General features: G+C 67.5%; 43 protein-coding genes and 1 tRNA gene (2 of these 44 only partly in view). 20 read left to right on the top strand and 24 right to left on the bottom strand.

Annotated features, from left to right (window positions below; genetic code table 11):
- Both DES44_RS03420 and DES44_RS03415 read right to left on the bottom strand, forming a co-directional pair.
- Positions 1-1378: the 5' portion of an ArnT family glycosyltransferase gene (locus tag DES44_RS03420; protein WP_147306931.1), read on the bottom strand. 155 nt of this gene lie to the left of the window's left edge; 1378 of the gene's 1533 nt are visible here — the first part of the coding sequence; the start codon lies at positions 1376-1378; its stop codon lies beyond the left edge, outside the window.
- A gap of 71 nt (positions 1379-1449) precedes the next feature.
- Positions 1450-3519, bottom strand: coding sequence for a lectin (locus DES44_RS03415; protein WP_058936207.1), 2070 nt, complete (start codon positions 3517-3519; stop codon positions 1450-1452).
- A gap of 242 nt (positions 3520-3761) precedes the next feature.
- Between DES44_RS03415 and DES44_RS03410 the strand changes: the two genes are divergently transcribed.
- Positions 3762-4379 (top strand): GNAT family N-acetyltransferase, encoded by a 618-nt coding sequence (locus tag DES44_RS03410; RefSeq protein WP_058936208.1) that lies wholly within the window; start codon positions 3762-3764, stop codon positions 4377-4379.
- A gap of 254 nt (positions 4380-4633) precedes the next feature.
- Complete coding sequence (locus tag DES44_RS03405; RefSeq protein WP_058936209.1) at positions 4634-7762, top strand: triple tyrosine motif-containing protein; 3129 nt, start codon at positions 4634-4636, stop codon at positions 7760-7762.
- Here DES44_RS03405 and DES44_RS03400 read toward each other — a convergent pair.
- Genes DES44_RS03400 through DES44_RS25240 form a run of 3 tightly spaced genes read right to left on the bottom strand, consistent with a single transcriptional unit; the run spans position 7696 to position 12465 of the window.
- Positions 7696-9468, bottom strand: a complete 1773-nt coding sequence (locus DES44_RS03400; RefSeq protein WP_058936210.1) for a hypothetical protein — start codon at positions 9466-9468, stop codon at positions 7696-7698. The two genes, DES44_RS03405 and DES44_RS03400, sit on opposite strands and share 67 nt — an antisense overlap.
- A gap of 38 nt (positions 9469-9506) precedes the next feature.
- A complete protein-coding gene (locus DES44_RS03395) occupies positions 9507-11291 on the bottom strand; it encodes a hypothetical protein (protein WP_147306930.1) in 1785 nt (594 codons plus the stop codon).
- Positions 11292-11349: 58 nt separating this feature from the next.
- Complete coding sequence (locus DES44_RS25240; RefSeq protein WP_157592979.1) at positions 11350-12465, bottom strand: hypothetical protein; 1116 nt, start codon at positions 12463-12465, stop codon at positions 11350-11352.
- Between the two features lie 935 nt (positions 12466-13400).
- On the opposite strand from DES44_RS25240, the gene DES44_RS03385 reads away from it, so the two are divergent.
- The 3 genes from DES44_RS03385 (at position 13401) to DES44_RS03375 (ending at position 17359) form a co-directional block, all read left to right on the top strand.
- Complete coding sequence (locus DES44_RS03385) at positions 13401-15227, top strand: ATP-binding protein (protein WP_058936213.1); 1827 nt, start codon at positions 13401-13403, stop codon at positions 15225-15227.
- A 187-nt stretch (positions 15228-15414) separates the two neighbouring features.
- The gene (locus DES44_RS03380; RefSeq protein ID WP_058936214.1) at positions 15415-15834 is read left to right on the top strand and encodes a tripartite tricarboxylate transporter TctB family protein; all 420 of its coding nucleotides are present in this window, start codon (positions 15415-15417) and stop codon (positions 15832-15834) included.
- Position 15835: 1 nt separating this feature from the next.
- The gene (locus tag DES44_RS03375) at positions 15836-17359 is read left to right on the top strand and encodes a tripartite tricarboxylate transporter permease (RefSeq protein ID WP_058936215.1); all 1524 of its coding nucleotides are present in this window, start codon (positions 15836-15838) and stop codon (positions 17357-17359) included.
- Between the two features lie 3 nt (positions 17360-17362).
- Here DES44_RS03375 and ureG read toward each other — a convergent pair whose 3' ends face one another.
- The 7 genes from ureG to ureA all read right to left on the bottom strand — a co-directional run bounded on the left by ureG (position 17363) and on the right by ureA (position 22423).
- The gene (ureG, locus tag DES44_RS03370; RefSeq protein ID WP_058936216.1) at positions 17363-18013 is read right to left on the bottom strand and encodes an urease accessory protein UreG; all 651 of its coding nucleotides are present in this window, start codon (positions 18011-18013) and stop codon (positions 17363-17365) included.
- A complete protein-coding gene (locus DES44_RS03365; RefSeq protein WP_058936217.1) occupies positions 18010-18711 on the bottom strand; it encodes an urease accessory protein UreF in 702 nt (233 codons plus the stop codon). The genes ureG and DES44_RS03365 overlap by 4 nt, the downstream gene beginning before the upstream one ends.
- Entirely contained in the window at positions 18689-19387 is a 699-nt protein-coding gene (gene ureE, locus DES44_RS03360; protein WP_058937548.1) for an urease accessory protein UreE, read from the bottom strand. Before ureE ends, DES44_RS03365 begins: the two co-directional genes overlap by 23 nt.
- A 66-nt stretch (positions 19388-19453) precedes the next feature.
- Positions 19454-21172 carry an urease subunit alpha gene (gene ureC, locus DES44_RS03355; RefSeq protein WP_058936218.1) on the bottom strand — a complete coding sequence of 573 codons (1719 nt, stop codon included), beginning with the start codon at positions 21170-21172 and terminating at the stop codon, positions 19454-19456.
- The gene (locus DES44_RS03350; protein ID WP_058936219.1) at positions 21172-21477 is read right to left on the bottom strand and encodes an urease subunit beta; all 306 of its coding nucleotides are present in this window, start codon (positions 21475-21477) and stop codon (positions 21172-21174) included. The genes ureC and DES44_RS03350 overlap by 1 nt, the downstream gene beginning before the upstream one ends.
- On the bottom strand, positions 21474-22085 hold the full coding sequence (locus DES44_RS03345) for a HupE/UreJ family protein (protein WP_058936220.1): 612 nt from the start codon (positions 22083-22085) through the stop codon (positions 21474-21476). The genes DES44_RS03350 and DES44_RS03345 overlap by 4 nt, the downstream gene beginning before the upstream one ends.
- A gap of 35 nt (positions 22086-22120) precedes the next feature.
- Entirely contained in the window at positions 22121-22423 is a 303-nt protein-coding gene (gene ureA / locus DES44_RS03340; RefSeq protein ID WP_058937549.1) for an urease subunit gamma, read from the bottom strand.
- A gap of 117 nt (positions 22424-22540) precedes the next feature.
- On the opposite strand from ureA, the gene DES44_RS03335 reads away from it, so the two are divergent.
- Positions 22541-26164, top strand: coding sequence for a hybrid sensor histidine kinase/response regulator (locus tag DES44_RS03335; RefSeq protein WP_058936221.1), 3624 nt, complete (start codon positions 22541-22543; stop codon positions 26162-26164).
- A 1-nt stretch (position 26165) separates the two neighbouring features.
- Positions 26166-27224, top strand: coding sequence for a response regulator transcription factor (locus DES44_RS03330; RefSeq protein WP_058936222.1), 1059 nt, complete (start codon positions 26166-26168; stop codon positions 27222-27224).
- A 64-nt stretch (positions 27225-27288) separates the two neighbouring features.
- On the opposite strand, the gene DES44_RS03325 is transcribed toward DES44_RS03330, so the two are convergent.
- Together DES44_RS03325 and DES44_RS03320 are read right to left on the bottom strand one after the other, a co-directional pair.
- Positions 27289-29160 carry a hypothetical protein gene (locus tag DES44_RS03325; RefSeq protein WP_147306929.1) on the bottom strand — a complete coding sequence of 624 codons (1872 nt, stop codon included), beginning with the start codon at positions 29158-29160 and terminating at the stop codon, positions 27289-27291.
- 442 nt (positions 29161-29602) lie between these two features.
- Positions 29603-30655 (bottom strand): hypothetical protein, encoded by a 1053-nt coding sequence (locus DES44_RS03320; RefSeq protein WP_058936224.1) that lies wholly within the window; start codon positions 30653-30655, stop codon positions 29603-29605.
- A 198-nt stretch (positions 30656-30853) separates the two neighbouring features.
- Between DES44_RS03320 and urtA the strand changes: the two genes are divergently transcribed.
- The 5 genes from urtA to urtE all read left to right on the top strand — a co-directional run bounded on the left by urtA (position 30854) and on the right by urtE (position 36626).
- The gene (gene urtA / locus DES44_RS03315; RefSeq protein WP_058936225.1) at positions 30854-32134 is read left to right on the top strand and encodes an urea ABC transporter substrate-binding protein; all 1281 of its coding nucleotides are present in this window, start codon (positions 30854-30856) and stop codon (positions 32132-32134) included.
- A gap of 62 nt (positions 32135-32196) precedes the next feature.
- On the top strand, positions 32197-33795 hold the full coding sequence (gene urtB / locus DES44_RS03310) for an urea ABC transporter permease subunit UrtB (protein WP_058936226.1): 1599 nt from the start codon (positions 32197-32199) through the stop codon (positions 33793-33795).
- Positions 33796-33925: 130 nt separating this feature from the next.
- On the top strand, positions 33926-35071 hold the full coding sequence (gene urtC / locus DES44_RS03305; protein WP_058937550.1) for an urea ABC transporter permease subunit UrtC: 1146 nt from the start codon (positions 33926-33928) through the stop codon (positions 35069-35071).
- A complete protein-coding gene (gene urtD, locus DES44_RS03300) occupies positions 35068-35904 on the top strand; it encodes an urea ABC transporter ATP-binding protein UrtD (RefSeq protein WP_058936227.1) in 837 nt (278 codons plus the stop codon). The genes urtC and urtD overlap by 4 nt, the downstream gene beginning before the upstream one ends.
- A gap of 17 nt (positions 35905-35921) precedes the next feature.
- A complete protein-coding gene (gene urtE / locus DES44_RS03295; RefSeq protein ID WP_058936228.1) occupies positions 35922-36626 on the top strand; it encodes an urea ABC transporter ATP-binding subunit UrtE in 705 nt (234 codons plus the stop codon).
- A 60-nt stretch (positions 36627-36686) separates the two neighbouring features.
- On the opposite strand, the gene DES44_RS03290 is transcribed toward urtE, so the two are convergent.
- Positions 36687-37673, bottom strand: a complete 987-nt coding sequence (locus DES44_RS03290) for a LysR family transcriptional regulator (RefSeq protein WP_058936229.1) — start codon at positions 37671-37673, stop codon at positions 36687-36689.
- A gap of 143 nt (positions 37674-37816) precedes the next feature.
- Between DES44_RS03290 and DES44_RS03285 the strand changes: the two genes are divergently transcribed.
- A complete protein-coding gene (locus DES44_RS03285) occupies positions 37817-38071 on the top strand; it encodes a hypothetical protein (protein ID WP_147306928.1) in 255 nt (84 codons plus the stop codon).
- A 121-nt stretch (positions 38072-38192) separates the two neighbouring features.
- On the opposite strand, the gene DES44_RS03280 is transcribed toward DES44_RS03285, so the two are convergent.
- From DES44_RS03280 to DES44_RS03270, 3 genes are all read right to left on the bottom strand, one after another.
- Positions 38193-39044 (bottom strand): urease accessory protein UreD, encoded by an 852-nt coding sequence (locus DES44_RS03280; RefSeq protein ID WP_058936231.1) that lies wholly within the window; start codon positions 39042-39044, stop codon positions 38193-38195.
- Positions 39045-39048: 4 nt separating this feature from the next.
- Positions 39049-40296 (bottom strand): cyclic di-GMP phosphodiesterase, encoded by a 1248-nt coding sequence (locus DES44_RS03275; protein ID WP_083525789.1) that lies wholly within the window; start codon positions 40294-40296, stop codon positions 39049-39051.
- A 172-nt stretch (positions 40297-40468) separates the two neighbouring features.
- Positions 40469-41146, bottom strand: a complete 678-nt coding sequence (locus DES44_RS03270; protein ID WP_058936233.1) for a c-type cytochrome — start codon at positions 41144-41146, stop codon at positions 40469-40471.
- Between the two features lie 86 nt (positions 41147-41232).
- Here DES44_RS03270 and DES44_RS03265 point away from each other — a divergent pair, with 86 nt between their 5' ends.
- From DES44_RS03265 to DES44_RS03240, 6 genes are all read left to right on the top strand, one after another.
- Positions 41233-42075, top strand: a complete 843-nt coding sequence (locus DES44_RS03265) for an AAA family ATPase (protein ID WP_058936234.1) — start codon at positions 41233-41235, stop codon at positions 42073-42075.
- 19 nt (positions 42076-42094) lie between these two features.
- Positions 42095-42712 carry a GNAT family N-acetyltransferase gene (locus DES44_RS03260; RefSeq protein WP_058937551.1) on the top strand — a complete coding sequence of 206 codons (618 nt, stop codon included), beginning with the start codon at positions 42095-42097 and terminating at the stop codon, positions 42710-42712.
- A complete protein-coding gene (locus DES44_RS03255) occupies positions 42712-44847 on the top strand; it encodes a S9 family peptidase (RefSeq protein WP_232309823.1) in 2136 nt (711 codons plus the stop codon). Before DES44_RS03260 ends, DES44_RS03255 begins: the two co-directional genes overlap by 1 nt.
- Before the next feature lie 442 nt (positions 44848-45289).
- Positions 45290-46471 (top strand): vWA domain-containing protein, encoded by a 1182-nt coding sequence (locus tag DES44_RS03250; protein WP_058936235.1) that lies wholly within the window; start codon positions 45290-45292, stop codon positions 46469-46471.
- The gene (locus DES44_RS03245; RefSeq protein ID WP_058936236.1) at positions 46468-48360 is read left to right on the top strand and encodes an autotransporter assembly complex protein TamA; all 1893 of its coding nucleotides are present in this window, start codon (positions 46468-46470) and stop codon (positions 48358-48360) included. Before DES44_RS03250 ends, DES44_RS03245 begins: the two co-directional genes overlap by 4 nt.
- Complete coding sequence (locus DES44_RS03240; RefSeq protein ID WP_058936237.1) at positions 48357-52883, top strand: translocation/assembly module TamB domain-containing protein; 4527 nt, start codon at positions 48357-48359, stop codon at positions 52881-52883. The genes DES44_RS03245 and DES44_RS03240 overlap by 4 nt, the downstream gene beginning before the upstream one ends.
- A 152-nt stretch (positions 52884-53035) precedes the next feature.
- On the opposite strand, the gene DES44_RS03235 is transcribed toward DES44_RS03240, so the two are convergent.
- From DES44_RS03235 to DES44_RS03215, 6 genes are all read right to left on the bottom strand, one after another.
- Entirely contained in the window at positions 53036-54214 is a 1179-nt protein-coding gene (locus tag DES44_RS03235; protein ID WP_211326921.1) for a DUF2968 domain-containing protein, read from the bottom strand.
- 253 nt (positions 54215-54467) lie between these two features.
- Positions 54468-55043 (bottom strand): YceI family protein, encoded by a 576-nt coding sequence (locus DES44_RS03230; protein WP_375137505.1) that lies wholly within the window; start codon positions 55041-55043, stop codon positions 54468-54470.
- A gap of 172 nt (positions 55044-55215) precedes the next feature.
- Complete coding sequence (locus DES44_RS03225; RefSeq protein ID WP_058936240.1) at positions 55216-55560, bottom strand: hypothetical protein; 345 nt, start codon at positions 55558-55560, stop codon at positions 55216-55218.
- Positions 55557-56522: a hypothetical protein gene (locus DES44_RS24940; protein WP_170156586.1), complete on the bottom strand. Its 966-nt coding sequence runs from the start codon at positions 56520-56522 to the stop codon at positions 55557-55559. Before DES44_RS24940 ends, DES44_RS03225 begins: the two co-directional genes overlap by 4 nt.
- A 24-nt stretch (positions 56523-56546) precedes the next feature.
- On the bottom strand, positions 56547-56855 hold the full coding sequence (locus DES44_RS24935; protein WP_170156585.1) for a hypothetical protein: 309 nt from the start codon (positions 56853-56855) through the stop codon (positions 56547-56549).
- A gap of 193 nt (positions 56856-57048) precedes the next feature.
- Positions 57049-57123: transfer RNA gene (locus DES44_RS03215), tRNA-Arg, on the bottom strand.
- Positions 57124-57455: 332 nt separating this feature from the next.
- Between DES44_RS03215 and DES44_RS03210 the strand changes: the two genes are divergently transcribed.
- On the top strand, positions 57456-57671 hold the 5' portion of the coding sequence (locus DES44_RS03210) for a S41 family peptidase (protein ID WP_058936241.1). 1236 nt of this gene lie beyond the right edge of the window; only the first 216 of its 1452 coding nucleotides appear in the window; its start codon is at positions 57456-57458; its stop codon lies off the right edge, out of view.

Below are 57671 nucleotides of genomic sequence, written 5' to 3'. Positions count from 1 at the left end.
TGCGCAGCACGTCCCCGTCATTGAAGTAGCCCTTCCACACCGGCTTGGTAATGGCGCCGGAGCCCCAGAACAAGGTGGACGCCCAGGGACCGATCACCAGTTGGTCATTCCACCGCTCCTCGGCCGCCAGCCTGCGCTGGGTGTCCCGGATGGCGTAACTGCGTCGCTCGTAGGCTTTCGCGTAATCCCGCGCGTCCAGGCCCAGCACCACCACCAGCGCCGCCACGACGGCATGTCGCCATGACACGGAAGCATTGCGCTTTGCACGCGCGGGATTGCGCTCCACCCACATCCACGCCGCACACAGTCCTGCCGCTCCCAGCAGCCCCAATGCCATCACCAGCGACAGGAAGTACCGACTGGGCAGATAACTCAGGGTCAGCTTGTGCAGTTCAATCAGCACCCAGGCCGCGGGCGGAGCCATCAGGGCCACCCACTGCCGCTGCTGGGCCTTGTTCACCCGCACGGCACGCCATGCCACGGCTGCCGCAGCCAGCCCCACCAGCACCAGCAGCCACACAGCCCACAGCCGCCGGTCCGTCGCCAGCGTATGCAGGTTGTCGGCCAGGCTGTGCAGCAACTGGGACAGGGACGACGACCCTCGCGAGCTCTGCGAGCCCAGCACGAACTTCATCAGCACGCGGTTGGGCCAGTACCAGCCCACGGCAAACACCCCCGCCATGACCGCGGCGGCCACGCTCGACCCGACGACATTGGCCAGTGCCGCACGCCACCCCGTGCGCCATTCATCCGGATTGAGGATCCAGGCCAGCACAAAGGCCACCGGCGCAATGACGGCCGCATACACGAACTGGACCTTCATGCCATAGGCCACAAAGATCAGCACGGCCGACAGCGCCCAGGTCCATCGCCCCGCTCCCAGCAGCCGCTGGTGCACCGCCCATAAGGCGCCGACGACCAGGAATGCCGCCGTCATCTCCACCAGCGCCAGATGCGCGTAATGGAAGGGGTAATACGACAGCGCCAGCACCGGCAGCCCGACCAGCACCGCGCGGCCCAGCGTCGAGCGTCCGGACGCCACGACCGCCAGCAGCAGCGTGCTCAGGCCCAGCATCGTCAGACGCATCACCGTCATCGAGTCCCCGACGCCCTTGAGCACGCCCCAGGACAGCAGGGCATACAGCGGCTCCTTGATGACGCCGTCGGACTCGGCCAGGTCCAGCGTCCCCGTGCGCATGGCATTGCGCACCTGCGCGGTGTAGAGACCTTCATCGGTCCACGGCCCGCGGCTGAATCCCAGGCTCGCCTCCGCATCCGACATCACAAACGGGAGATGCAACCCGATGACCCCCGCCAGGACGGCCAGACACAACCACCACCGCCATCCACGCTCTTGCTCTTGCTCTTGCTCTCGCATGCCACCCTCGTTGGCTGAGGGGCTGGGGTCGATGCCGCCACGTTGTCTCGGGTCGCAGCGGCACGGACCGCTCAGGGCCCCAGGTTGATTTTGATGATCTTGTTGTTGCTATTGTTGGCGATATTGTCCTTGTCTCCGCCATTGGTGGTGGAGAGCCAGAGGTTCCCGTCAATCGAAGGCTCCACGGTCTTGATCCGGCCATAGGTGCCCCGGAACAGTTCCTGCGTATTGATCAGGCTGTCGCCACTGATCTCGTGCCGATAGACACGTTCCCCACGCTGGCAGGCCACATACAGCGCCTGCCGCACGATGGCGATGCCACTGCACGAGCCATCCGCCACCGGATAGGTCCGCTTCGGCGCAATGAAGCCCGCCGTCGCACAGCCGGTGCCGCTGCGGGAGAGCGTGCCCTCGCAGATCGGCCAGCCGTAATTGCCGCCCTTCTGGATGAGATTGGTCTCGTCCATGGTGCTGTCGCCGAATTCCTGCTCCCACAGCCGACCCTGCGCATCGAAGGCCAGCCCTTGCGGATTGCGGTGCCCATAACTCCAGACCAGGTTGCCGAAGGGATTGTCGGAAGGGGTCGTGCCATCGACATTCATCCGCAGCACCTTGCCGCTGAGGTGGCTGGTGTTCTGGGCAAAGTCGCCGTTCTGGGCATCGCCCGTGGCCACATAGAGCTTGCCGTCGGGGCCATAGCGCAGTCGTCCGCCGTTGTGGTACTTGTTGCGGGCGATGCCGCTGAGCAGCACCTGCAGGGACGACAGGTCCAGTGTGCTGTTCACATACCTCACCCGCACCACCCGGTTGTCGGTGGGTGTCGTGTACATGATGTAGAGCCAGTTGTCGGTGGTGGGGAAGCCCGGCGCGGCGGCCAGGCCCATCGCACCGCCTTCACCGTCCGTGCCGGCGGCATTGGGCAGGGCGCCGATGGAGGTCTTCACCCCCGTTGTGGGATTCAGCCGCACCACGTCCCGCACGTCCCGGCGCGTGTAGAGCAGTTGGCCGTCCGGCAGGGCCAGCATGCCCCAGGGGAGGTCGGTCTCGGTGCTGACCTGCGTCACCGAGCAGACGGCGCTGCTGCAACTGCCGCCGGTGGTCACGCTCACCTCGGTGGAGCGGGTCGAGGCATTGTTCTGCGCATCCCGCGCGGCGACGGCATAACGGTAGGTGGTGTTGGCCGCCAGCGCATTCTCGGTGTAGGTCAGCGCCGCGGTGGAGCCGATCTTCGTGCCGTTGCGATAGAGGTCATAGGCCACCACGCCGACATTGTCAGTCGCGGCATTCCACTTCAGCGCGACCGAGGTGCCGGTCGCGGAGGCCGTCAGCCCGCCGGGGACCGTGGGCGGCTGGGTGTCCGACGAGCACTGCGGCACGCTCACCGGCAAGGTGGCGCTGGCCTGGGAGACATTGCCCGCCGCGTCTCTGGCATTCACGTAGAGCCCCCAGTTGGCGCCGGGGCTCAGCGTCAAGGTGGTGGCCAGCGTATTGCCGGTCACCGTGGTCATCTGCTGGCCGTCGTGATAGACGTCGTAGAAGGCCACGCCAATGTTGTCCGTGGAGGCGGACCAGGAGAGCGTCGCGGAACGGCACTGCAGATTCGAGACGGCCAGTCGCGTCGGTGGCGTCGGCGCCTGGGTGTCGATGACCACGCCGTCGTTGCGGACCCAGACCTGGTTGCTGGTGGCGCGACAGGTGTAGAGGATGACCGGGGTGCTGGCCGCGGTCAGCCCTCGGTAGACATCCAGGCAAAGACCGGACTGCCGGCCGGTGATCGTGCCATTGTTGTTGTAGGTCCATTTCTGATTGGCCTGGCCATTGCAGGTGTAGGCCACCACGACGGTCCCGAGCGCCGTGCCTTGCTGATAGGCGTCCAGGCACCGCGTGCCATTCATCACCCGGATCTCGCCGGCGGCGGTGAATTCGAACACCTGGTTGGAGGCGCCATGGCAGTCGTAGATGATCATGGCCGCGCCCGGCGCGGAGCCGCTGCCGCCCTGGACATCCAGGCAACGGCTGCTGCCCTGCCCGACCAGCGTGGTGGTGGCGGCCTGGGCCGCGGCGGGCCAGCTCATCGCCGCCACGACCCCCAGGGCTGCGAAGACGGCGGAACACCAGGACAAGAATCGACCGGCATGCATGGCTGTGTCTCCTGCTTGTAGGTCCCGGTCGTCAAGGCGGCGGCCGCGGCTAGGGCAATGTAGCGCTGGGCGGCGGCGGCGCGGTCGGCTGACACTGGAAGAAGGGGCGGTGCAATGTGCGCTGGGCCGCTTTGCGGATGCGGATGCGGATCCGGGTGCAGGTGCGCGGATCGCCTGCATGATTGGCGGCATCATTGCGGGCACGTTGACCTGCACGCTCACCCGCACGATCGCCTGACACCATGACTTCCCTCGAGGCCGCCGGCCCCCACACCCGCAACCCCGCCACGACGCTGAACACCGATCGGTTGACACTGCGGGCGTCCCATCCGCTGCTGGCGCCGGCCATCAGCGACTTCCATCGCCGCAACCTGGCGCACTTCGCGCCGTGGGAACCGCCGCGGTCGGCGGATTTTCTGGAGGTGGAGGCGACACGGGCCCGACTGGCCGCAGAGGTCCTGTCCTTCGCGAATGGACAGATGTGGCGCTACTGGCTCGCCCGTCATGAGCAGCCGGACGAGATCATCGGCCAGTGCCAGGTCTCGATGGTCTCGCGCGGCGTCGCGCAGAACGCCTGGCTTGGCTACAACCTCGATGCGCTGCAACAAGGCCGCGGCTACATGCAGGAGGCGCTGGTCTGCCTGATGGGCGAACTCTTCAGCCCGCCAGTCCGGTTGCACCGCATCCAGGTGGCGGTGCGTCCGGACAACGCGCCCAGCCTCCGGGTGATGGCCCGCATGGGCTTCCAGGAGGAAGGCCTGTGCCGCGACTATCTCTTCATCAACGGCGCCTGGCGGGATCACAAGATCTTTGCGAGTGTCAACCCTCATTGGCCGCGAACCGAAGCCCCGCAGATGTAGCACACGGCGTGGCAACCGGGCTGCAGTTGTCAGCCAGCATGCCTCGAATGGGGAAGTGACGCCCGGCGGTGCCCAGGGCGAAGATGCAGATCCACTGCGCAGTCCTTCCGCCTCCCCCTCCACTGGTCGTCGCCTTGAGTGCTCCATTTCCTCGAACGGCCTGGGTGTGGCTGAGGGTCGGCCCATCCCTGAGGATGTCTTTGTGCCCATCGCTTGGCCCCTCCTCGGGCGTTCTCCTGGGCACAAGGATAGGCATGGTGCTGGGTAGGTTCCTGCGCCTGGTCCTGTTTCTGGTCCTGGGGCTGGGCACCCTCCCCGCCTACGCCCTGGACCGGCATCGCAGCTTCGAGCAACTGCACCACAGCCGCTGGACCGCCAACGACGGCGCCCCCATCGGCATCCGCAAGATCAGCCAGACCGCCGACGGCTGGCTCTGGCTGGGCAGCACCTCCGGCCTGTACCGCTTCGACGGCGTCCGCTTTGAGCAGTTCGTCGCCGCAGAAGATCCGGAGTTCGGCGCCCGTCCCGTGAGCACCCTGGCCGCCGCGAGCAACGGAGACCTGTGGGTCGGCCTGCTGGACGGCGGCATTGCCCGCATCGACCCGCGCGGGCACCTGACCGTCTATCCCCTGCCTGCGGATCTCCCCAGCTTCCAGACCACCAAGCTGGCGACCTCGGCGAGTGGCCAGACCTGGGCGGTGGTGTCCGGGCAACTGCTGGTCTTCGAGGGAGGCCTGTGGCGTCATCCGGACGCCTCTTTCCAGGCACCCGCCACACCCCCCGCCGGGCTGCACACCGACGCCAACGGGGCCTTATGGTTGGCCTCCGACGATCGATGGTGGAGGCTGGACCCGGAGCGGCAACAGTTTGTCGAAAGGGTCCGCGGGCTCGCTGCGGGGCGGGCCATCCGCATCGTTGGGGGCATCAGCTGGGTGGTCACCGCAGACGGACTGCATCCACTGCCCGGCAGCGAACGGCCCAGCGGCCCTGCCGTCCGTCAACCCGACTCCTCCGCCCTCTGGATCGACGATCAGGCCAATGTCTGGAGCGCCTACTGCCCCGCGGGCCTCTGTCGCACGCAGTTGCCGGTCGACTGGACCACCGCCCGGCGCCCGCTGCACCTGCCGCCGGTCACCGAATCCTGGACCCGCCGCGACGGCCTCACCAGCGACATCGGCATGACCGCCCTCGAAGACCGCGAGGGGAACCTGTGGGTGGCCACCCAGTCCGGACTCGACCGTTTTCGGGACACGCTGCTGGCCCGCTTCACCCCCTCCAGCGCTGCCACCAACTTCCTGCTCCAGTCCTACCGCGTGGTGGACCCCGGCGGCCCCTTGCGGCAACACCTGCTGCTGTCCGCCGTGGATGCCGAGCATGGCAGCCTGCTGTGGCGGTGGAATGAACATCAGGGCTTCAGCCCCCTCGAATGGTCCCGCGACCGCGGACGCATCCGCGCCTTGCATCGGGACGGGGAAGGACGTGAATGGGTGGGCAGCACGACAGGACTGTGGCAGCTCCGGGGCGCCCAGGCACGCCCCGTCGCGCCTCCCGCTGCGGCATCGACAGCGCCCTCCTGCACCCAGCTGCTCAGCAATCGGCAGGGCTTGTGGGCGCTGTTCCCATCGGTGGGCCTGCAACTGCTCCGGGACGGCGCCTGGCAGACGCTGCCCTTCCCCGGACTGCAGGACGAGCGGCCAACCGCCTTTGCCCTGGAAGGCGCAACGGCGGTGTGGACCGGGTATGCCAACAACCGCCTGATGCGCCATGACGAGCAGGGCGCGCAGCTGTATGACAGCCGGCAAGGCCTGGCCGTCGGCGCGGTGAACTATGTCTACAGCGGCCGATACGTGCTGGTGGGCGGCGACCGCGGCCTGCAGATGCTGCATCAGGGGCGTTTCCGCAGCCTGCGGTCCACCCAGCCGGAAGCGCTGCGGGGCATCACCGGCGCCACGGAAACGCCGGCGGGCGACCTCTGGCTCAACGGCGTTCGCGGGGCGGTCCGTGTGCCGGCCGATGCGCTGAGCCGGTGGGTCGCGGACCCGCAGACTGAAGTGGCCCTGCAGGTCTTCGACAGCGGCGACGGCTACCCGGCCGCCGCCATGGCCCTGGGCCCGCAGGCCAGCGTGGTCGCCAGCGGACCGGGTCGGCTCTGGTTCGCCGGGCTGGAGGGCATCGCGGCCCTGGACCTGGATCGCCTGCCCGCTGCCAGGCCCGGCCCCGAGGTGCAATGGCTGGCGGTGGCGGCGGACCAGCGCTGGCAGGACGCCCGGGACGATCTGGAGCTGCCTGCCGGGACCCAGACCGTCTCGGTACGATTCACCGCGCTGGCGCTGGGGGCCCCCGAGCGGGTGCGCTTCGAGGCGCGCCTGATGGGGGTGGACACCGACTGGCGCCCGCTGGGCAGCCAGCGAGACCTGTCCTACAGCCACCTGCCACCGGGCCGCCACGAACTGCAGGTCCGGGCCTCGCTGGCCGACGGTCCGCCTTCGCCCCACCCCGCAACCCTGCGCTTCATCCTCCAGCCCACCCTCCTGCAAAGGCTGTGGATGCGGGTGCTGTTGGCGTTGGCGGGGACTGCGCTGCTGGCGTCCGTGCTGCGCTGGCGCCTGGGCCTGCTGGCGCGGCGCGAGCATGACCGGCTGCGCATTCGCATGGACGAACGCGAGCAGCTCGCGCAGCAGCTCAACGACACGCTGCTGCAGGGGCTGCACGGGCTCACGCTGCACTTCCAGAAAGTGGCGAACCGGATGCGGTCGGAAGACCCGAACCATCCTCTGATGGAAGCTGCGCTGAACCGGGCGGATGAGCTGATCCTGCAGGGCCGGGAACAGGTCAGCGCCCTGCGCAATACGCAGCGCCTTGAGCAGCAGGATGTGGCGGTGATCTGGTCCAGGCTGGGCGAGCGGCGGGCCGCCGAGCAGAAGATCGACTTCCTGATGGAGGTCGAAGGCGCCTCACGGCCTTTGCGTCCCCATGCAAAGGCCGCATTGCAGGCGCTGGGCAACGCCATGCTGGCACAGGCCTTTGCGCGGGTGACCGGTACCGGCACGGGCACCCGCACCGGGGCCGTGCGGGCGCGGCTCATCTGGCGTTGGTGGGGCCTGCGCCTGGTGGTGACCGCCGATCAGCAGGGTGCGGCCGCGGCGTCCCCCGAGGGGCTCACCGCAACCGCCGAACGGGACACCACCGCGCAGGACTCCCTCGAGCAGCGCGCCCGCGCTCTCGGCGGATGGATCCGCACGGTTCATTCACGCCGCAATGCCGACGGTGCCTCGTTCAGCCTGTCGCTCTGTGTGCCGGCCTTGCGTCTTTACGGCTATGAAGGCTGGCCCTGGTCCGTGTCTGGCGGTTCCGTCACGGGGCTGGAGGATGGCAACGGCTGAAGGCCCGCGCTCGGAAGGGAGGGAAGCAGCACGCCCTGCCGCGTCATCCGCTCGCAGTAGTCAGTCGCGCGGTCGGACAGCTTGGCATCGATGTTTTTCATCAGCTCCTCAGGCGTCAGCTGCAGATACATGCAGAGCTGATACATCGACCCCAATTCATAACGCAGCTGCGGGAAGGACTGCTTCAGCAGCTTGACACCGGCGATCTGCTCCTTCCAGTGGGGCGCGATGAAGCTCAAAGGGGGCACGAGCGCCTCGACGCCGTACCGGGACAGGCGCAGCGGCGAGCAATGCCACCGCACGTCCGCCAGACTGATGCCTGCACGCACGATCGGGGTTTCGTCCAGGCGCGTTCTGATGGGTTTTCTCTGCCAGTCCCACAGCTCAGACGGGGACAGGTCACGCGCCGGGCGGGAGGGATCGAGGAGCTGAAGGCCGGCTCGTTGCAAGGTGTCGCCGTGCAGACAAAACCTCAGCATCACCTCGGGGTCACGCTCCGGCCAGCGATCAAAGATCGCCAGCATCAGCGCGGAGACGGTGGGATGGCTTTCAATGAGGTCGGCCAGCAGGTGTCGGACCTCGGTGCCGCTGACTGCACCCCCGCTGTCTCCCTGCATCAGGGCCTGCAGATAGCCGTCCGGCCCCTGGAAGGTCTGCTGGGCCAGGTTGCCAAGGAAGGGCGGTACGACGATAAGGGCCATGCCCGGTGCACAGTGCACCCGCCACCCTGTCACCTCCTTTGCGGGATTGAGGCACAGGGGGGTTCCATCGCCCAGAGTCACGTCAACAGCGCCCAGGCGACAGGGGTGCGACGGCGGCAGTCGGGCCAGCAACTGCGGCGCCATGCGGTCCAGGACCTCGTGCCACTGTCCCTGTCTGAGCGCTTGGGCGAGCGCTTGCGTCCTGCTTCTCAGCGCCACCGGGATCGCGTCATTCAGTTCGGAGGCCCGCCTGGACGATGACGGCCCTGCAGCAGTGTGGCCCCGCGCCTGCAGCCAGGCCGACAGCGCGGCGTGACTGCCGCGAGGACCGGGCTGCGGCGGCGTCCGATCGTGCGGCGTCGGTTGCAGCCCCGGTTGCGGCGCCAAGTGGCCCCCCCGTTGCGGTGGGGAAAGCGGCCTCTCCTCAACGGGCCCGCTCTCGAGCCAATCCGCGAGGATCTGTCGCAGCCGCAACACGGAGACCGGCTGCGCCAGCTCGTTCTCCAGCGTCAGGGCCAGGGCATCCAGGAGGTCATTCGGTGGGCAGCGAAACTGGTTGTCGGCCCGCCCGTGCGCGGGAATCGCCACCTGATCCGGCCGCAGGTCCCCGGTGAGGGCGGTGTGCAGTTCCCACCCGGTGTCCCTGCGGACCGCCGTCACCAGCAGATAAAGCGAGGACGGGTCTACAGGCCCCGGAATCGGCTGACCCGGCGCACACCACACAGTGGCCGGCCAATCGATCCAGGATCGCAACGCTGGCAGGGCCGCCCCGATCAGCGACACCAGCGCAGCGCCCTGGTCCACCGGAAAGCGGTGCTGCGGGTCCCGGAGCAGCCAAACGAGTTGATCGCGTTCGGCGGGCGTCAAGCGTTCCGCGATGCTGCCGCCCGGCTCGACCCGCCACGCACCCGCGGCGCCATCGCCCGTCGCCAGTTCCAAGGCAGAAGGGCTGGCCGCAACGACAGCTTCATCGTGCATCGGCCGCCCGGTGGACATGAGGTACATGGCAGAGTCCTTCCCGGCCGCACGCGCAGCCGACTGCGCTATGTCCCCACCGGGCCCCCACCGAGTTCGGATCTCCCCTGCATCTGCGCGACCGGCGAGTCCTCGCATTCTTCCCACGTCATTCGATAGCGGTAGGCTTCGACGGCGTCGAGTAGGTCGCTCCCAACATAGCCCTTCAGCATGGCAACGGACAGCCGCAGGTACTTTGCGAGCTCATCCATCGTTCCGAACTCATAGCGCAGGCTCGGAAGAGCGTCCTTCAATTGCTCGACACCGGGAACGTCCTTGGACCTTTTCGCGCGCGGGAGCGTGGGCGTGAAGCCATGTTGCTGAAGCAGTTGCACCCCGTTCCCCGACAGCCCCAGCGGCGAGAAATGCCAGCGGTAATCCGCCACACTGATGCCCTCACGGAGCATCTGATCCTGGCTCCAATGCATGTCGGGCCTTTGATGCTGCCATTGCCTCACCTCCTCGACCGTCAGGTCTCGCGCCGGCGCCGCGATACCCAGCAGCTGCTGGGCAGCCGGTTGCAAGGTCTTGCCATGCAGGCAGAACCGCAGCATCAGCTCGGGGTTGCGCTCGGGCCAGCGATCCAGAATGGCCAGGATCAACGCTGGGAGCAGGGGCTGTTTTTCGATCCGATCGGCCAGCAGTTGCCGGGCCCCGGCCGCCATCGCCGGCGAAGAGTACCGCCCAAAGATCAAGGCATTGAGCAGCGCGTCCGAACCTGCAAACATGGCCGGTGGCACCGTGCTGGCTCGGCTTGTGACCTTGACGAAGAGACCTTGTGGATCACAAATCACTTCTCGGGGCTGGCCCTGCTCACCGATCTGGGTGCGCAGGCGCCGACCATCGCCGAAGGTGATGTCGACCTTCCCCAAACGAAGCGGATGCGTCGAAGGAAGCCGGGCCATCAACATCGGCGCCACACGGCCGAGGACATCATTCCATAGCCCTTGCCTCAATTGCTCGGCGAGCGCGAGTACACGGAGGTGGAGCGACGTCGGAATCGAGGGGATCGACTGGGAGGCAGGCGCGGAAAGCGCGGCAGGTGCTGAGGGTGCTGGAAGTGCTGCGGGCGCTATGGACGCTGCAGGTTCTGGAGACGCCGGCGGCGATACAGCCGCCAACGGCCGCTTCAGGAGCGCCACCGCATGGAGCGGGCTGCCGAGGGCGCGTTGCGGGAACCCCGGCATCCGGAGCGAAGAAGGCGCCGACATCATCGCCTCTTCGTCGGCGGTGTCCAGCCATTGCGCCAGTTCACGGCGCAGGGCCGAACCGGGCGCTGCCCCGCCCCCCTGCGGCGCGAGGCCGCAGCCGGGAATCTTCCTCGGGCGCGCGTTCTCGATCGTCTGCACCACGACGTCCAGGAGGTCGTGCGGCGGGCATCGGAACTTGTTGCACACCGGCACGTGCGCGGGGAGCGCCGTCTGTTCGGGATGGAGGTCCGAAGCCAATGTGGAATGAAGCTCCCACCCGCCATCCGTCCAGACCGGCGCCACCAGCAGATAGGGGCCGGGATGCGAGTCGGGCGTTTGCATCGTTTGATCCGGCGTGCACCAGCGCACTGCGGGCCAGTCCCGCCAGGAGGGCAACGCAGGCGCGGCCGTCTGGAACAGCCACGCCAGTGCCGCGTTGTCCTCCATCTCAAAACGATGCTGCGGATCGCGCAGTTGCTGCGCGAGGCGCTGCCGGTCGACCCGGCCCAGCGCCGCCAGGCCGCCGCCGCCCGGCCACTCGGGCAGATCGGGAGAGGCCGATGCGGCCCTCAGCGGCGGCGCCAGCGGGGTCATCGCCGAGGCGGCGTCATCGTGCATCGGCATCGGAGTCATCAAAGGGTACAAGCGCATTCCTTTCAGGCTGCACGCGCAGCCGCATGCGCTATGTCCCCGCCCGGTCCCGACTGAGTTCGGGCGCTTCCAGAACACTCGCCGCTTTCAGCGCCTCGCGATAGGCCAAACCCGCAAGATGCCGGTCTGTCGGCACCTTCCTGCTCACCATGTCCGGCCGCTGCCGCAGGAAGGCTGCGAGCGCATACAGCGACCCCAGTTCATAACGAAGTTCAGGGAACGCTTGCGCCAGCGCTTCCCACGCCGAGGTCTGCTGGGCACTGTTCATCACCAGCACCCCCAGGCGCGCCTGCTTGAGGGCCTTCAAGCCATGACTGGAGACCCCCATGGGCGACAGATGCCAGCGCGCGTCGGCAATACACAGGCCCTCCTGTTCCATCCACTCCTGCGTGAGCTGCAGCAAGGCCGCCGGGGCCTGCCAATGCGCGATTTCCACGGCCGTCATGTCGCGCAGTCCCGGCGAGGCGTTCAGCAATTGACGCCCGGCAGGCCGCCATTGATCGCCATGCAGGCAGAACCGCAGCATCACCTCAGGATCCCGGTCCGGCCAGCGTTTGAAAATGGCCAGCGACAGCGCCGCCACCTCGGTGTGACGCTCGATCAGATCCGCCAGCAGATGCCGCGCCCTTTGCGCCGCCGCAGTGTCTTCAAAGGGTTTCCCCAGCAAGGCAGCCAGGTAGGCGTGAGGCCCAACGAGGTAGTGGAAATCATCCGATTCGGGCGCAGGCGACACCTCCGCCTCGGCGAACTCCGCGGCCCATCGAATCTGCCTGGCGGGCTTGCCGGCCTCTTCGCCACCAAACTCCAGCACCTGGCCATGGTCCAGCCTGATCGCCACCTTCCCCAGTCGCAGCGGGTGCGAGGGCGGCAGCCTGGCCAGCAGTTGCGGCGCCACTCGTTCCAGCGCGGTGTTCCAGCCGCCTTCTCGCAAGAGGGTGGCCAGCGCGAGCGTCTCGGTGATCAGCGGAGAGGCTGCCACCGGGCTTGCCGGGCTTGCCGGGTTCAGCGGGGCCAGCGGGCTCAACGGGCTTGGCTGGGTTTGCGGGCTTGGCTGGAGTTGCGGGCTTATCTGGGTTTGCGGGCTTAGCGGACTCAGCGGAAGTGGCGAGGGCGGAAACGCGAGTCGTGGCGACGCAGACGGCCACATGGATGGCGGCACACAGGACGACGAAGGAGGAGACAACAAGGGCGACGACGGTCCGAGTGGCTCCGCCGCACACGCGGGCGACGTGGAGCCAGTCCCGGGAGACAGGCGCGAAGGGAACTGCTGCGGCGAAGGGCCCCGCGTCTGCTGACGAGACGGTGTCCCCTCCAGCCAGTCCGCCAACGCCCTGCGCAGCGACATGCCGGGCCCTGCCCCGCTTCCGGACCGTTCACCTTCGATTCTTGGCGACGTCCAACGCAGCACGTTCTCGAGCGTTTTCACGACCACGTCAAAAACGTCATTCGGAGGACATCTGAATCGTTGAGCCGAAGGGAGATGCGCGGGCAATGCGCAAGGTACCGGGCCCGCCGCCATGATGAGGGCCGCATGCAGCTCCCGCCCGTGTTCGGTCGCCGCCGGCCCGATGAGAAGAACGGGCCCACTGCCATCGATGGAACCGCGATTCGTGTCCCCAGGTGCGCACCACACGATCGGGGGCAGCGGGAACTGGGGGGCCAGGGCAGGCGCGGCTTGCGACAGCAAGGGCAGTATCAGCCCCATGTGCGTGAGATCGACGCGATGAAGCGGGTCCCGAAGCTGATGCATCAGCACATCCAGGTCGGCCACCCAGAGGGTCGGCCCGCCGCTGCAGGAGGTCGTGCCAAACGTGCAAGGGTAGGCCAAGACCTCCGAAGGTGCCAACGACGGCAGCGGGGTCATCTCTACAGGATCGGCGCCGGGTGCCAGGCGGGATGCTAACAATGGGACCATGCAGGTTCTTTCCCGGCCGCACGCGCGACCGAACCCGCTATGTCCCCGGTGAGGCCCGGACAGGTTCGACCGTCCGGCTTCGGGGCACCCTCGATCGGGGAAGTGACTTGTCCCGGGTGAACCGGGACGATGCGTTCCGAAGTTCTGCTCCGCCCCTCTCCGCCTCCATGAGTTGCCACCGTTTCGGTCCCTTCCTGCTTCTGGCTTCACGTCGCCAGCTCTTCGAGGGCACGCGACAGGTGAAGCTGGGCGCACGCGCGCTCGACCTGCTGGTGGTGCTGGTGGCGCGGGCCGGTGAGGTGGTCAGCAAGCAGGAGCTGATGGCGCTGGTCTGGCCCCAGGAAGTGGTGGAGGACAACACCCTGCGTGTTCACATGGCGGCGCTGCGAAAGGCCCTGGGCGCTGGTGATGGCGACGCCCGCTACATCGCCAACGTCGCCGGAAGAGGCTACAGCCTGGTGGTGCCCGCCGTCTCAGTGGCGCCGCCGCCACTGGACGAGTTGCCTACCGCCCCGGCACCGCTGGATGAAAGCGCGCCAGCGGCCGTCGCCACCGGCTTGCCACGGGCCCAAGCATCCGCCTTCGCCGGTGCCGTTCCGTCGGCCGCATCGCCGACCGGGTCGGCGACCGCGTCGTCTGCCTCATCCTCTGCCTCGCTGTCTGCCTCTGCCTCATCCTCTGCCGCATCGTCTTCCCATGCACTGCCCCGTGCAACCGCGGCGCGGACCACGGCCCCGCGCGGCGATGTCTCCAGCGCGCTGCTCGGTCTGGCGGCCCTGTCCGCACTCGCTGCGGAGGAAGGAGGCGCGCTGGCCCCGACACCACCGGGATTTCAGCAGTTGCCACGCCCCTCCGGTCCCTTGCTGGGCCGCGAAGGCACGGTCGATGCGCTGGACCGTCAGCTCTCGCGTTACGGCTTCGTGACACTGGTGGGGCCCGGCGGCATCGGCAAGACCAGCGTGGCGCTGGCCGCTGCGCGTCAGTTGCACCCGCGTTATCCAAACGGCCTGTGGTTCGTGGACCTGGCAACGCTGCCGGCCCTGGCCAGTCCGATGGATGTCGCCTTTGCCGTGGCCCGCGCGCTGGACCTGGACCGCAGCATCGAGGGACTCTTCGAACGCCTGCGCCTGCATCTGGGCGCCGCCAGTGTCGGCGAGCGCCGGCTGCTCATCCTCGACAACTGCGAGCACGTGGTGAAGTCCGTCGGCCAACTGGTGGAGAGCCTGCTGGCCGCCCTGCCCGGCCTGCACCTGCTGCTGACCAGCCGGGAGCCGCTTCGCGCCGTGGGGGAGCAGGTCTATCTGCTGCCCAGCCTGCCGATGCCCGGTGACCCGGTGCCGTCGATGGCCGAAGCCTTGCACTCCCCGGCGGTGCAGCTGTTCGTGCAACGCGCCCAGGCGGCCGACCAGACCTTCGACCCGTGCGACACCGATGCCGGATGGATCATCCACATCTGCCAGGGCCTGGACGGCGTTCCACTGGCCATCGAACATGCAGCGGCCATGGTCCGGACCTTTGGCCTCAAGGCCCTGGCCGCCAGCCTGGACGACCGCTTCCTGCTGCTGTGCGGCGCGCATCGCAATGCCATCTCCCGCCACCAGAATCTCCAGGCCTTGCTGCGCTGGGGTTACGACCTGCTGAGTGAGCCGGAACAGCGCCTGCTGCGCTGGCTGTCGGTGGTCCGCGGGCCGATCGCGCTGGCCGACATCCTCAGCTTCGTGGCGCCCGCCACCATGGACCGGCAGCAGGTGCTGGAAGTGGTGCACAGCCTCGTGAACAAGAGCTGGCTGTTTCCCCGCCCCGGCGATACGCCGGGCTACCGCATGCATGCGATGGCCCGCAGCTTCGCGCACCAGATGCTGATGGAAGAGCAGCGGCAACCGCTGGCAACAGCGCCGCTGACGCAGTCGGGCCTGTCGATGCTTCCTTCAACGCTGCATCGGCTCGCGCCTGCGGCGCCTCATCCCACGCTTCCCTCCCACCTCAACGACTGAGCGCTGGCGACGCGACCCCAGCGCGCAAGTGGGCGTCCGGGCGAGGACCGCCCCGAAGCTTGCAGAAAACCTTCGGCCCGCTTGCGGCGACCTGTCGTGTACGTACTTGCACGATAGGCGTGCACAAGGGCGACTCCGACGATGACGTGACGTCCGGCGCACCGACGCCGCGGAGGAGACCCATCACATGAACCGACATCTGGCGCGAGGCCTGTTCCTCGCCCTGGTGGCCCTGGGCTTCGGCCTCGGGTCGTTTCGCTACACGATCGGACGGCTGGACCATGCCGGGCCGGGCCTGTTCCCGCTGGCCATCAGCGTCATGCTGCTGCTGGTGGCGCTGGCCACCATGGCACGCGCGCTGGTGGAGCCGTCGGAGCGGCTCGAGCTGAAGGTGAGCAACATCGGCCTGATCCTGGGGAGTCTGTGCGCCTTCGCCCTGGTGTCCAAGCTGGTCAACATGTCGGCCGGCATCGTGGTGATGGTGTTCCTGGCCACAGCGGCCGGCCGCGATTACAGCTGGCTGCGCAACGTCAAGATCTCCGCCGGCCTGCTGGCCATCGCCTTCGGCTTCCAGAAGCTGCTGGGCCTGAACCTGCCGCTGCTCTGACATGGACGTCCTCAACAACCTCGCGTTCGGCTTCAGCCACGCCCTCACGTTGCAGAACCTGATGTTCTGCGCCATCGGCTGCATGGTCGGCACCCTGGTGGGGCTGCTGCCCGGCCTCGGCCCGCTGGCCACCATCAGCCTGCTGCTGCCGCTGACCTACAGCATCCCCACCACCGGCGCGCTGATCATGCTGGCGGGCATCTACTACGGCGCGCAGTACGGCGACAGCGTCAGTGCCATCACGATGAAGATTCCGCATGCCAGCAGCATCGTGGCCTGCATCGACGGCTACCAGATGAACCTCAAGGGCCAGACGGGACTGGCGCTGTTCACCGCCGGTGTGTCCAGCTTCATCGGCGGCACCGTGGCGATCGTGGTGCTGGCCTGGCTGGCGCCCAGCCTCGGAGAGGTGGCGTTTCTCTTCGGGCCGGCGGACTACTGCGCGCTGATGCTGCTGGGCTTCCTGTGCGTGAGCTTCGTCACCACCGGGCATCTGCTCAACGGCCTGGCCATGTGCCTGATCGGGGTGCTGTTTGGTCAGATCGGCACGGACGTCAACAGCGGTGTGGAGCGCTTCACCTTCGACCAGCCCTTCCTGGCCGAAGGGGTGGGCCTGGTGAGCGTGGCCCTGGGCTGCTTCGGCATTGCGGAGATTGCCAAGAACCTCGATGCCCGCAATGAGCGCACGCCCTTCAACGGCAAGATCCACCTGATGCCAACCTGGCCGGAATTCAAGCGCATCCTGCCCAGCGCCCTGCGCGGCAGTGCGGTGGGGTCCTTCCTGGGCATCCTGCCCGGCGGCGGCCCGGTGATCGCCCAGTTCGCGGCCTATGCGCTGGACAAGAAGGTCAGCAAGTACCGGCACGAGATCGGCACCGGCGTGATCGAGGGCGTGGCCGGCCAGGCGGCCGCGGACGAGGCTGCTTCCCGCACCAGCTTCATTCCCCTGATGAGCATCGGCATTCCCGAGAACCCGGTGATGGCGCTGATGATGGGGGCTTTCATCATCAAGGGCATCCAGCCCGGGCCCAACATGATCGGCGGGCACCCCGACCTGTTCTGGGGCCTGGTGGCCAGCATGTGGATCGGCAACGTGTTCCTGCTGGTGCTGAATGTGCCGCTGGTGCGCTACTGGCTGTCGGTCTTCAAGATTCCCTACAACGTGCTGTTCCCGTCCATCCTGTTCTTCTGCTGCATCGGCACGTTCAGCGTCAACAACAACCTGGACGACATCTTCGTCACCGCGCTGTTCGGGCTGTGCGGCTATGTGTTCATGCGGCTCGACATGGACCCGTCGCCGCTGATGCTGGGGTTCATCCTGGGGCCGATGCTGGAGGAAAACTTCCGGCGCGCGATGCTGATCAGCCGCGGCAAGTTCGACGTGTTTGTGCAGCGGCCCATCAGCGCGACGCTGCTGGGGTTGATGGCGGTGTTCCTGGTCTGGCAGCTGGGCAGCTTCGTGTGGACGGCGCGGCGCCGGGCAAAGGCGCAGGGCGCGGCGCAGCCGGCGCCGGTGGAGGCCTGAGTCTCAGCCCGTGCTCAGCATGCCCTTGTCTTCGATGAACTTCACCACCTGATCCAGGCCCGCGAGGGTCTTCAGGTTGGTCATCACGAAGGGACGGCTGGGCCGCATGCGGCGCGTGTCCGCTTCCATCACGGACAGGTCCGCGCCCACATGTGGCGCCAAGTCCGTTTTGTTGATGACGAACAGGTCGCTTTTGGTGATGCCGGGGCCACCTTTGCGCGGGATCTTCTCGCCGGCGGCCACGTCGATCACGTAGATCGTCAGGTCGCTGAGTTCCGGGCTGAAGGTGGCGGCCAGGTTGTCGCCGCCGGATTCGATGAACACCACGTCCGCATTCGGGAACTGGCCCAGCATGCGGTCGATGGCCTCCAGGTTGATCGACGCATCCTCACGGATGGCGGTGTGCGGGCAGCCGCCCGTCTCCACACCCATGATGCGCTCGGGCGGCAAGGCGCCGCTGATGGTGAGCAGGCGCTGGTCTTCCTTGGTGTAGATGTCGTTGGTGATGGCCACGAGATCCCAGCGGTCGCGCATGGCCTTGCAGAGCATCTCCAGCAGCGTGGTCTTGCCGGACCCCACCGGGCCGCCGATGCCGACACGCAGGGGAGGCAGCCGCTTGCTGCGGCCGGGGATGTGGTGAAGGGCGTTGCTCATGATCGAAACAGTCGGGAGTATTGGGTTTCGTGGCGGGCTGCCAGGATGGACAGCATGGGGGCGAACAGCTGCCGCTGATGAGGCGGCGTGGCCAGGGCGGTGGCCACCGCCGCAGGGATCTCGGCGGCCAGGCGGGCCAGCACGCGCTGACCGGCCGTCTGGCCCAGCGGCACGGCCTTGAGGGCGGCCTGGACCTGGTTCTCGGCCCAGCCAAAGGCCTGCGCCTGCAGGGCCTGGGCCAGCGGGACATCCACGGTGGCGAGCGCCAGGGACATCACCAGCGCGTAGTGGGGCGGTGGCCCGATCCGGTCCAGCAGCGCCAGTTGGTCCGCGGACGCCATGCCCTGCGGCCGCAGCCACACCAGCAGCGACTGTCCCATCTGCTCGCTTTGCAGCCTCGACTCTGCGCCATCGCGGGTCTGGCGGAGCCAGTCGGCGATGGCGCGGAGGGTGGCTTCGTCGCCGCCTTGCCAGGCAGGGATGGCGTGCGCCATCGCCGCCAGGTCCCCACGGGCCAGCAGGGCCAGCTGCTGGGAGAGCCAATGGGCGGCACTGACGTCGTTGTGCACGAGGCCGTGCTCCACCGCCGCTTCCAGCGCCTCGGAATAGGAGAACGCGCCGATGGGCAGCGCCGGCGAGGCCAGCCACATCAGGCGAAGCATCGGGGCGATGGGGTCAGTGGTTGTGGCTGTGACCATGGTCGTGGTCGTGGTCGTGGTCGTGGTCGTGGTCGTGGGAGTGGTCGTGGGAGTGGTCGTGAGCGTGGTCGTGGGAGTGGCCGTGGGAGTGGTCGTGAGCGTGGTCGTGGGAGTGGCCGTGGGAGTGATCGTGACTATGCGCGTCGCCGTGCTCATGGCCATGCCCATGGCCGTGGCTGTCGTCGTGACTGTGACTGTGGTGGTGACTGTGACCGTGCCCACCGCTCGCATACGCCCCGTTCTCCGGCTCGAATGGCTCCTCGACCGTATTCACGATCAGATGCATGGCCCGCAGCATGTCCGCCAGGACATGGTCCGGCTCGATCTTCAGATGATCCGGTTGCAGCTCGATCTGCACGTGGCGATTGCCCAGGTGATAGGCCGCCCGAATGAGATCAAAGGGCGACCCGTGCGAGGTGCAGGCAGTGATGCGCAGCAGCGACTGCGGCGCGGCAATCACCCGCACCAGCGATCCGTCCTCCGCCACCAGCACATCGCTGCCCCGCACGGCCGTGCCTCGCGGCAGGAACACGCCCAGCGTCCGCCCCTGGCTGTCGATGGCCTGGAAGCGGCTTTTCTGACGCGTGTCCCAGTCCAGGGTGACCGTAGCGGCCCGCTTGAGGAGCACCGAAGCCAGCCCCTGGCCACGCGCGAGAACTTTGGAGACTTGAATCATGAGAAAGCCTGTGTAGCCTTTGGAGCTAGTGAAGAGCGAGGAGTCGGAAGACCTCCTCATCTGCACTCAAAACAGAAAGTACCGCTGCGCCATCGGCAACACCGTGGCCGGCTCGCAGTGCAGCAGCTGCCCATCGGCGCGCACGGCATAGGTCTGAGGGTCCACGTCCATGCGGGGGGCGTAGTCGTTCAGGATCATGTCCTTCTTGCCCACGCCGCGGATGCCCCTCACGGCCACCGCCGTCTTGGCCAGACCGTAGCGCTGCTGCACCCCCGACGCCAGCGCCGACTGCGACACGAAGCTCAGCGATGCCCGCGCCAGCGACCCGCCAAAGCTGCCGAACATCGGGCGGTAATGCACCGGCTGCGGTGTCGGGATGGAGGCATTCGGGTCACCCATGGCGGCCATGGCAATCACCCCGCCCTTCAGGATCAGCGACGGCTTCACCCCGAAAAACGCCGGCTTCCACACCACCAGGTCGGCCCACTTGCCCACCTCGATGCTGCCCACCTCGTGGCTGATGCCATGCGCAATCGCCGGATTGATGGCCAGCTTGGCCACATAGCGTTTCACCCGCGCATTGTCGTGACGCTCCGAATCCCCCGGCAGCGCGCCGCGCTGCAGCTTCATCTTGTGCGCCGTCTGCCAGCAGCGCAGGATCACCTCACCCACCCGGCCCATGGCCTGGGAATCGGAGCTGAACATGCTGATCGCACCCAGGTCATGCAGGATGTCCTCCGCCGCGATCGTCTCCTTGCGGATGCGGCTCTCGGCGAAGGCCAGGTCCTCGGCAATGGCCGGGTCCAGGTGGTGGCACACCATCAGCATGTCCACATGCTCGTCCAGCGTGTTGATGGTGTAGGGCCGCGTCGGATTGGTGGAGCTGGGCAGCACGTTCGCTTCGCCCACCACCTTCAGGATGTCCGGCGCATGGCCGCCGCCCGCGCCCTCGGTGTGGAAGGTGTGGATGGTGCGGCCCTTGAAAGCGGCCACGGTGTCCTCCACGAAGCCGCTCTCGTTGAGCGTGTCGGTGTGGATGGCCACCTGCGTGTCGGTAGCCTCGGCCACATCCAGGCAGTTGCTGATGGCAGCCGGGGTCGTGCCCCAGTCCTCGTGCAGTTTCAGGCCGATGGCACCCGCGTCGATCTGCTCGGTCAGCGCCTCCGGTCGGCTGGCGTTGCCCTTGCCCAGGAAGCCCAGGTTCATCGGGAAGGCGTCCGCCGCCTGCAGCATGCGCTCGATGTGCCAGGGGCCCGGCGTGCAGGTGGTGGCGAAGGTGCCGGTGGCCGGGCCGGTGCCGCCGCCCAGCATCGTGGTCACGCCACTGGCCAGCGCCTCTTCGATCTGCTGCGGGCAAATGAAGTGAATGTGGGAATCGATGCCGCCCGCGGTGACGATCATCCCCTCGCACGCGATCACTTCGGTGCCGGGGCCGATGATGATGTCCACCCCCGGCTGCGTATCCGAATTGCCCGCCTTGCCGATGGCCACGATGCGGTGGTCCTTCAGGCCGATGTCCGCCTTGATGATGCCCCAGTGGTCCAGGATCACCGCATTGGTCAGCACCGTGTCCACCGCCCCCTGGTCACGCGTGCGCTGGGACTGGGCCATGCCGTCCCGGATGGTCTTGCCGCCGCCGAACTTGACCTCCTCGCCATAGCCGCCGGCCCGCAGGGTCAGGTCCTGTTCCACCTCGATGACCAAAGCGGTGTCCGCCAGGCGCAGGCGGTCGCCGGTGGTCGGGCCGAACATCTCGGCGTAGGCGCGTTTGCCGATGCGAGCCATCAGAGCGCTCCTTGAATCAAGCCACGGAAGCCCCAGATCTCGCGGGCCCCACCGATCGCCACCAGCTCCACCGTCCGCTGCTGGCCCGGCTCGAAGCGAACCGCCGTGCCGGATGCGATGTTCAGGCGCATGCCGCGCGCGGCCGCGCGGTCGAATTGCAAGGCGGCATTGGTCTCGGCGAAGTGGTAGTGGGACCCCACCTGGATGGGACGATCCGATCCGTTCACCACGACCACCGTCAGGGTGGCCCGTCCCGGATTGAGGGTGAGCTCGCCCTCGTCGGTCAGCAGTTCGCCGGGAATCATGCCCACACCATGCGGGTCAGCAGCCCCAGGCCCAGCAGCGCGACCGACGCACCGGCCAGTCGCGACCACAGCGGCGCCAACGTGCGCAGCCGCAAGCCCAGCATCAGGCCCAGCGCATGCAGCAGGAGCGTGGCGGCCAGCATGCCGACCAGCGCCTGAACCCCTTGCAGTTCCGCTCCGTGCGCCAGCCCATGGAAGACCGCAAAGGCGCCGACCAGACCGGCCGAGGCCAGCGGCGCCAGCGACCAGCGGGCCGCCGCCACCAGGCCCAGCACCAGCACCGACGCCGCCACCATCGGCTCCACCATCGGCACTTGAAGGCCGGCCCGCGCAAGCGCCACGCCCGCCAACGCGCCCAGCAGTAGCCAGCCCACGAACGCCAGCGGCGCAACCAGCATGCGCCGGCCCTGCTGGGTCAGCGCGCTCCAAAGACCCACGGCCAGCATGGCGGCCAGATGGTCCAGCCCTGTGAACGGATGCAGGAAGCCGGCCGACAGGCCATGGTCGTGCGGCAAGCCCTCGCCGGCATGGGCCAGCGCCAGGGTGGGCAGCGCAGCCGCCATGGCGGCCAGGATGACGCCGAAGCGGCGGGAAGCGATGGTCAGCATGCGGGTGGGTCCTCGAAAATCAACTGTCGTTCGGATCAGGCGATGGGCTGATGCACCGTCACCAGCTTGGTCCCGTCCGGGAACGTGGCTTCGACCTGGATGTCCGGAATCATCTCGGGCACGCCGTCCATCACGTCGTCACGCGTGAGCAGCTCGCGGCCCTCCTTCATCATCTGCGCGACGGTCTTGCCTTCGCGGGCGCCCTCCATCACCGCGGCGCTGAGGTAGGCCACGGCTTCCGGATAGTTCAGCTTCAGGCCCTTGGCCTTGCGGCGCTCGGCCAGCAGCGCGGCGGTGAAGATCAGCAGCTTGTCTTTTTCTCGGGGCGTCAGTTCCATGGCGGTCACCCGTGGGGTGGGAGTCTCTGGCCGATCTTCTAGCAAGCCCCATGCCGGTGCATGCTCACAAACCCGGGCGGGACTCGGCACAGATCGTGCATTCGCGCTCTTCCTGTCATGGAGCCCGCCACCGCCTCCCCATCAGCGTCCGCGTCCGCGTCCGCGCCTGCTCCGCAGCACATCATCAAGCTGCGGCGGGACTACAACGCCTGGGTGGCCGATGAAACGCTGGAAGACTACGCCCTGCGCTACACGCCGCAGCGCTTTCGGCGCTGGAGTCCGCTGCGGGTGGCCAACACCGCCTTCGGGGCCGCGTCCTTCCTGATCCTGGAAGCCGTGGGCGCCACGCTGCTGCTGCATTACGGCTGGACCAATGCCGCCTGGGCCATTCTCACCACCGGTCTGATCATCTTTCTGGCCGGCCTGCCCATCAGTGTCTACGCCGCCCGCCACGGCGTGGACATGGACCTGCTGACCCGCGGCGCCGGCTTTGGCTACCTGGGCTCCACCCTCACCTCGCTGATCTACGCCAGTTTCACCTTCATCTTCTTTGCGCTGGAAGCAGCGGTCATGGCCTATGCGCTGGACCTGGCGCTGGACATCCCGCCGCAATGGGGCTACCTGATCTGCGCCCTGGTGGTCATCCCGCTGGTGACCCACGGCATCTCGGCCATCAGCCGGCTGCAGGTGCTGACGCAGCCCTTGTGGCTGGCCCTGCTGATCATGCCGTTTGCCTGGGTCGCCTGGCGCCAGCCTGGTGCATTTGCCGGCATCACGAACCAAACCGGGTCGCAGTCCGGCACTGCGGCCTTTGATCTGCACGCCTTTGGTGCCGCGCTGACCGTGGGGGTGGCCCTCATCACGCAGATGGGCGAGCAGGCCGACTACCTGCGTTTCATGCCCCGCAAGACCCAGGAGAACCGCCGACGCTGGTGGGCCGCCGTGCTGCTGGGCGGGCCGGGCTGGGTGCTGCTCGGGGTGCTGAAGATGCTGGGCGGGGCGCTGCTGGCCTATCTGGCGGTGAGCCATGCGGTGCCGGCAGAGCGGGCGGTGGACCCCAACCAGATGTACCTGGCAGCCTACGAGTATGTGTTCCCGCGCTACGGCTGGGCCGTGGCCGCCACCGCGCTGTTCGTGGTCATTTCCCAGCTCAAGATCAATGTCACCAATGCGTATGCAGGCTCGCTGGCCTGGAGCAACTTTTTCTCGCGCCTGACCCACAGCCATCCCGGCCGCGTGGTGTGGGTGGTCTTCAACACGCTCATCGCCTTCATGCTGATGGAGATGAATGTGTTCGATGCCTTGGGCCATGTGCTGGGCCTGTACGCCAACATCGCCATCGCGTGGATCATGGCGGTGGTGGCGGACCTGGTGATCAACAAGCCGCTGGGGCTGTCCCCGCCGGGTATCGAGTTCAAGCGGGCGCATCTGTACGACGTCAATCCGGTGGGCGTGGGCGCGATGGCGCTGGCCTCGGTCCTGTCCATCGCCGCCCACCTCGGGGTGATGGGCTCGCTGGCCCAGGCCTGGTCGGCCATCATCGCCATGATCACGGCGCTGGTGACGGCGCCGCTCATCGCCTGGGCCACGCGAGGGCGTTATTACCTGGCCCGCAGCTCTGAACCGGCCGCGCCAGGTACTGCGCCAGGTACTGCGCCTGGTACTGCGCCCGGTGATGCGCCCGGTAGCGCGCCAGGTACTGTCCCCGGTACGGCGCCGAACGCCGGCCCCGCGCTAGAGGTTGCCGCGGTCCATCGCTGCGTCATCTGCGAGCGCGACTACGAAGGCCCGGACCTGGCCCATTGCCCGGCCTACCGCGGCCGGATCTGCTCGCTCTGCTGCACCCTGGACGCGCGCTGCGGCGACCTGTGCAAGCCCCACGCGCGGCTGTCCGAACAATGGTCCCGCCTGATGCGGCGGGTGCTGCCGCGACGCGCCTGGCCCTATCTGGACACGGGCCTGGGTCATTACCTGCTGCTGATGCTGGTGATCACGCCGGTGCTGGCCGCCATCTTCGGCCTGCTCTATCACCAGCAACTGCAGCAGATGCCCCTGGTGGACGGAGAAGCCGCCCGTGCCTTGCAGCAGGGCCTGTACGGCGGATTGCTCAAGGCCTTCTTTGCGCTGCTGCTGGTGGCCGGCACGGTGGCCTGGTGGCTGGTGCTGGCCCATCAGAGCCGGGAGGTGGCGCAGGAGGAGTCGAACCGGCAGACGCAGGCGCTGGTCCGGGAAATCGATTCCCACCGCCGCACTGACGAAGCCCTGCAAGCGGCCCGTCAGCAGGCCGAGCGCGCCCAGGCGGCGGCGGAAGCAGCCAATCAGGCCAAGAGCCGCTACATCAGCGCCATCAGCCATGAATTGCGAACGCCGCTCAACAGCATCCTGGGCTATGCGCAGCTGATGGCCGCCGATGCCTCGCTCGCGCCGCAGCGCCGCCAAGCCGTGCAGGTGATCAAACGCGGCGGCGAGCACCTGATGCGGCTGATCGACGGCACGCTGGACATCGCTCGCATCGAAGCCGGGCGGCTGACCCTGGAGCCGGCGCCGCTGCGGTTTGCCGACCTGCTCCAGGACCTGGTGGACATGTTCGAGCCGCAGGCCAGCGCCAAGGGGCTGGCCTTCCGTTTCGAACCCTCCGGCGCCCTGCCCACCTGGGTGCGTGCCGACGAGCAGCGGCTGCGCCAGATCCTGATCAACCTGCTGGGTAACGCCATCAAATTCCCCCGCGACGGTGCGGTCACGTTGAAGGTGCGCCATGGTCGCGAAATGGCCACGGTGGAGATCACCGACACCGGCCCCGGCATGGATGAGCAGGAGCTGGCCCGCATCTTCGAGCCTTTCACCCGCGGCAGCAGTGCGGGTGGTGCGGGCGGCAGCACCCCGGGGGCCGGACTGGGCCTGACCATCGCCCGCATGCTCACCGAACTGATGGGCGGCGAGCTCACGGCCAGCAGCACGCCTGGCCAAGGCTCCACCTTCCGGGTGCGGCTGTTCCTGCCGGAACTGCATGGCCGCATCCCGGACCGGGAGCTGCCGCGCAGCGTCGTCTCCAGCCTGATCGGTGGCGCGGCTGGCAACGGCCCCCACGGGGTCCAGCGGCTGCGCATTGCGGATGCGTCTCCCCGGCTGCTGGTCGTGGACAACGAAGCGGAAGACCGTCAGTTGCTGATCCAGTTGCTGGAGCCGCTGGGCTTCGTCGTAAGGGAAGCGTCCAGCGGCCATGATGCGCTCGACCTCGTCGCCGCCGGATGGGTGCCCGACGCGGTGCTCATGGACCTGGCCATGCCCGGCATCGACGGCTGGGAAACCATCCGTCGTCTGCGGCAACGGCTGCCCTCGCTCCAGGCGGTGGCGGTGGTGTCAGCCAATGCCTTCGAGCGCGGTCAGGACAACGATGCAGGCATCACTCCGCGCGATTTCATTCTCAAGCCGGTTCGCCACGAACTGCTGCTGGACTGGCTGGAGGAGCGGCTGTCGCTGCGCTGGATGACGTCCAGCACGGCCCCGCAGACCCCCGAGCCGCCACAGCCCCGACTGCAGCCCCCGCCCGCGCTGCTGACCGGACTGCGCGAGGCGCTGACCCTGGGCTACTACCGCGGCGTGCTGCAGCAACTGGACCAGATCGAGGCGGCCGATACCCGCTGGCGGCCGTTCTGCGAAGCCCAGCGGGAACTGGCCCGCCAGTTCCAGTTCGAGGCCATGCTGCAGACCCTTCCCCCCGTTGCCACCACCCTGCCCTGACATGAACACCCCGCTGCCCACCTCCGTCGCCGCCTTGCTGGAGCAGCAGGAGGGCGACCGCGTCCTGCTGGTGGACGACGTGCCCGACAACCTGTCGCTGCTGCATGACGCGCTGGATGAACACGGCTACACCGTGCTGGCCGCCACCAGCGGCGAAGCCGCGCTGACCCGCGCCCTGCAGGGCCGGCCCGACATCGTGCTGCTGGACGCGATGATGCCGGGCATGGACGGTTTCGAGGTGGCCAGACGGCTCAAGGCCGACCCGGCCACGGCGCACATCCCCATCATCTTCATGACGGGCCTGACGGAGACCGAGCATCTCGTGGCGGCGCTGCAGGCCGGCGGGGTGGACTACGTGACCAAGCCGCTGGACCCCCGCGCCGTGCTGGCCCGCATGCAGGTGCATCTGCAGGGCGCGCGGCAGGCCCGGCAGACCCGGCAGGCGCTGGACGCGTTTGGGTATGCCAGCATTGCCGTGCGGGCCAGCAGTGGACGGCTGCTGTGGCAGACGCCGCTGGCGCGTGAGCTGCTGCAGCTCTACTTCGGCACCATGGCGCCCACCACACCGCCGCTGGTGTTGCAGTGGCTGCGCCGATGCCTGGAGGGGATGGGCAGCGTGGGCGGTGCAAACGGTGCGAGCGGTGCAGTAGGCATGGGTCTCCAAGACAGCGTCAGCATGCCGCCGGCCGAGCCGCCTCGCCTCACCGCGGAACTCGGAGCGCGGCGGCTCAGCTTCCGGCTGCACCATTGCATCGGGGGCGAGGACGGCCCAGGTCCCGGGGGCGACTGGCTGATTGTGATGCGGGAAGTGTCCGACGCTGCGGTCATCCGGTCGCTGGGTCTGTCCTTCAACCTGACGGCCCGGGAGGCGGAGGTGCTCTACTGGGTGGTGAAGGGCAAGATCAACCGGGACATCGGAGACATCCTGGGCGCCAGCCCGGCCACGGTGAAAAAACACCTGGAGCGCATCCACGCCAAGCTGGGCGTTGAGACCCGCACGGCGGCGGCTTCCATGGCCCTCACCCGGGCGAGGGAGATCCATCCGCAGTGGGAGCTCTGAAGTCGGTGAAAGACGATGAGCGCCTATGGCGCCCATCGCGCCGATGACCGCCGAGCAATACCCATCAAAGCCGGGTGATCTGTATCCGGCCTGGCTCGGATTCGTTGACGTACTTCAACAGTGTGACCCCGCTGGTGTCGGTGGCCACGGGCGGCTCTGCATGATTGCCGGCGTATTGCACCGGCTCGCGGCTGCGGCTGAGACTGAGGCTGCGGTGTTGCGCGGTGGGTGCGGGTGAGCCCGGGAAATCCAGTGGTCCCACAGAACTCGGAGACCCCGGCGAACCCGCTGAACCCTGCAGGGCCGGCGACGAGGACCGTGACAGCAACGCGGACGTCGAGGCGACGGAATGGGTCGGCGACGTCGCGGGGCGCGACTTAGCGAGCCCAGGTGCGGCCTCCCCTTCCTCCATGGCGGTCACCTGCGCCAGTGAGGGCGCCGGCGTCGGCGTCGGCGGGTTTCTGACATCGAATCCGCGTGCATGCACCGGATCGGTCCAGAAGGGATAGGTGATCACCGTCAGCGCGGCGGCGGTCAGCTCGGTCAGCCAGTCCGCGGCGGTGAACGCATTGGCCTCTCCCACCACAGGGCTGAGCAGCCGCGTGAGGGTGTTGTCGGCCAGCATCGTGTCATAGAGCTGGTTGAAACCGGCCACGAAGCAGCCGCGCGCGGTCATGGTGTCCCAATGCAGCGGCGTGCGGATGGCCTGCGCTACATCCCCGCTGCCAATGCGCAGCCGCGGCACCGTCGAGCGGCCGTGACGCGTCATGTGGTTGGCGTACAGCAGCGACATCAGGTCCACCGATTCCCCCGCCGCATTGGCCAGACTGCGGGCCAGCAGCCCGGGCATCAGCAGACCCGTGGCGGTGGCGTCCGGCGCGGCGGCAAAGGCCCGGCTCACCCCGAGCTGGTTCACCGCATACGCCCCTCCCGCGACTGCGAGCGAGCGTTTGGTGGGGCCGCTGTCAGGGTCCGAGATCATCGGGAAGCGGGCCTGCACCGCGTCGCGCAGCAACGGATACAGCACCACCTCCGCCAGCCGCAGGCCGGGGTTGGTGAGGGTGCCGGTGGCCACTGCCAGGCCGCAGGTGCCCAGGCACAGGCCGGTCAGCACCATGCGTGTCAGCCGTGAATAGGGGGTCGCCTCCTGCTGGCGATGGTCCCGCCACAGCAAGGCCATCTGCCCCAGGATCGGAAGGCCCATGGCGCCCGCGCCGATGAGGGTGCGGGTGAGTTCCGACGTGCCGCTGGCCAGGGCCAGGTCGATCGCGCGGCCGACGGCCTGCCGGGCCAGCGTGGTCAGGCCGACCGAGCCCAGCGACCGCACGGTCGTGTGCCCGAAGTTCAGCGCGGTGCGGCCCAGGTCGGTGTCATCCATGCGGTCCGAGAGCTGCCGAAGTCCCGCCAGCACGGCCAGAAGCCGGCCGCTGGGGCCGCTGGGCCGGGTGCCGTCGGTGGCCTCGCGCACCGCTCGCTGGAGGTCCGGAGGCAGGCCGTGGATATTGCCGTCCTTCAGATAGCTTTCGATCTGGATCGTGCACGCTTGCAGGGGGTCGCCGCTGCGGTGGGGGTCGGGGCCAGGGCTCGGAGACGCGGACGCCCCGTGTGCTGGGCTCGCAGTACCGATGCGGGCGTTGCCGATTGGTTCACTATGAGCGCTATGAGCGCTATGAGCGCTATGGGCGCTACGGGCGCTACGGGCGCTGCCACTGCGGAAGCTGGCGCTGCTCGCGCTGTTGCTGCTCACACTGTCCCTGCTGACACCGGCGTTGCTGAGACGCTCGACCTCGCTGTCCAGGTCGTCGGAGTCGTCTTCCCAGTTCATTTCGAGCAGCTTCGCTTCCTGGAAGCAGTCGGCCCTGCGCAGCCGTTCGGCCAGGCTCAAAGATTCCTGAGAGGAGCATTGCTGTGCCACGTCATCCACCCAGTCAGACATCCCCAGAAAGGATTCGAACGGCGGCATGGTCAAAACGGTATGACCCAAGCCGTCGGGGAACTCGAACGTGGCCCCGTGGGAGCCCACCGACGAATGAGCCGAGGCACCCGCGGACGACCCACCGGGCGACGTGCTCCGCGACGCGTGCAGGGAAGTGCGCGGGGTGTGGCCCGGAGTATGGCCCGGAATATGACCCGGAGTATGGCCCGAGGTACGGCCCGGGGTGGGTACTTGCGAGGACCGCGACGACGGAAAGTCCGGTTCGTCCTCGATCTGGATATGCACGTCCGGGGCGAACGCCGACGGGCCGCTGGAAGAGTGGGGGCGGGAGTACATGGCGCCTCAGTCGGCGCGCTGCTCCGCGCAGTTCAGGCCCTGACAAGAATGGTCAGGGCCCCGCGATGCGGCGGAAGGCCGCGCCTCCCAGCCGCATGCGCCGCGATCAGGGATTGATGCGCAGCATGGTGCCCTCACGGGCTTCGGCCACCTGCTCCTGTCCTCGACCGATCTGGTAGTAGATGCGCAGGTACTTGGTGTCGCCCACGGCCGGGTCGCGATCCGCCAGGCTGTTGTCCACCTTGATGGCGAAGCCACCGCCGCGGCTGATGTTGCGCAGGCGGGCGGTCACGTCCACCTGGCGGTTGCCGGTGCCGTAGGAGGCGCGGTTGATGATGACGCGGTTGTCGGTCTGGGCCGGCGGTTGGTAGCCGCCGTTTCCGGGGCGACCGTCCCAGCCGCCGCTCCACTGGCCGTCGCCCCAGTTGCCACGACTCCAGCCGGTGAAGTTGTTGCCGTCCACCCAATCGCCTTCGCGATAGTCGAAGTTGCGGATCTCGCCATTGCGACCGCGGGCGGTGATGCGCAGGGTCTTGCGGTAGCCCACCGCCGGGTCTTCGCGGAACAGCTCGTTGGCCAGCTTGAAGCGACGGTCGGCACGGGCGAGTTCCTTGAGACGGCCGGTCACGTCGATGTTGCGGTCGGCGGTGCCGTAGCGGGCTTGCAGGATGGCCCAGTCGCCATCGTCCTCGCGGTCGTTGCCGCCGCCCTGACCCGGACGCGGGCCGTCCCAGCCGCCGTTCCACTCATGGTGGCCCCAGTCGCCGCGGCTCCAGCCGGTGAACTTGTTGCCGTCCACCCAGTCGCCCTCGCGGTAGTCGAAGTTGCGGAACTCGCCGTTGCGGCCCTTGGCAATGATGCGCAGGGTCTTGCGGTCGCCAACCGCCGGATCGTTGTGGAACAGCTGGTTGGCCACCTTGAAGCTGCGGTCGGACCGGGCCAGCTCCTTGAGCCGGTTGGTCACGTCGATGTTGCGCTGCGCCGTGCCGTAACGGGCATTGACGATCTGCCATTCGCCGTCGTCGCCGTCGTAGGCCCAGGCGGTCGAAGCCGTGGTGGCGGTGATCAGGGCCAGCGCCATCATCAGGCAGCGAGCCAGCCACTGCAGGAAGGATCGGGACGACCGGTCGACGCCGGTCAGGATGGAAAGTGCCTTCAAGGAAGTGCTCCGGAAATCAGAGGGACGGATTGTTGCTTCAACGCATGAGGCGCCCGCCGAGTGGACCGCCCGATGTTGCGCAGGTGTTACAGGCCGTCTCAGCCGCCGTACGCCATCCGCCGTATAGGTCGGCGCGCGGGGTCTCCCTAGCATCGCCCTGTCCTTTTCCACTTTCCTCTACCTTCCTGGAGCCCAGACATGCCCGCACCGTCTTCCCGCCGCCACGCCGTCAAAGTCCTGGCCGCTGCCAGCGCCCTGGCCGGCCTGAGCCTGACCGCCCTGCCCGCCCTGGCCGCCGACACCATCAAGGTGGGCGTGCTGCACAGCCTCTCGGGCACCATGGCCATCTCCGAGACGGTGCTCAAGGACACCGTGCTGATGGCCATCGATGAAATCAATGCCAAGGGCGGTGTGCTGGGCAAGAAGCTGGAGCCGGTGGTGGTGGACCCGGCGTCCAACTGGCCCCTGTTTGCGGAAAAGACCCGTCAGCTGCTCACGCAGGACAAGGTGGCCGTGATCTTTGGCTGCTGGACCTCGGTGTCCCGCAAGTCGGTGCTGCCGGTGGTGGAGGAACTCAACGGCCTGCTGTTCTACCCGGTGCAATACGAGGGCGAGGAACTCAGCAAGAACGTGTTCTACACCGGCGCCGCGCCCAACCAGCAGGCGATTCCGGCGGTGGACTACCTGATGAGCAAGGACGGCGGCGGTGCCAAGCGCTGGGTGCTGCTGGGCACCGACTACGTCTACCCGCGCACCACCAACAAGATCCTGCGCGCCTATCTGCACAGCAAGGGCGTGAAGGACGCCGACATCGACGAGAAATACACCCCCTTCGGCCACAGCGACTACCAGACCATCGTGGCCGACATCAAGAAGTTCTCCGCCGGTGGCAAGACGGCAGTGGTGTCCACCATCAATGGCGACTCCAACGTGCCTTTCTACAAGGAGCTGGGCAATGCCGGCCTGAAGGCCAAGGACGTGCCGGTGGTCGCCTTCTCCGTGGGCGAAGAGGAACTGCGCGGGGTGGACACCAAGCCGCTGGTGGGGCACCTGGCGGCATGGAACTACTTCATGTCGATCAAGAACCCGACCAATGACGCCTTCATCAAGAAGTGGTCAGCCTATGCCAAGGCCAAGAACATTCCCGGCCACAAGGACAAGCCGCTGACCAACGACCCGATGGAGGCCACCTACATCGGCATCAACATGTGGAAGCAGGCCGTGGAAAAGGCCAAGAGCACCGATGTGGACAAGGTGATCGCCGCCATGGCCGGCCAGACCTTCAGCGCGCCGTCGGGCATCACGTCCAAGATGGACGAGAAGAACCACCACCTGCACAAGTCGGTCTTCATCGGCGAGATCCGGGCGGACGGTCAGTTCAACGTGGTGTGGAAGACCCCGGCACCGGTCAAGGCCAAGCCCTGGAGCCCGTACATCCCGGGCAACGAGTCCAAGCCGGATGAGCCGGCCAAGAAGTGAGTTGATGGTGCCGCCCCGCCCGGCCTGATGCTGGCGGGGCTTTCTTGCGCATGGAGTCCACAATGCAATCACCCCTGCCCTGGCTGTCCAGGGTCCTCGCCTGGGTCCTGATGGGACTGTGCCTCGGCGGGTTCTCCCTGGCCGAGGCGGTGACGCCGCAGCAGGCGCTGGCGCTCGCGCAAGGGGAGACGGACGACCGCATCGCCGCGATCGATGCACTGGTCGCCGCACCGGATGAGCGGGCCGTGCGGGTGCTCAAGGCCCTGGCGGAAGAACGGCTCAAGCGGGCCGGCGACCGGGTGCTGATCCTGGACGGTGAACAGCTCACCGATGCGGTCACCGGCGCAGCAGTCTCTCCGGCCCCCGAAGGCCTGGAGGATGTGATGCTCAACAACCGGCTGCGCAGCGAGCTGGATGGGGCACTGGCCAGCCTGCGCCTGTCCAGCCCCGATGCCCGCGAGCGTCTGGCCGCCGCCCGCGCCCTGCTGGATGCCGGCGTGGATGAATCCAAGGCCCCGCTGCTGGCGCGGGCCCTGGCCCAGGAGAAGGATGACGCGGTCAAGGAAGCCCTGGCGCTCACCCAGGCCGCGGCCCTGGCCGCCAGCACCGATGCCGCCAAGCGCTTGCAGGCGGCCCGCCTGCTGGGCGAGTCCCACAGCCCGGAGACGCGGCTGCTGCTGAACCAGCGCCTGGCGGAAGAGCAGGACCCGGCGGTCGTGGCCGCGCTACGCAAGTCGCTGTCGCAGGTGGAATCGACGCTGGCCTGGGGCGAGCGCCTGGGCGCGCTGTTCACCGGCGTCAGCCTGGCCAGCATCCTGCTGCTGGTGGCACTGGGGCTGGCCATCACCTATGGGCTGATGGGCGTGATCAACATGGCGCATGGCGAGCTGATGATGATCGGCGCCTACGCCACCTACCTGGTGCAGGTCGCTTTCCGCCAGTGGATGCCGCCGACCTGGTTCGGCGCCTATCTCGTGGTGGCGATGCCGGCGGCCTTTCTCGCGTCGGCCGCGGTCGGGGCGCTGCTGGAGCGCACGGTGCTGCGCTGGTTGTATGGACGGCCGCTGGAGACGCTGCTGGCCACCTGGGGCCTGAGCCTCATCCTGATGCAGGCGGTGCGCAGCCTCTTTGGGGCGCAGAACGTGGCGGTGGAGAGCCCCGGCTGGATGGCCGGGTCGCTGAACCTGCTGCCGGGTCTGGCCCTGCCGACCAACCGGCTGGTGATCATCGTCTTTGCAGTGGCGGTGCTGGGCGGCATGGCGCTGCTGATCGGCCGCACACGGCTGGGCCTGTTCGTGCGGGCCGTCACGCAGAACCGGCCGATCGCGTCCTGCATGGGCGTGCCGACCGCCCGTGTGGACACCTATGCCTTTGCGCTGGGCTCGGGCCTGGCGGGCCTGGCCGGCTGCGCCTTGAGCCAGGTGGGCAATGTGGGCCCGGACCTGGGCCAGAGCTACATCGTCGATGCCTTCATGGTGGTGGTGCTGGGCGGTGTGGGGCAACTTGCCGGCACGGTGCTCGCGGCGCTGGGCCTGGGGCTGGCCAACAAGGCGCTGGAGGGCGTGGTGGGCGCAGTGCTGGCCAAGATTGCGGTGCTGGTCTTCATCATCGTCTTCATCCAGAAACGACCGCAGGGCCTCTTTGCGGTGAGAACGCGATGAGCCGCCCCGCTGCCTCGGCTTGCGCTACGGATTCCGCCACGCCCTTTGCTTCTCCCTTTGCGACCCCGCCGTCTTCATGGATCGCCTGATGACTTCCCGCCTTCCCTCCTCTCCCGCCATGGGTCCGTCCATGGGCCCGTCCTTGGCCGCGCCCCTGACCCTGCCCACACCGCCCGCGCTGCTCAGCCGCGCCGGCTGGATCGGCCTGGCCCTGGCGGTGCTGGTCGCCTGCCTGGTGGTGCCGCTGCTCAACCTGGCCCTGCCGCCGCAGCATCCGCTGCATCTGGATGGCTACTGGGTGAGCCTGCTGGGCAAGTTCTGCTGCTACGCGCTGTGTGCCCTGGCCATGGACCTGATCTGGGGCTTCACCGGCATCCTGTCGCTGGGGCACGGCCTGTACTTCGCGCTCGGCGGCTATGTGATGGGCATGTATCTCATGCGCCAGATCGGCACCGATGGCCAGTACCGCAGCGCGCTGCCGGACTTCATGGTGTTCCTCGACTGGAAGTCCCTGCCCTGGCACTGGACGCTCAGCGGCAGCTTCAGCGCCACGCTGCTGCTGGTGCTGCTGGTGCCGGGCACGGTGGCCCTGGTGTTTGGCTTCTTCGCCTTCCGCTCCCGCATCCAGGGCGTGTATTTCTCCATCATCACCCAGGCCATGACCTATGCGGCCATGCTGCTGTTCTTCCGCAATGAGACCGGCTTCGGCGGCAACAACGGCTTCACCGACTTCAAGCGCATCCTGGGCCTGTCGATCACCACACCGGGCATGCGCATGGTGCTGTTCGTGCTGAGCGCGCTGGCGCTGATCGGCGCCTATCTGGGCCTGCGCTGGCTCACCCGCGCCAAGTTCGGGCGGGTGCTCAGTGCGGTGCGGGACGCGGAGTCGCGGCTGATGTTCTGCGGCTACTCGCCGCTGCCCTACAAACTGGCGGCCTGGGTGCTGTCGGCCCTGCTGTGCGGCGTGGCTGGCGCGCTGTATGTGCCGCAGGTCGGCATCATCAACCCCAGCGAAATGAGCGTGGCCAATTCCATCGAGATCGCCATCTGGGCGGCCGTGGGCGGACGCGGCACGCTGGCCGGCCCGATTGCCGGTGCCTTTGTGGTCAACGGCGCCAAGAGCTGGCTCACCCAGGTGGCCCCGGAGTTCTGGCTGTATGTGCTGGGGGCGCTGTTCGTGGCGGTGACGCTGTTCATGCCGGACGGCATTGCCGGGCTGGTGCGCCGGCTGCGTCGTGCACGGGCCTCGGCAGCGTCCGGCCAGGAGGCCGCATGAATCCCGACCTGCTGGAGCAAGGCACCGAACGTCTGGCCCGGGCCAGCGGCGCGGGTTATGGGCGCGTCGTGCAGCCGGGCGCACTGGACCTGACGCATGGGCGCATCCTCTACCTGGAAGACGTCCACGTCAGCTTCGACGGCTTCAAGGCCATCCGGGGCCTGTCCATCGACATCGCGCCGGGGGAACTGCGCTGCATCATCGGACCGAACGGCGCCGGCAAGACCACGATGATGGACATCATCACCGGCAAGACCCGGCCCGACAGCGGCACGGTCTACTTCGGCGGCACCATCAACCTGCTGCGGCACAGCGAGGCCGAGATTGCGCAGCTGGGCATCGGCCGCAAGTTCCAGCGCCCGACCGTCTTCGAGGCGCTGACCGTCTACGAGAACCTGGAGCTGGCGCTGCAGGGGGACCGGCGCCTGCGTGCATCCGTCTGGGGGCGACTCACCGGCGCGCAGAAAGACCGGCTGGCCGAGGTGCTGGTGCTGATCCGCCTGGCCGACCAGTTGCAGCGCCCGGCCGGACTGCTGAGCCACGGCCAGAAGCAGTGGCTGGAGATCGGCATGCTGCTGGTGCAGGACCCGCGGCTGCTGCTGCTGGACGAGCCGGTGGCCGGCATGACCGACCAGGAAACCGAGCGCACGGCCGAACTCATCCTCACCCTCAAGGGGCGGCACAGCATCATCGTGGTGGAGCATGACATGGGCTTTGTGGACACCATTGCCGAGAAGGTGACCGTGCTGGCCGAAGGATCGGTCCTGGCCGAGGGCACGCTGGCGCAGGTGCAGGCGGATGAACGGGTCATCGAGACCTATCTGGGGCGGTGACCGCCATGAACGACGCAATGCTCAGTGCAGAAGGCATCCACCAGTACTACGGCGGCTCCCACATCCTGCGGGACGTGTCGGTGAGCGCCAGCCCCGGCCGCATCACTGTGCTGCTAGGCCGCAATGGCGTGGGCAAGACCAGCCTGCTCAAGAGCCTGATGGGGCTGGTGCCCATCCGCTCCGGCACGGTGCGACTGGCCGGCGAGGACATCAGCCGGGCCACGCCCTACCAGCGCGCACGAGCGGGTATCGGCTACGTGCCGCAGGGGCGCGAGATCTTCGCCCGCCTCACGGTGGAGGAGAACCTGCGCATGGGCCTGGCCAGCAAGCCGGGCGGCACGCCGGTGCCCACGCATCTGTATGAGCTGTTTCCGGTGCTGCAGCAAATGCTGCGGCGGCGCGGCGGGGACCTGTCCGGCGGGCAGCAGCAGCAGTTGGCGATTGCACGGGCGCTGGCCTCGTCACCGCGGCTGCTGATCCTGGATGAGCCGACCGAAGGGATCCAGCCCAGCATCATCAAGGACATCGGACGGGTGATCCGCCGCCTGGCCGATGAAGGCCTGGACGGGCATCCGGTGGCCATCCTGCTGTGTGAGCAGTACTACGATTTTGCGGCCGAGCTGGCCGATGAGTTTCTGGTGCTGGAGCGCGGATCAGTCATTGCGCGGGGCGACCGTGCCGCGATGCAGCAACCGGAGATCCGGGGGCTGGTGGCGATCTGATCCCGGCTCGCGCCAAGCGCTCGCCCGATGCCCGATGCCGGATGCCCTTCCGCGTCGGGCTTATTGCAGCACCGGCGGTGTGGGCGTCCCCGCCCGCACGGTCGCCGCCGCTTCGGAGAGCATCTGCCGCAACCATCGCTGTGCCGCATCCAGCTCATGCCGCACATGCCAGACCTGGCTGATGTCGATGTGCGGCAGCTTGAACGGCAATTCCCGGCTGGCCAGCAGGCTGCTGATGCCGGTGGCGGGGATGAAGCTGTTGGGCAGGACGGTCAGCAGGTCGGACTGCTGCACCGCCAGGCCTCCGGTGAAGAAGCTGTTGACGGTGATGGCCACGGTGCGCTGGCGACCCAGCGCCGCCAGGGCGTCATCCACGAAGCCATGCGGCCGACCGGCAAAACTCACCCGCAGATGCTGGGCCGCGCAGTAGGCATCCAGCGTCAGCGCTTCGGGCGCAGCCAGGGGATGGTCCCGCCGCATCACGCACAGGTACTGGCTGACATAGAGCGAGGCCTTGCGAAAGGCTTCGCCCCCGGGCTGGCCCATCAGTGTGACGATGTCCGGAAAGAAGCCGATGGCCACATCGGCGCGGCCTTGCTCCAGCATCTCGCGCGGGTCCCGCGTGGTCAGCGGCACGATGCGCAGGCCCACATGCACGCCGTCTTCCAGGAAACGCCGGGCCAGCGCCGGCACCACCAGCGCAGCGGTGGCGTCTGCCATGGCCAGGGTGAAGCTGATGGTGTTGCCAGCGGCCTTTGGGTCGAAAGCCTGGGGCGCGAGAGCGTCCTGCAGATTGGCCAGCGCGGTGCGGATGGTCGGCCACAGGGCCAGCGCATGGGGCGTCGGAGCCACGCCGGTGGGCGTGGGAATGAACAGTTCCTCGTTGGTCGCCTCCCGCAGGCGCCGCAACGCGTTGCTGACCGCCGGCTGGGTGATGGACAGCCGCTGCGCCGCGCGCGTGACATGGCGTTCTTCCATCACCACATCGAACACCCGCAGGAGGTTGAGGTCCAGGGTCCGGAAGTTGACGGGGCGGGAACTGTGCATGGCTCGATGCTAGGGGAAAGGCCGGGTCATTCGCGTCAGTGATGACCCGATTCTGCTTCTCAATTGGGCAGGACTACGTAAATACCCCAATATCACGCCAACGGATCTGCAGCAGGTGCTGCAACCGTCCACAAGGACCCACCATGCACACCCAAGTTTTTGAAGCTCCCCTGCAAGTCATGCCCGCCGACGTTCAGCGCGCCGGCATTGCACGCGAAGCGGGCGAACGGGTGGTGGCCATTGCCAGCGAAGTGATCGGTCTGATCGAGCTGGGCGCGCGTTTCATCGGGGAACGCCGTCTGCGTGCCGCCATGCTGGCCGCAGCCCGTCAGGAAGACGCCGCCCGTCCGGCGTTCGCCGACTCGCTGCGCCGCGCCGCCGGTCATTCCTGGCTGTGAAGCCAAGCGGCCTGCGGGCCGCTGCCCACTGCGCGCGTCATTGCCTGCCCTGGATCGGGCGAGCGCTCTGAGCCGCAGGCCGCCCGCCACATCCGGGCGGGTTATTCGGATGTGAAATACCTCACATCGACCAGAGACGGGGAACCTGGGCCGGGAGGCCCCACAGGGTCTGCCGCCAGGTGGACCAGCAGGCCCTGAGCAACTGGGCCACCGGTTCCACCACCGGCCCGACGGCCCGCACCACCAGCACACGGTCCTGCGCCGCCGTGGCGCCGGCCAGGCGTTGCAGGGGATCGGCTTCGATCACCGCGCGGACGGCCTCCAGGGCCAGCTCCCGCCGCTCCCGAGGAATCGCGTCCCCGGCGGCAAAGATCAAGGTGCCGAGGCAACGCTGGCCGGACAGGCCGAGCGGCCCGTGCATCAACACGGCATCCTGCGCATCGAGCGTGCCCCGCTCCAGCCAGTGGCCGGGCAGTTCCAGATGCTGGGTGAAGCGGCCGTGGTCGAACGGCTGTCCGGCTCCCGGCAAGCCCAGGGCGGTGATGTCCCAGGCCAGCAGTTCGGCGCCCGGCGCCAGATCAAAGACCGCTTCGTTCAAGGCTTCGCAGCCCGGGTAGGCAATGGCCTCCAGCGGCAGCCATTCCAGCCGTGCACCGGCCTCCAGCCGGGCATGCACCCGCTGCGTGGCGGGGGCGCCGTGTGGGCTGCGGTAGAACCGCGTCGCGCCTGGCGTGGTGATCAGCGCGTGCGCCTGCGTGGCCAGGGTCAGGCGGATGTCGAGCGTGTCCCCGCCGACCAGCCCGCTGGGCGGATGCACCAGCACGCTGTGACACAGCGCATCGCCTTCCGGATACAGGCTCTTGAGCAGCCGCAGCGGCCCTTCATGGGCATGGCTGACGACGCAGCGTCCGCGCTCGACACGGTAGTCGGCGCTCAGCCGCGCGAGCCAGGTCTTGTGGGCGAGGGTCTGCACCGGCTCAGGTCGCGGCTTTCTGCCAGAGTTCGTCCAGGCGCTGGAAGCCCCAGGCGGCCGGGTCCTCGCGGCCGACGATGCGGTCGCCCGCGCCTGCGGCGGAGAGGTCCAGGATCTGGGTGGGAATCGGCATCTGCGATTTGGTCGAGTAGAAGACCCGCACGCGGGGCGCGGTCAGCGCGGTGGTGTTCTGGTCCAGCACCACGGCCAGACGGCCGGATTGCAGCTTGACCAGCGTGCCCACCGGATAGATGCCGACGCACTTGACGAAGGCCTGGAACACCAGCGGGTCGAAATGACCGTTCCACTGCGCCATGCGGGCCAGCGAGGCGGCGGGGTCCCACGCATTCTTGTAGGGACGGTTGGAGGTGATGGCGTCGTACACGTCGCACACCGCGCCCATGCGGGACATCAGCGTGATCTGCTCTCCCGCCAGCTTGGCCGGGTAGCCGGTGCCGTCCATCTTCTCGTGGTGATGCAGCGCCACGTCCAGCGCGGAGGGCGGCACGGCGGAGCCGTCCTTGAGCATTTCATAGCCGCGGGTCGGGTGGCCGCGCATGATGGCGAACTCGGCGTCGGTCAGCGCGCCGGGCTTGTTCAGCACATCCAGCGGCATGGCCATCTTGCCCACGTCGTGCAGCAGGCCAGCCAGTCCGGCCTCGCGGGTGGTGGCTTCGTCCAGGCCCAGTTGACGGGCCAGGGACACCATCAGCGCGCAGACCGCCACCGAATGCATGTAGGTGTAGTCGTCCTTGGTCTTGAGCCGCGCCAGGCTGATCAGCGCGGAGGGGTTGCGCACCACCGAGCTGGCCACTTCTTCCACCAGGGGCAGGCATTGCTCGGCGTCCACCGCCTTGCCCAGACGCGCCTCGTTGAACAGGCTCATCACCGCCTGCTTGGACTTGTTGACCACCTGCGCGGCCCGCTCGATTTCCTCGCCCATGGTGGCCGGCTGCCGGTCCAGCGACAGGGTGGGCGTGGACTTCACCAGCGCCGGGGCTTGCGGGACGGGTTCGGGTTCAGGCTCGGGGGCCGGGGCCGGCGCGGGGTCTGAAGCGGATTGCCCCACGTCCAGGCCCTTGGAAGCATCGATCCAGCAGAACGGAACGCCGCTGGCCAGCAGCGCCTTCACGTCTGCCGGGTCGGTGAGCACGAACTTGGTCTTCCAGAAGGGATGCGACAGCCAGGACCCTTCAAGGCCGTGCAAATACATTCCTAAGGAGACCTGAGCGGTGGGAATCTTCTTGAGCATGGGAGGCTTCGACCAAGGCAGCACAGTATGGCGCCCTCCTCGTGCGGCGCCCCCAAAAGACCTACAAAAACGGAATGACCGCAAAAAAAAACCGCCCTGCGAGGGCGGCTCTTGTCGGCTTGGCTCCCGAGGGGCGTCTTCCACCCATCGGTAAATTTAGCCGAAATCAGGGTCAGCGAAATTTGGACTGGGGGACGGTCCGGAGTTCACCGGGCAAGCTTGCCAAATATTTCGCCAATGACTTCAGTTCAGCGTGACTGAATTGCTTCACCTGGGCGGCCATGATGGCGTTGCCGCGACCGAGATGGGGGTTGCCCTCGGTCTGGTAGGCCTTGAGGGCGGCGTAGAGGTAATCCGGATGCTGACCGGCGATCTTGGGGTAGGTGCCGTCGATCGGCTTGCTGAAGTTGGCGCCGTGGCAGCTGGCGCAGTTGCCCTTGTCCAGCAGGGCCTTGATGTCGGCGGGGGGCGTCACCGTCTCGGGGACGGCGGGCACCTGGGCCTGCTTCTCGTAGTAGGCCGCGATGTCGGTGATGTCCTGGTCGGACAGCGACTGGGCGATGCTGCGCATCGTGGGATGCTTTCGCTCGCCCTTGGCATAGGCATGCAGGGCGGAGGCCAGGTACTTGCTGTTCTGGCCGGCGATCATCGGGACCTTGTACACCTCGGGGAAGGTGGCTTGGTAACCCGGAATGCTGTGGCAGCCAATGCACATGGCCACCTTGCTCTCCATGGGCACGGACGGGCCGGCCGCAGCGGGGGATGACGATGATGCACTGGTCTGAGCCGCAACAACAAAAGCACTACCAGCCAGCACCAACGCAAAGGATGTCTGCAGTTGTCTTCTCATGCTTGCATCTTCATCGATTTGGGCCGGCGCGATTATAGGGGGGCCCCTATATACTGGTTTTCACTCTCTGCGCTAGACACCTGCCCATGAAATTCCAAGGCACCCAGGATTACGTCGCCACTCCGGACCTGATGCTGGCCGTCAATGCGGCCATCACCCTGCAGCGGCCGCTGCTGGTCAAGGGGGAGCCGGGCACCGGCAAAACGCTGCTGGCGGAGGAAGTGGCCCGTGCGCTGAACCTGCCGCTGCTGCAGTGGCATGTGAAGAGCACGACCAAGGCGCAGCAGGGCCTGTATGAATATGACGCCGTCAGCCGTTTGCGGGACAGCCAGCTGGGGGACGACAAGGTCCGGGACATTGGCAACTACATCATCCAGGGCACGCTCTGGCAGGCCTTTGCGTCGGACACGCCGGTGGCGCTGCTGATCGACGAGATCGACAAGGCCGACATCGAATTCCCCAACGACCTGCTGCGCGAGCTCGACCGGATGGAGTTCTATGTGTACGAGACCCGGCAATGGGTGCGTGCCAAGCATCGTCCGCTGGTCTTCATCACCTCCAACAATGAAAAGGAGCTGCCGGACGCTTTCCTGCGCCGCTGCTTCTTCCACTACATCAAGTTCCCGGAGGCGGACACGATGCAGGCCATCGTGGACGTGCATTTCCCGGAGCTCAAGAAAGAGCTGCTGGCGGCAGCGCTCAAGACTTTCTATGACGTTCGCAAGCTGCCGGGCCTGAAGAAGAAGCCCAGCACCTCTGAGCTGATCGACTGGCTCAAGTTGCTGCTGGCGGAGGACATTCCGCTGGAAGCGCTGCAGACGCAGGACGAGCAGGTAGCCATTCCGCCGCTGGTGGGTGCGCTGCTGAAAAACGAGCAGGACCTGACCCTGTTCGAGAAGCTGGTCTACATGCAAAGCCGCAACCGCTGATGGGATGGGCTTTCCTTCAATGCCACAGGTCCCTGCCAACGCCTTTTCCGCCCCGGTGACACTCACCGGCCCTCACGCCCGGCTGGAGCCCTTGTCCCACTCGCATCTGGACGGCTTGATCGAAGCGGTTCAGGACGGAGGCCTTCACGACCTCTGGTACACCTCGGTGCCTCACCCGGACCGTATGGCGGAAGAGATCGACCGCCGATTGCGACTTCGCGACGCCGGTGAATGGAACCCCTTCACCAGCTTCGATGCGCAGGGCCGCGTGGCGGGCATGACCAGTTACCTGCACATCGACGCCCAGCATGCGCGGGTGGAGATCGGTGCCACCTGGACGCGGGCCAGTTGCCACCGCAGTGCGCTCAACACGCAATGCAAGCTGCTGCTGCTCCAGCATGCCTTCGACACGCTGGGCTGCATTGCGGTGGAGCTCCGCACGCACCGGCTGAACCAGCAAAGCCGACGCGCCATCGAGCGGCTGGGTGCGCAACTGGACGGCATCTTGCGGGCTCACCAGCGCCTGCCCGATGGCAGCTTGCGTGACACCTGTGTCTACAGCATCACGGCCAGCGAATGGCCGACCGTTCGCAACCATCTCCAGTGGCAACTGGACAAACCCCGGAACTCCGCCTGATGCCCACCGTGAAAAAGACTGCCGCCCGTGCCTCGGACCTCGCCAGCCAGGGCGACCCGGAAGCCTCGCTGAAGCGCACGAAGGCGCGCGGCAAGAAGGGCCCTGGCAAGCACAAGGACGCCTCCGAAGGTCCTGGTCTGGACGTCGCGGCCCTGTGGGCAATGGACCGTGTGGGGGTGCCCAGCCTGTCGCCGGATGGTGCGCAGGTGGTGGTGCCGGTCACCCGCTACGACATGGACAAGAACAGTGGCAGCAGTTCGCTGTGGCTGCTCTCGACGCTGGGTGGATCCCCGCGTCGCCTCACGCAGGCGGGCGACAAGGACGGGCAGCCGCAATGGAGCCCGACGGGCGACGACATTGCTTTCATTGCCCGGCGCGAGCAGGCGGGGGACAAGGATGACGTTCCGCAGCTCTACCTCATCCCGCCGGACGGCGGCGAAGCGCGCCGGGTGACGCATCTGCCCTTTGGCGTCGAGTCCTTCAAATGGTTCCCGGACGGTCGACGCATTGCCTTTGTTTCCTGGGTGGACCCCACCCGCAAGGGGCCAGCGGGCCAGCACGCACGCCGCCAGGAAGACAAGGACCGCAAGGCCACGGGCTACGTGACTGAAGAGGCGCTGTACCGCTACTGGGACCATTCCTTGCCGATGGGCCGCGTGCCCCACCTGCATGTGCTGGACCTGGACAGCGGGCGTGTGCGCGACCTCTTCGAGGGGACCGACTATGAGCTGAGCCGCTCCGAGCCGGACGCCACCACCTTCGACATCTCGCCGGACGGCCGGCGGATCGCCTTCAGTTTCGACCCGGCGCCGACCAAGATCCTGGACTACCGCAACGCGCTGGCCGAGATCGATGTGCGCAGCGGCCGGGTGCAGGTCCTGCTGCAGGATGCCGACTGGGACTTCTCGGCGCCGAGCTACAGCCACGCCGGCCACCACCTGGCCTTCCTGGCCAGTCACCAAGGCCTCAAGCACACCATGCCGCACTGGATCGCGGTGCTGGACACGCAGGGCAACTGGGCGGTGCTTTCCGAGGGCTGGGACCATGACGTCGAGGCTCCGCTGTGCTGGGACGAAGACGACCTGGGCGTGCTGTGCCTGGCGGAGGACCGCGGACGCCGCCACCTCTGGCGCTTTGACGTCAAGACGCTGAGCGCTTTCATCCTCTTCGAGGGCGGCCATGCCGGCGCCTTCGCACTGGAAGCCGGCACCTTGGTGGTCCAGCACGACAGCGTCGCCTTCCCGCCGCGCGTCTCCGTGGTCGAACGCGAGGGCGAGGCCGACGAACAGCAACTGCGCCGCATCGACGCCTTCAACGACGACCTGCTCGCCCGGCACGGCACCGGCCGCCATGAGGAGGTCTGGTACGAGGGCGCGCAGGGCGACGCGGTGCAGATGTGGCTCATCTACCCGCCGGGCTTTGACAGCCGCAAGAAGCATCCGCTGATGCATGTCATCCACGGCGGCCCGCACACGGCCTTCGGAGACAGCTGGCACTGGCGCTGGAACCATCAGGTGATGGCGGCGCAGGGCTTTGTGGTGGCCTGCGTCAACTATCACGGCTCCTCCAGCTTTGGTCAGGCCTTCCTGGACTCCATCACGCACCGCTGGGGCGAGCTCGAGCTGCAGGACATTGAAGCCGCGACCGACCTGCTCCTGACCCGTCCCTGGGCGGACCGACGCCGCGTCTTTGCCACGGGTGGCAGCTACGGTGGCTACATGGTGGCGTGGATGAATGGTCATGTCGCACCAGGCCGCTATCAGGCGTATGTCTGCCATGCGGGCTGCTACGACTGGCAGGCCATGTTTGCCAACGACGCCTATCACTGGCATGCAAAGGAACTGGGCGCTGCTTACTGGGACCGGCCCGAGCGTGTGGCGGCGCAGAGCCCGCACAGTTTCGCGAAACACTTCAACACGCCGACGCTGGTCATTCATGGCCAGATGGACTACCGCGTGCCGGATGCACAGGGCCTGGCTTACTACAACACGCTCAAGGCGCGGGGGATCGATGCGCGCCTGCTGTGGTTCCCAGACGAGAACCATTGGGTGCTGAAGCCGCGCAACAGCCAGCTCTGGTATCAGGAGTTCTTTGACTGGTTGAAGCGCTACGACAAGAAGTCGAAGAAGTCTTGAGGGGCGTCCCCGCCCCCCACGCGGCCGCAGCCTGATGCCGCCTTGAGGCTGAATGCGCGTTGATGTTGGGCTGAGGATGTCCGCCAGAAGAGCGCCCGTTGAGGCGCTCTTTTCCTTCGTGAGGCTGTTTGGTCTTGAAGGGGGAAGCGGTTGCGGGTCATCGACGTTCGAAGCGTGCTCAACCGCCGCACACCCCGCGTTTTCGTCGCAGTGCTGGGTGTGTCGGAAGCAGCCTAAGGGCCAGGGGAATTTCGTAAGTCAAGGAATGAATGGCTGGCGAAGCCAGACAGAAGGGACATGGAGAAATTCCCCTGGCCCTTAGGCTGCTGACCGCTCCCACCTTGGAAGACCGCCTTCGCCCCCCCCCCCCCCCCGATGCCCCGAATTGAAGCCCCCCCGGCATGGATAATGCCCTGACGTCCTGCAGTTCAAGGGGAGGCCCATGCTGATCCAGTTCTTCTACACGTTACGCGCCGCCAAGCTCCCGGTCTCGGTCAAGGAATACCTGACCCTGCTCGAAGCCCTGCGCGCGGGTGTGCTGGACGATGACGGCGGCCCCACGGTGGACAAGTTTTATGCCTTGTCCCGCACCACCCTGGTCAAGGACGAGGCTTTGTTCGACAAGTTCGACCGCGCCTTCGCCGCCTACTTCAAGGGTGTCGAGCTCATCACCGACCTGACCCGCACCCTCCCGCAGGACTGGCTCACCCGCCAGCTGGAGCGCGAACTCACGCCTGAACAGCTGGCCCAGCTCAAGGCCATGGACTGGGACGAGCTGATGGACACCTTGCGCCAGCGCCTGCAGGAGCAGAACGAACGCCACGAGGGCGGCAACCGCTGGATTGGCACGGGCGGCACCAGTCCTTTTGGCAATGGCGGCGTCAACCCGCGCGGCGTGCGCATCGGCGGCCCGGGCGGACAGCGCAGCGCGGTCAAAGTCTGGGAACAGCGCGCCTACAGAGATTACGACGACCAGATCGAACTCGGCACCCGCAACATCAAGGTCGCGCTGCGCCGCCTACGCCGCTTTGCGCGGGAGGGGTCCGACATGGAACTGGACCTCGACGACACCATCCACAAAACGGCGGCCAACGCCGGCATGCTCGACATCCGCATGGTGCCCGAGCGCCACAACAAGGTGAAGCTATTGCTGCTCATGGATGTGGGCGGCACGATGGACGAGCATGTGCACCGTGTGGAAGAACTGTTCTCCGCGGTCAAAAGCGAATTCAAGCACCTGGAGTTCTTCTACTTCCACAATTGTGTCTACGACCACGTGTGGCGCAACAACCGTCGCCGGTTCAGCGAGAAGACCTCCACCTGGGATCTCATCCACAAATACAACCGCGACTACAAGCTGATTTTCGTCGGTGACGCCACCATGAGCCCCTACGAAATTTTGCAGCCCGGCGGCAGTGTGGAATACAACAACGAGGAAGCCGGCGCGCAATGGCTGCAACGGCTGACCCAAGCCTTCCCGAAACACGTATGGATCAATCCCGAGCCGGCGGGTGTGTGGCAGTACCGCCAGAGCATCGCGCTGATCCAGCAGCTCATGCAGCAGCGCATGATGCCGCTGACCATGAGTGGCCTGGAACAGGCGATGCGCGTGCTCAACCGATGAAGCGTTGGCTGGCACTGGCCCTGGGGGCCGCCCTGGTCACTTCGTTGAGCGGATGCGCCCTGCTGGGGTCGGACAACAAGGCCGAGCTCAAGGTCGCCGCGCCCACCGAACTGCCCGAAGGCAGCACGCTGGTGGACCGCCGCCGCCTCGAAGCCTACGAGCTGACCGTGGACGCACCGCCGGAGCTGCGGTCCCTGCTCATGACCCACCTGGACCTCGCGCGCTTCCGCGACACGCCGGACGACCAGGCCCTGACCGCGGCCGAACTCCGCCGCCTTGCCGCAGTGGCGCCCGAACAGGCGCGGCAACTGCTGGAAACGGCAGGGTATTTCAATGCCAAGGTCCGTACCGAGGAAGTCGGCGACCTCAGCGACGGCGTGCGCAACCTGCGCCTGGTGGTGGACACCGGCCCGCGCGCCCTGGTCGGCAGCCTGGACCTGCGGATCGAAGGTCCGCTGCGGGCCATGGCCGAGCGCGGCGACAAACTCGCCACCGCGCTGGAACGCACCCTCACCCAAAGCTGGCAACTGCCGCCCCACTCCGGCTTCAGCCAGGGCGACTGGGCGGCCGCCAAGAACGCCCTGCTCACCCGCGCCCGCGCCCAGGGCTATCCGCTGGCGCGCATGACCCACAGCCAGGCGGTCGTGCTGGCCGACGAGAACACGGTCGACCTGGCCGTCACGCTGGAAACCGGCCCGCTGTTCACCCTGGGCGAGCTCAAGGTCGAAGGCCTCAAGCACCAGCCCGAAGCGGCGGTGCGGCGCCTCGCCGGCTACAAGGAGCATGACCCCTACAACGAACGGCTGCTGCTGGACTTCCAGGAGCGCCTGCTGGGCACCCAGCTCTTCGACAGCGCCAGTGTCGAGATCAATCCCGAGCAGGTGACGCCCGAACCCGGCGTCGAAACGGTGGAGGTGCCGGTCACCGCCAAGCTGCGGGAAGCGGCCCGCCAGCAGGTCACCACCAGCGTCGGTTATCACACCGTCAACGGCCCCACCGTCGGGATCGAACACACCCACCGCAAGCCCTTCGGCCTGAACATCCGGGAGCGCACCAAGCTGACCATCGGCCGGGACAACAGCTCCATCGACACCGAAATCAGCTCGCATCCGCAGCCCAACATGCAGCGCAGCCTGGCCGCGTTCTACGCCGAGCGCCTCAAGTCCGGGGACCAGGTCAACGTCAACCTGCGGGGCCGGGTCGGTTATGCCCGGGAGACCGACCCTGAAGACCGCCTGCAATACATCGAAGTGCTGCGCTCCTGGGAGCATGCGCCCAATGTGCAGACGACCATGGCCGGTGCGGTGTCGGTGAACCAGCAGAACATCTGGCGCCGCGTCGACTCCAAGCTGTTGCCCACCAAGGGCTGGACCGCCAGCGTGGTCTTTGGCGGCGGCTGGGCCAGCAGCAATACCGAGCCCAACGGCCCCTTCGGCAAGGCGGTGGGCAAGTTCTATTGGTACACGCCGCTGCCCGGCCGCTGGCTGTTCTCCAGTCGGGTGGAAGCGGGCCAGATCATTGCCAAGGGCAAGCTAGGCCTGCCGGAAGCGCTGCGGTTTCGCACCGGCGGTGACGACACCGTGCGCGGCTACGGATTCAACGAGCTGGGCCCGCTGGACTCCAATGGCAACCAGACCGGCGGCCGAGTGCTGCTGGATGGCAGCGTGGAAGTCTCGCACCCGCTCACGCCCAAGATTCCGCAGCTGATGGGCGCCGTCTTCATCGATGCCGGCCAGGCGTCCCAGAACTGGGGCGGCTACAAGCCGGCCTACGCCGTGGGCACCGGCCTGCGCTACCGCAGTCCGGTGGGCGTGCTGCGCATGGACTTTGCCAAGGGCAACCTGGCCGACAAATACCGATTCCACTTCAGTGTGGCCATTGCGCTATGAGTGAGCCGCAGGATTCCCAACAACCGGCCGAGGCGGTGCCCGCCCGCGCCAGCCGACGCCGCCGCGCCGCGCGCGGTCTGGTCTGGACGCTGCTGGCGATTCCGGTCCTGATCGGCCTGCTGCTGCTGGCCCTGACCTGGGGGCTCAAGACCGAACGCGGCACGGCCTGGGTGCTGTCTCAGGTGCCGGGCCTGTCGCTGCAGAACGCACGCGGCCGGCTGCTCGGCGACTTCGACGTGGACCGCGCCGAGCTTGTGCTGCCGGGCACTGAAGACCGCATCGTGCTGGAGCAACTGCAATGGCGCGGCCTTCGCCTGGCCTGGAACCGTTCGCCCCTGCTGTGGGGCGAGTTGCAGGCGGACCGCCTGGCGGTGGCCCGGCTGCGGGTGCAGATGGCGCCCTCCCCCAGCACCGGCGCACCGCAGCCGCCGGCCCATCTGATCAGTCCGGTGGCGGTGAGCATTGCGGACCTGGACGTCGGTGAACTGTTCGTGACCGGTCTGGCCCAACCGCTCAAGGGGCTGCGCGGGCAGGCCCGCATCGGCGCGGACGGCGGTGAGCATCACCAGTTGGAGCTGCGCTCGCTGCAATGGCAGATGCTGACGCTGTCCGGCCGTGCCCAGATCCGCACCAACGCCGACCTGGCCCTGACCAGCCAGTGGCGACTCAGCCAGCCGCAAGGCAAGCTGCCATGGACGGCGCCTTTCCAGCTGAACGGCCCGCTGCGCGACCTGAACCTGCAGGGCCAACTGGAGGCGGCGCAGCAAAAGCTCCAGGTGGCCGCCCAGGTCCAGCCGTTTGCGGCTTTCCCGCTGGCGCGGCTGGAGACCGATGCCAAGGACCTGAACCTGGCCGCCCTGCTGCCGGACGCCGGTGTGCCGCACACCGGCCTGACGGGCCGCGTGCTGCTCACGCCCAACAAGGACCAGTCGCTGACGCTGAAGGCGGATCTGTCCAACACGGAAGCGGGTCGCCTGGACCAGGACCGGATTCCGCTGAAGTCCCTCACGCTGGAAGCCCTGCTGGACCCGGCCAACTGGACCCGTCTGCGCCTGCCCAAGCTGGATGCGCAGCTGTCTGGTGGCGGTCGCCTTCAGGCCAGCGGCCAGACCAGCGCGCGCGACGGCTCCGTGCTGACGCTGCAAATCGACGGCCTGGACAGCCGCCAATGGCATGCGGACTGGCCCCTCATCCAGGCCCGAGGCACCGTGAAACTTGGCACCAAGGCCAGCCTGACCGGTGCATCGGCCGACGATGAGTTGCAGGTCGATGGCCGGCTGCAGGGTCGCCTGGGGCAAGGCCAGTGGCAGGCACCGCTGGACGTGGTGCTGGATGCCGACCTGCGGCGCCAGTCCGTGGTCCTGAATGCGTTTGAAGCAAGCTCAGGGCCGGCCACGATCAAGGCGTCGGGCGAGCTGACCCTGACCGACGCCATGACGCTGAGCGGCGGCTGGCAGACCCGGCTGGACGCGAGTGTGCAGGGGCTGGACCTGCGACGCTTGCAAGGCGGCAGCGGGAAGGCCAGTACGACGGCCGGCGGGACGCCCAATGCAAGGGCCAATGCAAGGGCCAACGCAACGGCCAGCACTTCAGGGGCACCGATCGGCGGCGCCGGCACCCAGACCCTGAACGGGCGATTGCAGGCGCGCTTGCAGTCCGTCCGCGGCAGCCTCTGGCCGCAGGGCCAGGCGCAGTTGGATGTGCTGCCCAGCGTCTGGCAGAGCCTGCCGCTGCAGGGCCAGGTCCGTTATGCACGCCAGGGCGCCGGCACGCCCGACCTGAATGCCGACCTGCGCCTGGCAGACGCCACGCTGCAGGCCCGCACCCGCATCGACCCCGCCCTGCGCCAGGGTGGCGAGCAGGTCAACCTGGCCATCGACCTGGCCGCGCCCAATCTCGCCAGCCTGCAGCCGCTGCTGCGCAGCCAGTGGCCGACAGCCACGGTGCAAGGCGCCTTCACGGCCTCCACCACGGTACAACTGGTTCGACCAGGCTCGCGACAGGCGCTCTACACCAGCGACGGCAAGTGGGACCTGCAAGGCTTTGCTCTGGGCGGTGTGGCCGGACTGCCTTCGGTCTCCGCGCGTGCGTCCAGCATGGGGCCGAACACCGCCAGTGCCGGCGCCGTGCCGGGTGGCAGCGGGAGTACCGGTGCAGGGTCCCGGGCGGGTCCATCCGCTGGACGGACGGTGAATGCAGCCTCGGCCGGCAGTTCGTCGGTGCCGCGCAGCACCTCGCTGGGAGGCAGTGGCAGCAATGCTGCTTCCAGCAGGGGTGCCACCGCCAACGCAAGCGCCAATACGAATACCGCGACCACTGGCAGCTTGGCCCCCATCCAGTTGGCCAGCGGCAGCGGGGTCTGGTCGCTGTCGAGCGTGCGGGACGCCAAGCTGTTGTGGACCACCCAGCTCAAGCAACTGCGGGTCGCGCCTGCCCAGGTGCAACTGGAAGATGCCACGCTGAATCTGCAAGGCAGCTGGGCCCAGCACAAGCTCAGCCTGGAGACACAGGGCCGACTGCCCTTGCCCCCCATCCTCACGGCCCCGACCAACAGCAAGGTCGTGGCGCGTGCCGCGGCAGCCAGCGGTGTGGTGGTGAGCGGCCTGCAGCTTGACGCCAAGGGTGCCCAGGCGCAGCTGTCGCTGCAGGGCGGGCTGGAGTCGGATCCCCTGGTCGCCTGGCGCCAGGGCGGCCAGTGGCAGGCCCGGGACCTGATGCTCAACCTGCGAGCCAATCAGGTGAACGATGCGCTGCTCAAGGCCGGTCCGCTGGCCGCCACGGTGCGACTGGAACCACAGATGCAGGTCCGCCAGGCCAGCCTCGCGCCGGGTCGCCTGGAGGTGCTGGGCGCCGGCATCCGCTGGACCCGCATGAGCTGGCAGTCCCCTGCCGACTGGGACCTGCAGGCCGACCTCGAACCGCTGGCAGCGGCGCCGGCACTGGCCCGCCTGCAGCCGGACTTCGGCTGGGGCGGGGACCTGCGCATCGAGGGCCACTTCAACACACGGCGAGACGCTCGCAACCTGGCCATCGACTTTCTGGTGTCGCGCACGGCCGGTGACCTCACGGTGACCGATGAAGTCAGCACCCAGCGTTTGGGGCTGACCGACCTGCGCCTGGGCCTGCAGGCCGACCGCGGCGTGTGGCATGTGGTGCAGGGCGTGGCCGGCCAGAACATGGGCGCGGTGGGCGGCGCGGTGACCTTCCGCATGAACGACCCGCTGGCCTTGCCGGACAAGGACGCGAAGCTGGAAGGGTCCATCGAATCCCAGGTGGACAACCTCGGCAACTGGGGCCCGTGGGTGCCGGCCGGCTGGCGTCTGGGCGGCAGCCTGCATGCGTCCATTGGCCTGGGCGGCACGCTGGGCGCCCCGGAAGTGCGCGGCCAGATCGGCGGCCAGAAGCTGTCGCTGCGCAATGCGCTGATGGGCGTGGACATGAACAACGGTGCACTGGTCATGACCATGACCGGCACGCAGGCCCGGCTGGAGAGCTTCACCGCCAAGGGCGGCAATGGCCAGATCAGTGCCCAGGGGGATGTGCGTTTCGGCCGTGACCCCAGCGCCCAACTGACGCTGACCGCCGACACCTTTGCCCTGCTGCAGCGGGTGGACCGGCGCGTGGTGGCCAGCGGGTCCGCGCAGATCCATGCGCAGGCCCAGTTGCTGGGCCTCAAGGGCCGCTTCGTCATCAACGAGGGCCTGTTCGATTTCTCCCGCGGCGATGCGCCTCAGCTGGACAGCGACGTGCAGGTGGTGCGCCAGAACGCGCAGCCGCGCACGGAGATCAACGGCAAGCCGCTGCAGGTCAAGCTGGATGTGGATGTGGAACTGGGCCGCCGCCTGCAGCTGCGCGGCTACGGCATCGACACCCGCATCCGTGGCGCGCTGCATCTGGCCCAGGACGGCCAGCCCCGTCCCACGCTGGAAGGTGAGGTCCGCAGTGAGGGCGGTACCTTCAATGCCTATGGGCAGAAGCTGGATGTGGAGCGCGGCGTGTTCACCTTCGTCGGGCCGCTGGACAACCCGCGGCTGGACGTGCTGGCGATCCGGCCGGGTCTGGAGAACGACGCGGTGCGCGTGGGCGTGACCGTGACCGGCACGGCGTCGAACCCGCGCATCAAGCTGTACTCGGATCCGGACATGAGCGAGACCAACAAGCTGTCATGGCTGGTGCTGGGCCGCTCGCCGGACAACCTCGGTCGCAGTGATACGGCGCTGATGCAGCGCGCGGCGATGGCGCTGATCAGCGGCGACGGTGAAAGCGCCAGCGACAAGCTGATCCACCGGATCGGGCTGGATGAGTTGTCCTTCAGCGGCGAAGGGGACGATGCGAGAGGCACGGTCGTGCGCCTGGGCAAGCAGATCAGCCGCGGCGTGTTCGTGGCCTATGAGCGGGGCCTCAATGCCACCACCGGCAACTGGCAGCTGATCTACAAGCTGGCACAGCGCTTCACGCTGCGGGCCCAGGCGGGGGAGGACCAGCAGGGGCTGGATCTGATCTGGATCTGGAAGTGGGAGTGAACGGCGCCGCTGGGGCTGTGGCTCGACGGCTCAGTGGCTCAGTGGCTCGGTGGCTCGGTGGCTCGGTGCCTCGGTGGTTCGACGGCTCGATAGCTCGTTGGCGGCTGGGCGCTGATCCGTCGGCTCGGGAAGGCCTGGCGCCGCCGATTCGCTTAATGTGCCGCGCTGGCCACCGCACGGGCCCTGGCCTGCCGCACAAGATCGTCGAAAGCCGCCACGGCGGCTTGGCGATCCGGACTGCGCAGCATGTCCACCACCCGTCCCTGCCGGGTCAGTGATGCGGTGAACTGGCCGGAGTCGGCACTCCACACGAGACGGGCGACGTCATCACCGATCCGCTCGCGTCGCAAGGTCTCCACCGCCTGCCCGACGACGGTCGAGGCCTCGGTCGCCGCTGCGGTGGATTGTGCTTGTGCAGGCTGGCGGCTGGGTGATACGGCAGATACAGCGGGCGTGGGGACAAGCCCCCGGCCGCCGCCGGTGTTCGCGTTCGCGCTCATGCCCGTGCCCGCGCCTGTCCCCGTGCCCGTGCTCATGACCGTGCCGGCGGCCGCGCCACCCGTCGAGGTGGCATAGGCCTCTCTCGCCTGGCGGACTCGCTCGAGGTCCATCTCGTCTACCTCGTCGTCGGCGGCAAGTCGCTCCCGCGGGACGGGAACCGTCCGAAGATCCTGACCGCCGGGCCGCAGCGCTGGGGCGGCGCCGGGCGAAGGGGCCGCTGCACCCGGTCCTGCGCTGCCGCCAATGCCTGCACTCGCCATCCCGGGATTCACTATTCCAGCACTGACGATCCCTGCACTGCCTGTCCCTGCATTACCGATACCGGCAATCCCCATCCCGGCACTGCCCGCCCCTGCATTCGAGCCCGCATCGCCCCCGGCGCCCGCATTGCCCGTGGCCCCTGCATTCAGTTGCCCCAGCAGCACCGGCCGTCCGACGTCCCCCAGCGCCGCTAGGCGCCGGAAGCTGTCGAAGTTGAGCCAGGCTTCCGCCTCGTTCACCGGCTTGAGCGTGCGCCGCAGGCTCCCCTGCATCGAGACGCTGACGTAGTACTGCCGGGACGGCTGATAGAGCCACACATCGATGCGGGCGTCGCCCATGTCGGCGCGACGAAGCAGCGCCAGATCGCGACTGGTCATCCGGCTGCGCAGCTCCGCGATGTTGCCGGCCTCCACCTGCGCGGCGCGACGGGCGTCGGTCTGCCCCGCAGCCGCCGCGCCGCCATTGGCGGAAGCACCAGCGGCCCGAGCGACCCGGGGCTTGGCTGCACGTTGCCCCTCTGCCGCCCAGGCAGGCGGGCTCCCTGCCAGCGCCATCATCAGCGTGATCACCAGCGTCGCAGCCCCCCACCCGCGAAGCCCCCGCAAGGGGCGCGCGCGCAAACGAGGCGGGCGTGGCAGGGGCAGCATGACGAGAGATTCAGTTCGACGAGTCTTCGGGCGCCGGAAGTGTCAGGCAAGACAAGATCGGATTCTGAACATGACACCGGCCGAGTTGTAAGCGACCGTGGCTAAACCCGTGTTTAAACAACGGTTTGAATGGGGATGTTCACCAAGCTGGGCGGTCCCCGGCTTCAGGGCCGGTTCAGGGCCGGGCCACCGCCTCCACCTGGATGCGCAGATTCACGTCCATCTTGAAGCCCCAGTCCTTGCCGGCGCTCAGGCCGAAGGCCTCCCGGTTGAAACTGCCCGAGGCGTCCGCGCCGCAGAAGTCACGCTTGTGCATCGGATGAGGCATGCACTTGAGCTGGTGCACCGTCAGCGTCATGGGCTGGGTCTTGCCGTTGAGGGTCAGCTCACCGACCACCTGGCTCGGCACACCGCCCTTGGCGCCGTCAAAGCGGCCCTTGAAGGTGGCGGTGGGGTTCTTCTCCACATTGAAGAAGTCCTTGCCCGTGGCCCAGTTGTTCATCGCGTCGAGCCCGAAATCGATGCTGGCCAGGTCCATCTGCACCTCCACGCTGCCGGCCCCGGTCGCCTTGTCGTAGACGATGGTGCCCGCGCTTTTGTTCAGTTTGCCGCGCCAGTAGGACAGGCCCATGTGGTCGGCTTCGAAGCTGGGATAGGTGTGGGTGGGTTCGATGTCGTAGGTGACGGCGGCGGCTTGAGCGGCTTGCACCGTTGCGCCAAACATCGCCACGCAGAGCGCGGGCAGCAGCAGGAATTTCATCTGCGGTCCTTGTTGGAGTGAAGCGCAACGCCCTGGAAGGAAAGGGCGATTGGCGGGCTCATCATCTCCGCCACAGCAGACCGGCGCAAGACCGAAAAGAGCGGAAAAAAGGGGGGTGTACTGGGGGTTCAGTGGAGGGTGCAGCGAACGGCGAGCTGCGGCGTCAGATCCAGCCCAGCCCCGACAGCACCGCCACCACGCCCATGCCAAAGGTCATGAACGCATAGAAAAACGCCATCTTGGGCGTGGACGGGCAGGACATCCGGGTGCAGAACCAGATCAGGCCGCGCAGGAAGAACGTCTTGTGGCTGAAGAAGTAGGCCGCCAGGAACATGCAGCCCCAGACCATCAGAAACACGCCGACCGCCACATCCCGCGAGGCCGCCGGCGCACGCAGGGCCGCCACGGCGACCAGCGCAAGCAGGCAGATCAGGGCAAAACCCAGGACTCCGCCGCGTTCTTCTGGGGTGGATACGGGCAGGGTCGGATGGGGGTCGTTGGTCTTCATGGCGAGTCTGCGGAGGTGAGGCCACTTGGGGGTCTTCCCCGTGGGAGATGGCGATGGTAACCACCGAATGAAGACCTTGAGGCGCTACGGCGCACCTTCGGCCCAGCAGCCTGCCGGAGAATCACCATCGCCCCATGATTGAAGCGCCACCTCCGATGCGGATTGAACAGCCGACTTTTCCTCTCTCCAACGAAGCCTTCGCGGCTGCGCTGCGAACCGGCCATGGTCGCGCCATGCAGCAGCTTGAGCGCCATGGAGCGGGTGGACTGGAGGCTGACGTCGTTGCGGCCTGCTTGTCGTGCCTCACCTATGACCCGCAGTGTGAGGCAGAGCGGGCGCCCTGGCTGGCCGCCCTCGTCAAACGCGCGAAGCTCGATGCGGCGGTGTTGAAGGCGATCGAGGCAATGGCTCAGCCTCTTTCGCCCGAGAACCATCCGGACCTGGAGCAGCGCAGCGCCCTCCTCAAAGAACTTGCCGCCGCCGGTTCGAACGACGCCAGGCGGCTGCTGTATGCGTCGTTGGCGCGCTCGTCCGATACGTCGGATGTGGTCGGGGCCGAGCAGATCGTCGCACTCGATGGTGCGGACGGCCTGAAACAGGTGGCCCGCCAACTTGGACGTTGGTTGCAAGCGGACCCCGATTTCAGCGTCGATGACGGGCTGATCGCAGAGTTTGACGAGTCCACAGGCGCCGAGGACGGATTGGCGATGCTCGAACGCGCGGCCGAGACCGACGCCGATATCGCAAGCTATCTGGCCGGCATCCGCAAGGCACGTGAGCGACAAAAGCCCGCGTCCCCTCGTGTGGACCTCGCGGCGTACACCGGCTCGGAGATCGTCGCGTACGTTGACAAGAACCCGAAGGACCCCTGCTACTGGTTCAGGCGTTGGGGGGCCCAAGCGTCCACTGAGCAGCGCGAGACGGTGTTCGCAGCGCTGCTGGCGTCGGGCGATGCCGAGCATGTCAAACGCCTGTGCCGATGCTTTTCAAAGACCGGTGTCCCGCGCTTCGACGGCCGGCTCCTTCGATGGATGGCCGATGCTGACGCGCAGGTGCAATGGGCCGTGGTGAGAGCTTTGGCCTCGATCACGGACCCGGAGCTGCGGCGGGTCGCCCTGCACCAGATCGCCGAAGGTGATACGGCCATGGGCATCGCCCTGGTCGTGAACAACTTCGAGGCGGGTGACTTCGGCCTGTGCGTCCAACGGCTCAGAGGGATCGATCTCAGGCGGACAAGTGACGCGGACAAGGTCCACCTGCTCCTCGAAGAGCTGATGGACCTGTGCGAGGCGCATCCCGGGGTGGAAGCGCTCGACGGTCTTCTCTACGTGTATGAGTTCTCGCCTTGCTCGATTTGCCGCAGGCGGGCGGTGAAGGCCATGCTGGGCACGAACTCAGCCCCGGCGTGGGTGCGGGCTGAGTCGGCATTCGATGCGGACCCGCAGACGAGAGCCCTTGTCGGAGCCGCCGGCTCGTCCTCAAGCCGGGTGGTCCCTCCGCCAGGAATCGAACCTGGATCCCGCGCTTAGGAGGCGCGTGCACTATCCATTGTGCTACGGAGAGGCGGTCATGCGGGCGGTATTGTGCCTCAAGCAACCGGGCGATCGGAGCCACTCAAGCAGGCCAATGAGCGAGGCAATGGCCCTGGTTTTTGACGGAGAACGGGGGGCAGGCGGGCCGTGGACAGATCAGCGACGGATCATTGGAGGGTCGGTGGGCAGACCCGCGCCGCCATCTCCGCACGAAACCGGGTAAATAAGGGGTAAACCGGGCTCTCTCCTCGGGCCGGGAAATTGCCTCGGGCCTATACTGGCACAAGGCTGAAGTGTGTCCGGCATGCCTGCATGGCGCCACGCGGATCGGCCACTGCTGTACCAAAAAGGATTTTTCGCATCATGGGCGCCAAACTGAAAGTTGCGGGCTGGGTCGCTTTGGGAGCGATGGCCGGCGTGTTGACCACGATGCAGCTGCAGGCCAATGCGCGCAGCACGGCTGTGCCGCTGCCCCTGGAAGAGCTGCAGCAGCTCGCGGCGGTCTTCGGCATCGTCAAGTCGGACTATGTGGAACCGGTCGACGAGAAGAAGCTGATCAACGACGCCATCTCCGGCATG

The sequence above is a fragment of the Roseateles depolymerans genome, assembly GCF_003387155.1.
Classification (GTDB): domain Bacteria; phylum Pseudomonadota; class Gammaproteobacteria; order Burkholderiales; family Burkholderiaceae_C; genus Roseateles; species Roseateles depolymerans.
Note: the sequence above shows the minus strand (reverse complement) of the source record. Positions and strands in the feature narration are given on the sequence as shown.

Bases quoted from the DNA above. Each gene is read 5' to 3' on its own strand.
- DES44_RS03380 (WP_058936214.1), top strand. From the start codon at position 15,415: ATGAACCGACATCTGGCGCGAGGCCTGTTCCTCGCCCTGGTGGCCCTG.
- DES44_RS03335 (WP_058936221.1), top strand. From the start codon at position 22,541: ATGGAGCCCGCCACCGCCTCCCCATCAGCGTCCGCGTCCGCGTCCGCG.
- DES44_RS03325 (WP_147306929.1), bottom strand. From the start codon at position 29,160: ATGTCTGACTGGGTGGATGACGTGGCACAGCAATGCTCCTCTCAGGAA.
- DES44_RS03410 (WP_058936208.1), top strand. From the start codon at position 3,762: ATGACTTCCCTCGAGGCCGCCGGCCCCCACACCCGCAACCCCGCCACG.
- DES44_RS03265 (WP_058936234.1), top strand. From the start codon at position 41,233: ATGAAATTCCAAGGCACCCAGGATTACGTCGCCACTCCGGACCTGATG.
- DES44_RS03245 (WP_058936236.1), top strand. From the start codon at position 46,468: ATGAAGCGTTGGCTGGCACTGGCCCTGGGGGCCGCCCTGGTCACTTCG.
- DES44_RS03250 (WP_058936235.1), top strand. From the start codon at position 45,290: ATGCTGATCCAGTTCTTCTACACGTTACGCGCCGCCAAGCTCCCGGTC.
- urtC (WP_058937550.1), top strand. From the start codon at position 33,926: ATGGGCCCGTCCTTGGCCGCGCCCCTGACCCTGCCCACACCGCCCGCG.
- urtE (WP_058936228.1), top strand. From the start codon at position 35,922: ATGCTCAGTGCAGAAGGCATCCACCAGTACTACGGCGGCTCCCACATC.
- DES44_RS03400 (WP_058936210.1), bottom strand. From the start codon at position 9,468: ATGTACCTCATGTCCACCGGGCGGCCGATGCACGATGAAGCTGTCGTT.
- urtD (WP_058936227.1), top strand. From the start codon at position 35,068: ATGAATCCCGACCTGCTGGAGCAAGGCACCGAACGTCTGGCCCGGGCC.
- DES44_RS25240 (WP_157592979.1), bottom strand. From the start codon at position 12,465: ATGTGGCCGTCTGCGTCGCCACGACTCGCGTTTCCGCCCTCGCCACTT.
- DES44_RS24940 (WP_170156586.1), bottom strand. From the start codon at position 56,522: ATGCTCGGCATCGCCCGACGCCAGCAGCGCTGCGAACACCGTCTCGCG.
- DES44_RS03290 (WP_058936229.1), bottom strand. From the start codon at position 37,673: ATGCACAGTTCCCGCCCCGTCAACTTCCGGACCCTGGACCTCAACCTC.
- ureC (WP_058936218.1), bottom strand. From the start codon at position 21,172: ATGGCTCGCATCGGCAAACGCGCCTACGCCGAGATGTTCGGCCCGACC.
- DES44_RS03270 (WP_058936233.1), bottom strand. From the start codon at position 41,146: ATGAGAAGACAACTGCAGACATCCTTTGCGTTGGTGCTGGCTGGTAGT.
- DES44_RS03350 (WP_058936219.1), bottom strand. From the start codon at position 21,477: ATGATTCCCGGCGAACTGCTGACCGACGAGGGCGAGCTCACCCTCAAT.
- DES44_RS03385 (WP_058936213.1), top strand. From the start codon at position 13,401: ATGAGTTGCCACCGTTTCGGTCCCTTCCTGCTTCTGGCTTCACGTCGC.
- DES44_RS03330 (WP_058936222.1), top strand. From the start codon at position 26,166: ATGAACACCCCGCTGCCCACCTCCGTCGCCGCCTTGCTGGAGCAGCAG.
- urtA (WP_058936225.1), top strand. From the start codon at position 30,854: ATGCCCGCACCGTCTTCCCGCCGCCACGCCGTCAAAGTCCTGGCCGCT.
- DES44_RS03415 (WP_058936207.1), bottom strand. From the start codon at position 3,519: ATGCATGCCGGTCGATTCTTGTCCTGGTGTTCCGCCGTCTTCGCAGCC.
- DES44_RS03275 (WP_083525789.1), bottom strand. From the start codon at position 40,296: ATGCTCAAGAAGATTCCCACCGCTCAGGTCTCCTTAGGAATGTATTTG.
- ureA (WP_058937549.1), bottom strand. From the start codon at position 22,423: ATGGAACTGACGCCCCGAGAAAAAGACAAGCTGCTGATCTTCACCGCC.
- DES44_RS03260 (WP_058937551.1), top strand. From the start codon at position 42,095: ATGCCACAGGTCCCTGCCAACGCCTTTTCCGCCCCGGTGACACTCACC.
- DES44_RS03395 (WP_147306930.1), bottom strand. From the start codon at position 11,291: ATGCCGATGCACGATGACGCCGCCTCGGCGATGACCCCGCTGGCGCCG.
- urtB (WP_058936226.1), top strand. From the start codon at position 32,197: ATGCAATCACCCCTGCCCTGGCTGTCCAGGGTCCTCGCCTGGGTCCTG.
- ureE (WP_058937548.1), bottom strand. From the start codon at position 19,387: ATGATTCAAGTCTCCAAAGTTCTCGCGCGTGGCCAGGGGCTGGCTTCG.
- DES44_RS03225 (WP_058936240.1), bottom strand. From the start codon at position 55,560: ATGAAGACCAACGACCCCCATCCGACCCTGCCCGTATCCACCCCAGAA.
- DES44_RS03405 (WP_058936209.1), top strand. From the start codon at position 4,634: ATGGTGCTGGGTAGGTTCCTGCGCCTGGTCCTGTTTCTGGTCCTGGGG.
- DES44_RS03375 (WP_058936215.1), top strand. From the start codon at position 15,836: ATGGACGTCCTCAACAACCTCGCGTTCGGCTTCAGCCACGCCCTCACG.
- DES44_RS03345 (WP_058936220.1), bottom strand. From the start codon at position 22,085: ATGCTGACCATCGCTTCCCGCCGCTTCGGCGTCATCCTGGCCGCCATG.
- DES44_RS03365 (WP_058936217.1), bottom strand. From the start codon at position 18,711: ATGGTCACAGCCACAACCACTGACCCCATCGCCCCGATGCTTCGCCTG.
- DES44_RS03255 (WP_232309823.1), top strand. From the start codon at position 42,712: ATGCCCACCGTGAAAAAGACTGCCGCCCGTGCCTCGGACCTCGCCAGC.
- DES44_RS03285 (WP_147306928.1), top strand. From the start codon at position 37,817: ATGCACACCCAAGTTTTTGAAGCTCCCCTGCAAGTCATGCCCGCCGAC.
- ureG (WP_058936216.1), bottom strand. From the start codon at position 18,013: ATGAGCAACGCCCTTCACCACATCCCCGGCCGCAGCAAGCGGCTGCCT.
- DES44_RS24935 (WP_170156585.1), bottom strand. From the start codon at position 56,855: ATGCGCCTCGCACAGGTCCATCAGCTCTTCGAGGAGCAGGTGGACCTT.
- DES44_RS03240 (WP_058936237.1), top strand. From the start codon at position 48,357: ATGAGTGAGCCGCAGGATTCCCAACAACCGGCCGAGGCGGTGCCCGCC.